Here is a 51395-nt window from a genome sequence, read left to right on the forward strand (position 1 = left end):
TCGGGCCGCAGCACGCCGCGCATGGCGAAGATATGCTCGAGCGTCTCCTTTTGGAGCTGGCCCATCGCCTGATGCGAGCGATCGATTGCCGCCGCCACCCTCGGCCCATAACCATGCTCCGCCTCGATCGCCTCGGCGAGCCGCGCATTATCGGCCCTGAGCTCGAGCTGGAGCGCGCGACGCTGTACCGCGAAATGCTTCTCGATGAGGTCGATGCGGCCATGCTGGTCCTTGTCGAGATTGAGCTGCTCGTGCAGCAGCTCATGCAACTCATTCTCCACCGGCCGTTCGGGGACGACGAAAGCGCGGCCGACCACAACCCCCGCGATCGCCGCCGCGAAGGCGATCAGCGCGATAAGAATGACCCGACGATAATCCCTCACTCGCCGGTTTCCAGCAGCGTCGACGGGGCAAGCGCCGATGGCGCGCCAAAGGGCGAGATGGGGGTGACGTTGGCCGGTGCGCCGGGAAGAGCGGCGCCGGCGATCCCGACGGCGAGCGCCATGACCGCTGCGACGCTGAAAGCCCGCGCGCCGAGTGGCGGCGGCGGCGCCGCCCGCGCGGCCAGTTCGTCGAATACCGCGGCATCGATCATGGCGAGCCCGGGATGGGCCGGCGCATCCCGCAAGCGCGCGAGCATCGCGTCAATGTCGTTCATGAATCAGTCTCCGAACTCATATCACGTCATACGCGGCAGACATCCATCACCCTCAAATCGACTTTCGCCAAAGTGCCGAGGGGGTAAGGCCTGGCCTTGTGTGTTTGAGCCCGTCAATTGCACATTTGGAAGTCAAATCGCCGGAGCGGTTCTGCCAAGCCATTGAAAAACTGGCGCACCCGACAGGATTCGAACCTGTGGCCTCTGCCTTCGGAGGGCAGAGAAACGGGCCTTTCTCGGACCTCATGAAACCTGAAATATGGCGGAATTCCTTGACTTTCTGTCTCAATTAATCCATCGTCTTCCGACCATGTTTTCCGTACTTTTTCCGTACGGAGCTTTTCAAGGGGATCGGCGATGGCGCTGGACTTGAGCAAGGTGAAGGAACGGGAAGCGCTACCATCCCGACGTGAGCCTCATTGGCAGCGCATCCGGCCGGGTTGTTTCCTGGGCTACCGACCGTCTGTACGCGAAGGCGCGGGAACTTGGATCGCACGGGCCTATGACGAAGATCAGCGCGGTTATCGGTTGAAGGCGCTAGGCGATTTTGGCGAGCTGCCCGGACGAGATCGATTTGCGGCGGCGAAGAAAGAAGCCGAAGCCTTTGTCGATTTGGTAGAGTCCGGCGGTCAGACCGAAGAGAAGGTCGAGACGGTCGAGGATGCTTGCCGTCGCTACGCCAAGGCGAACCCCGAAGCTGATGGACGCTTTAAGCGGCACGTTTATTCCGACTCCATCGCCAAGTTGAAACTGGCGAAGGTACGGCGAAATCATCTGAAGGATTGGCGACAGAGGTTGGCGGAAAAGCCGGCGTTGGTCAGCCGGCGCAAAAAGGGCGATCGAGTTATCCGCCCACGCGCGCCGTCGTCGATCAATCGCGACATGGCGATGCTCCGGGCGGCGCTAAACAAGATACTTGCACCCGGCGCTCCGGATACGGAAGCCGCATGGCAGGAGGCATTGAAGCCGATCCGGAATGCCGATCGGCAGCGGACCCTCTATCTGGATCGCAATCAGCGCCGCGCATTGCTCGCAAATGTTGCAGCTGAGGCCGAGCCGTTTGTGCGGGCACTCTGTTTGCTTCCCCTGCGGCCGGGTGCCGTTGCTAGTCTCACCGTTGCCGACTTTGACAAGCGAACCTCCGAATTGAGCATCGGCAAAGACAAGAGTGGAAAGCCCCGCCGAATCCTCATTCCACGCGCCGCCGCCAAATTGTTTGCGGGACAGGCGAAGGACAAGCTCCCTGCCGCACCACTGATGATGCAAGCCAACGGAAAGGCGTGGAACAAGGAGACGTGGAAGAAGCCGATCGCCGACGCTGTGATCAAGGCAAAGTTGCCCGATGGCGCCACCGCCTACACGTTGCGGCATAGCACGATCACGGACCTCGTGAATGGCGGGCTTCCGCTATTAACAGTGGCGCAGATCAGCGACACGAGCGCCGAAATGATTGAACGTCACTACGGTCACCTTAGCCGCCACGCCGCAGCCGAAGCGTTGGCGGGACTCGCGCTATAACCGCCCATGAGCCGGACGCGGCGGATGGGATCGGGAGCCTACAGGCGTGGATGATCGGCGACGCTGTAGAACATCGGATTACGCATCCAGTCGTTGACGGCAGACTCTCGCCATCCGGTGCAGCGCGTGGCGATGCGCACCTGCTTGGGAAATGTGCCGGTCTGGACTTTCCGGTAGAGCGTCGAGCGGCTGAGGCCTGTGCGATCGAGCACGGCGTTGAGACGAAGAATGCGGTCGGGCGTATCGGTCGGCATGGCATTGTCCTGTATCGCGTGAGTTCCAATCGCTCCCCGTCGATACATTTGAGACGCAAGATCCGTTCGTGCAAGAGTGTCAAAACAGTGCCAAGCTAATGATAGAAGGCGTTTGTAGTCCAGTAGAGTGCACCGGAGTGCATTAGGGTGCAGCAGGGGGCATTTGAGCGCGCAAAATAAATTTCTTTCGACATTATTATTGTCGATTGAGTCTCATTTTGTCCCGGATCGTCTTGTTTAGCGCCAGACAGTGCGATGGCGTCCTACCTCGTGCACGACCTCAGCCATGCCAGCCGAATTATCCGGCGCGGAGCTTCTCCAACCGCGCGACCTCTTTCTCCACCGCCTCACGGATGAAGGAAGCCCGTTTCTGTTTGCCGACCAGCACATCGATCCGCTCGCCCAGACCTTGCGGCAGGCGAACTACTGTCGATTTCACTCCGAGTGGCGGCCGTCCCATATGCGATCCCTATCCGACGAAGGGAGGTTCGCAATCGAAACCCGAATAACCGATATCGGTTATTGACCAGAGGCGGCCAACTGCTGCATAAGCGATATCGGTTAATGCCGTCGCGAAATTCCATTTGCCTCTTGGCGAAGGCAACTCCGAATCACGACGAATGCGAAAGCGGAGATGCACATGGCCGATATCGGTTACGCCACATCGCGGCGCTCTCTGTTAAAGGTGCTCTCGGTCGCGCCAATCGCGACGTTGCGGGGAACCATGGCCGCGTCGCCTTGGGATGCGGCCATCGGGGCGTTGCCTTACCATGACGAACCTGTCGTGCTTAGGCGGACCCGCGTCGGGCGCGGCGACAGCCGTTTTCGCTATCACAACGCCGAGAGCTTCTTTTCGGGGATAGAGCAGGGTATCGTGCAGGACCAGCACGACAGGCTTTATCAGATCGGCATCGTCCTACAGCTGGGATTGAGTTCGCATCTGCTCGATATCGGCTTTACCGATCAATGGTGCGCCCGCCATGTCGGCCTCAATATCGTGAGGTCGCTCGCCTACGCGAATGCAAGCGGCTTCGGGTTCGAGTTGGCCGAGTTCGAGCTACTCGCGGCAATCATCTCGCCCTACGGCAAATGGCGTTTCCCGCAGCCGCGCGAACGGGCCGAAAGGTTGCCTTTCACGCCCGAGCAAATTCAGATGCTCACCCGTACGTTGCTCGATCATGTGCATCAGGTGACCGGCCATCCCCGCCCGCGAGGGTGGAACGCGCGCAATGCCTGACGACAAGCCACGGCTGACGGAAGAAGAACAGCGCCAATACGTCGAAGCGCTCGAAACACTTCCGCTGCTGACGCGCACAGTATTCCTACTCGCAAGTCGGGACAATTTTCCATACGCGGAAATCGGCTGGCGATGCGGGATCAGCATCGAGGAGGTGCAGGTCCGTGTGGCCGACGCTCTGGTTGCTGTGGGTCGTCACATGCGAACGGGGCCAACCTTGGCCGGCCGAATGCGACGCGCGTTGCTGCCCTGGCGCGATGCCTGGGCAACAGCGCGCGCGGGGGAAGGTGATCGGCGGCTTGCACCTTGGCTTTCGCCGGAAAACAGACCGGGCAACCGCGGCACGATTGACTGGGTTGCATGGGCGTTCGAACGCACCCTGCGATGATCCGGTTGATTTAGGCGGCGGCGCAATCGTGTACCGCGCGCCAGTCCGTAACTACGTTCTAGATGCGTGGTGAACTATCCGGCGGCTTACGGGTAGGCAAGGGCAGGAAGCGGACTGCGCAGGTCAGCCCCTGCGTCGGTCCAGAAAGTACCGCCATGCTACCTTGCGATAGTCAGGATCCAGCGTATCGAAATTAATCCTCTCGAAATCGCTTGTCGTCTTGAGCCATCGCTTTGACCAAGCGACGAGGCGGACCTCCTGCTCCGGCGATGTGAATATTAGAACCAGGTCAACGGCCCAGCAGACTGGAACCATCGTCGCGAGGACACCCAGCCATATATATTTGTCCCGGAGCCGAGGCAGCGGTAGATTTTGCGCGAAGCTCCGAAGCTGATCAGGGTAAATCAGGCAAAGAGCGAGCGTCAATGTCAACGCCGCCGCCACGATTGTCAGGCGGCCGATCGCCCTGATCTTCTGGTTTTGATATTCCATCGGCACCTGCCCGCATTTCTATTCGCGTTTATGATTCCAAGCGCGCAGGTCCGCAATCGGGAGCGCCTTGGCCCGGCTTCGCGCCTTCACATCGACGTTAGCTGCCGACCATCTGATAGGTGATGGTCACGCCGGAAACACGTTCCTTTTGCTTGAATAGCCTCGATTTCGCGGCATATCGGATGAGAAGGCGTTCCGGCGCAAGCCACTTCATCTCAGCCCATGACCCTTCCCAGTCTCCGACCCTAGCGGCACCGTGATCGTCGTCCGCAACGAAGGCGTTGCCGCCCCCGGACGGTTTGGCGTTGGCGTCCAATACCGAGATCTGGGTTGAGAAGCCCGTGGTCGCTCCGCAATCACGCTCGAACAACACCGCAACATGGTTGCCATCGGGCGAGAGGCTCCGCGAAGCCACGGTGTTCTGGCAGGCATCCGAACATCCGGAACACATTATCAACGCGGCGAGTATTGCTGCCTTCATCAGCATGATCGTAGCTTTGGAGTCGCAATCGTCAACGGCGGGCTTCACGCGCTTAAAAACGAGGCGTGGATGCCCTGAACTGGGGCGTACGTTGCCAGCTCATATTCGGCTAGATTTCTTCGTTAAACGCGCGCCGGCCACGCCGCCGCCACAGCGTCACATACTGAGCGCGATCTTCACCGCGCAGTTGGGCCGCAGCTTCAATCAGTAAGCCTAATATTACCGCGCGATCATCATGAGTGAGTTCGACCAGTCCGGCTTTGGCAACCAGACCGCCGAGTTCGATAAGGTGCCGAGTCCTTTCTCGCTGCTTCACCTGCCATGCCCGTGTGTCACTTCGTGCTCGTGCCGCCAAAAGCCGGTTGCGCGCTGCCATCGCCCGCCGGAGCGCCGCGCGCGTCGCCGCGATTGCGGCGCGCAGCGCTCCGGCGTGTCGATTGAAAGAAGGCCGCGCCGCTCTTGCGCCAGTCCTCCAGAGTTGCCGTGTCTTTGGTATCGGCCGCCGCCAACATTGCGCCGGCCAGCACATCGATCGCGAGCACATCGGCGCCGGCTGCAAGCACCAGCTCGCCAAGCTGGGTACGCTTGCGTTCTTTCAGCAGTTTGGCGCGTTCAATGAGCGCCTTCATTTCCGAATCAAAGTCGCGGGGTTTACGCATCATACCGTCCTCGATTGAGTATCGACGACGGACCAGTTATCGGGTGCATCGATCAAGCTCAATGCCCTGAAATGTCTTGGGATTGCCCGGTCCCGAGATAGATGAAATCTTTCGAGGGCGCGCTTATACGTCGTGCCGACGTGCTGCTTTAAGTGTAATTGGATTGCCGTCATGGCGATCTACCATTTCTCGGCGAAGATGATCTCCCGCGCTGCCGGATCGAGCGCGGTTGCTTCCGCTGCGTACCGCTCTGCCTCGCGGCTGCACGACGAGCGGCTCGACCGCCATCACAATTTCTCGAACAAGGCGCGCGTCGTCCATTCCGAGGTGATGCTGCCAGACGGTGCGCCGGAGCATCTCTCTGACCGCGAAAAGTTGTGGAATCAGGTCGAGGCGGCCGAGAAGCGGATCGATGCGCAGCTTGCCCGCGAGATCGAGTTCGCGATCCCGCGCGAATTGTCGAAGGAGCAAGGCATCGAGCTTGGGCGCGACTTTGTCCGCGAGGAGTTCGTCAGCCGCGGCATGATCGCCGATCTCAACGTGCATTGGGACATCGGCGTGGATGGCCTGGCCAAGCCGCACGCCCACGTGATGCTGACCACTCGCGAGGTGGGCGAAGATGGGTTTGGCCCGAAGAACCGCGACTGGAATCGCACCGACCTGCTGGAGAATTGGCGCGAGCGCTGGGCGGAGCACGTCAACGCGCGGCTCGCCGCCTTGGATATCGATGCGCGGATCGATCATCGCTCCCTGCATGCGCAGGGCATAGACCTCGATCCGCAGCACAAAATTGGCCCGGGCGCGTCGCGCATGTCAGCGCAGGGGTTGGAGTCCGAACGGCTCGACGAACATTTGGAGATCGCTCGGTCCAACGGCGAGAAGATCGCTGCGGACCCGCGCATCGCGCTCGATGCGATCACGAAGCAGCGGGCAACGTTCACGCAGCGCGACCTGGCGATGTTTGTGCATCGGCACAGCGACGGGAAGGATCAGTTCGATCAGGTGATGGGCGCGGTGCGGGCGTCGCCGGAACTGGTGGCGCTGGGTAGAGACGGGCGTGGCGAGGGGCGGTTCACCAGCCGTGAGATGATCGCGATCGAGCAGCGGCTGGAACGTGCAACGGGCATCATGGCGAACCGCGACCGTCACCACGTGGCGGACCGAGACCGCGCCACCGCGCTGGCGCGCGCGGCGGCGCGCGGGATGATACTTTCGCCTGAGCAGCGCAGCGCGTACGAGCATGTCACAGAGGCAAGGGGCCTTGGCATCGTTATCGGCTATGCCGGCACCGGCAAGTCGGCGATGCTGGGGATTGCGCGCGAGGCATGGGAAGGGGCAGGCTATTCCGTCCATGGCGTCGCACTATCCGGTATCGCGGCGGAGAATCTTGAGAGCGGTTCGGGCATCGCGTCGCGCACGATCGCGAGCATGGAGCATCAATGGGATCAGGGCAGGGCCTTGCTCGACCAGCGCTCCATCTTGGTCATCGACGAAGCCGGTATGATCGGCACGCGCCAGATGGAGCGCGTCATCAGCGAAGCCGAGAAGCGCGGCGCCAAGGTCGTGCTGGTCGGCGATCCCGAACAGCTCCAGGCGATCGAGGCTGGCGCTGCGTTCCGCTCGACAGCCGAGCGTCACGGAAGCATCGAGATCACCCAGATCCGCCGCCAGCGCGACGACTGGCAGCGTGACGCGACCCGGCAACTCGCGACCGGCCGCACGGCCGAGGCGATTGCATCCTATGACGAACGCGGGCGCGTTCATGCCGCAGATACACGCGAGCAGGCGCGCGGGCGTTTGATCGATCGCTGGGATCGTGATCGCAACGCTTCGCCTGGCGCTACGCGGTTCATCCTCACACACACCAATGACGAGGTGCGAGCGCTCAACATCGCGGCGCGCGTGCGGCTGCGATCGGCGGGCGAGCTTGGCGAGGATATCATGATCCACGCAGAACGCGGGGAGCGACAGTTCGCGACCGGCGACCGCGTCATGTTCCTCAAGAACGAGCGCGGACTTGGCGTGAAGAACGGGACCCTCGGTCAGGTGCAGTCGGTCACGTCATCACGCATGGCGGTAATGCTCGACGATGGCCGCTTGGTCGCGTTCGATGTGAAGGACTATGCCGATATCGATCACGGCTACGCCGCGACCGTTCACAAGTCGCAAGGGGTGACGGTCGACCAGGTCCATGTGCTGGCCACACCGGGTCTCGACCGACATGCCGCCTATGTCGCATTGTCGCGTCACCGCAATAGCGTCGATCTCCACTATGGTCGCGACGACTTCGCCGATCAGGGCAAGCTGGTGCGTGCGCTGTCGCGCGAACGGGGCAAGGATATGGCCTCGGACTATACCGTCACGCGGGGGCCGACACGGGCGCCCGAGCAAGGCTTGCAATCGGTCGATCGTGACGATTTAACAGACGCCGCCGTCAAGTCACCAGAGATCAATCCTTCGGTAAAAGCGCCGTCGCCGGATCGCCCGGTTGCGCCGTCATCCGCTGTGGAGCGTCACGCCCGCATCGTGCAGGCGATGCGGTTCGCGCATAGCGTCGGCGAGCCATATAGCGAAGACCAGCGCAATGAGCTGACAGCAAGCCGAACAGCGCTTGATGCGATCCGACCGCACGCGTCGCTCGATCTCGAAGCAGCCATGTCGAATGATCATCGTCTCATAGTCGAATCTGCCAAAGGTAAGACGGCAGCCACGCTTCGCGCGATGCAGCTCGAAGCGGAACTGCGCGTCGATCCTCAGTTGCGCGCTGACACGTTCGTTCAGCGTTGGCAGGCGCTGGACCGGCAACGCCGCAGTCTGTTGCGCGGCTACGAGGACGGCAAGGCTGGCAAGGTCGCACAGCGCATGATCGGGATGGCCAGGAGCCTGGAGCGAGATCCCCAGGTTGAATCGCTGCTGCGCATTCGCAAAGTAGAATTGGGGTTGCCGCCCATACCCTCACGCAGCGTTGGCCAGAGCCTGGCGGATATGATTGGCAGCGGCCGTAGGCGCGGTCTGGGCATCGGAATGTAACCGGCAACTGGATGGCTTTGCGAATCGCCTGCCTCGCCCCCCAAACGGCTCGCAGGCTCTCAACGCGCCAGATACGCGACAATTCCTACACTCGATCATCAAGTGCAGATCGGGCTCCACGACGATGATTAGTCAAAACTCCATCTGGCACTGTCACCCTATCCCACCGTGCCGTCCATCTCCTTAAAAATCGATGTGCAGACAACAGGTTACCCAACAGAGGGAGCCGTTGTTTTTATCTTGCTTTCACGCTTTCTCAGTCCGGTTCAGCGAGGCCGATCCTTCTCAACTCCTGTAACCCCTTCAACAGCGGATCGCGCTTGGCTTTCGCAGCGCCGAGAGGTGCCACAAAGACTGTGTCCGCATCGCCATCGCCCAGGAAAAGATCGACCATAAACGGCCATAGCTTGTTCGACGGATCGAGCTTCTGTTCCCATCCCGGCGTAGCCACTTGAAGGGCGCGCTCTCGGGTAATTAGCACTTGGGATTCGGGATCGCGACGGATCAACCTTCCCGGAACCCCACGTATGTCGAACGCCTTGAAGCGCGCTGTGCTAATATCGAGCGCCCACTCTACCGACGAGTAAAACTGCTCTCGATAATCGTCGAACGGTTTCTGCTTTGGATTCCCATGAGTCGATGGGTCGGCCGTAGCATTGACTTTCATCTTGCCGATCTCACCGGACAGCACAACACGATCCAGATAAGGGCTCCACAGTATAAGCAGATCATCCGTTTTCAGATTCGATATTTTGACTTCCGATGCGATCAAAGGCCCTGCGTTACAGCCGTTTATTGCGCAATCGACCAGCTCCACTCTTCGAACCTCTGACATCCTAGCGATGTCTTGGGTTAGAGAGAGAGCGCAATTCTCGAATAGGCACTCATGAAAGGCAACATCCTCTATTCGAAGGCGATCCCCACGGTCAAAAAGGCGAGAAAAGGTCTCATTTTTAAACTCTTTCATCGTGGGAATACCAAGCTGGGGGGGAGGCCGGGATGCGTCACATAGTCTGTATATGGCCCATACGGCCTTGCCAAATGGCTTGCTCTCCCAGCCTCGGTGGTGATGTCCAGAGTGCGAAGATTATAGCCTTCATACCCTAAAAAGTCGGGCGTCGATTTGAAGGGACGCGACTGATATGAAAGGATTTGGCTGAGTTCGGAATCGGCTTGGACATAGCGGCCCGTCAACCGTTCCACGGCCTTGCCGTAGCTGGCCGGCGCCAGATTGGTACCCTCAACTAGATGCCGATAACTACCTGGACTCATTAAGTCGCGAGCCAGGCCGGGATTAGCCGCTAGGTCAGCCACAGCCCGATTTGTCACCCCCTGCAACGCCACCTTGGTGTTGAGAGGAAGACTCTCTGCGGCGCGACGCTCGCTCACGACGTCCAAACGGTTCTGGTTCCCGACAACTGGAAGCCGACCGCCTCTGACGACCGCAGCCGAGCCTGCCAAGCCCTCTATGGCACCTGCCATATCATGGGCAAAGACGCGGGTGCTTTCACTAGCGCCCATCTCAGTTGCCACACCATAAGCAATTCCGCTCGCTGTGCCGCCCTCCAGCATATCGAGTTCCTTGGCGAAGGCGCGACCCTTCGGGGTCATGCCGCGATAAGGATCATTTATTTCGGCCAAATTCTGTTGAGCATCGGGAACCTCATAAGTTCCCCATTGGCCGAGCCTTCTGAGTGTCGTGCTTGCTGACACATTCCTGACATCCGACATGATATTGCCGAACTGCGTGAACATGTTGTAGTTTGAGCGGCCATTGTATGGCTGACCCATGATGTCGTAGCCGCGCCCGGTGCGAACGCCCGGTTGCGCAATGCCCCTGGTCTGTTCAGATCTGGGGCTCGTAAAAGTTACCGAAAGTTTGTTGACGATGTTCTCCAAGCCGGTGTCGCGATAGTAACGCGTTGCGGTTACGATAATGTCATCCATGATGCCATTATGCTCCGGGTCAAAATAATCGCGAGCTTCAGCCGCCCAGTCCTTGACAATTCTCGGGATACTAGTCCCGTAATTGTAGATGTCTTTCCATGACCAGTCTGAATTCTGCGCAGTCAAATTCACTGTCGAGTTGAATAAGCTGGATGTACGCAGCTTGCCGCCGCTAATCTCCAGTGTCGGCATTCCAGTTTTAGGTAGAATAGCAGATAGGCCCATCAAAAGTGCTTGGCTTCCGCCTCCGCCCGCGCCCATGCCCGAAAAGGTGTCATAATATTGGCCTTTGAGCATGACTCCGTCATTGCTCTTGTTGAGCTCGTTCATGTTGATCTTTATCTTGCCCTGCCCAGTGACGCGATCGCCGAGCAAATTACCGATGGTCGCGCCGATCACATCGGGCAGGGCTGCTATGATATTATCGCCGAAATTTGTACCGGTAAGCACCGATCGCGTCGCGCCGCCGGCGATCGCGCCAGCCATGCCCGAAAGAGCCTGATTGGTATAAAAGGCCGCATTGCGCGGTGTGGCACTATCTATGTTGGCTGAAGCGACACCGAGTCCATTGTTAGCCAAGGTGCGATTGGCGACCCCAGCCATAGCGCTGACCGCAGCTGCCGTTGCGACGCCTGCAAAGTCGAACTTCGATTGAAGCCCCGTGACAACCGCGATCCCCTGCATGGCAACATTGCTAACCACGCCGCGCACCACGTCGACCACCAAGCCGGAACCGTTCAGGAAATTGCCGATCTTGCCCAGAGTTCCTAAAGCCTGTTGTGCTTTCGTGGCTGCGTTCGCAGCCGCAGCACCCGCCTTGCCGGCGGCGCTCAAACCGCCGCCAACCGCGCCGCCAATTGCGGCGAGGGCAACGCCCTTCCAACTGAACTTGTCCTGGATGCCGGTGGCGAGACCAACCACCTGGCTGACCACGCTACCTGCCGCACCGGCGGCGGCCCCACCGAGAACAGGACCGAGTGCGGCGCTCAAGGTTCCCTGACTCACAACCACGACCGCGATCGCGATCGCAGCGAGGAGTATCTGTCCAAATATGCCGCAGTTATTCTTGGCCTTTGGTTTGGGCTGGATATTGGATCCGCTGATATCGCCGACGATCTCGGAGGGATCATAGGGGCGGAAGGTGTTCGCGGTGTTGGAAGTTCTGTTTATCCCGGAGGGGATCGACAGCATCTGCCCCTCGGACAGTGCGTTGGTAGCGCCCAGGCCATTGGCCTCGGCCAGCTTGTACCAGAGATTGGCATCGCCCCAGAGTTGGGCTGCGATGCTCGACAGCGTGTCTCCGCCCTGCACGGTGTAGCTGCCACCCGATGCACCCTGATCATAGCTTGTATAGGGACTGACGCTCTGGTCGAAATCGGCATAGGCCTTGCCGGTCGAGGCACCGCCACGCATCAGGCCAGTGCCGGTCGCACCGCGGCTGTCGATCGAGGTCTGGTAATCTGTTTCGTCGGTGCCGTTGTTGCTGACATAGCCGAGTTGCTTGCCGCCGAAGCGAAACCACATTTCGTGCGGAGAGGGGACGCCATTATTGCCCCATTCGTCACGGCGCACCGCCTGACCCTGCAGGTCGTTACTGTAATAGACGTAGCGAGCCTTTGCCCCGCCGACCTGGATCCGCGTCAGCGTACCGTCGCCGTCATAACTGAACGTGGTGTTATAATCGATCAGGCCGCTCGTTGAATTCACCGTGTTAAGCGTCACCGCGCCATTGTACCAGCCGATCGTATTCGTGGTCGAACCAGTCGTATAGGCGCCCCCATTCTTTGTTGTGGTGACGGACGTCGATCGTACGCTGCCGAGTGCATAGTCGGTGCTGACGCCATAATTATAATATGTCGTGTTTGAGAAATAGTCGGCACCCTGAAACTGGCCTACGACATCATGATCGATCTGACCCTTTGCATTGTAAGTGACGGTGCGTTGATATCCGGTCGTCGAGCCGGAGGTATAATCGACTTGATTCAGTACCCGGCCCATCGCGTCATAGGTGTAGGTCGAGCGTAGCGTATCCGTTGTCGGTATCGGAGACGGGCCGGAGTATATGTCGTATCCGCTTTCGGCCAGCGACACTGTCGCCAGGCTGCCGGCTGCATTATAGGCGTAGGTTTCTCGGATATCCGCTTGATAATCATAGGGAAACGAATAGCCCCCGAAGGGGTCGTTATAGTATCCGGATCGGGAGGCACTGGTCAGACGCTGAACCTGCTGTCCCGCCGCGTCGTACATATAGTCGGACCCCGTCGTTCCGCGAACGATTGCTCCCGCCTGCAATATACCCTTGGCGGTCACCACCCGGTTCATCACGTCATAAAGATACCAGAGGTCCTGGTTCTTCGCCGTGGGCGTAGTGCCGGGGCTCTCCACGGTAATATAGGTCGCGTATTTATTGCGGATATTGCCGACCGCGTCATACTTCCAGGCGATGGTCGCTGCCGTTTCCCAATTGCTGCCGGCCTCAGCCCAATTGGTCATGCGTCCAAGCAGGTCATAGGTGGCGGTTGCGTTCTGATAGGTATAGTTTTCGGCAACATAATGTTCGCCGTCCGATATCCACTCGCCCCAATGATCATAATGACCGGTTTCGACCCATTGGCCAGTTGCCACGCCCATGAGCTCTGAGGTTTCGCGGCCAGTTTCATCATAGCCATAAGTTGTGCGGGTGTAGTTGAAACTTTCCTGGGCGGCGGCGGTCCCGTAAAGGCCTTTGGTGATCGTCGAAACAAGACCCGAGTTAAGATAGGTGTAAACCAGCGTGTCCGGATAAGAGCCCGGATAGGTCAGAGCAGTGAGGCGTCCGGCACTGTCATAGCTGGACTCGGCCACATTGCCGCCCATGTCGGTCTTCGACGTGATATGTCCGAACAGGTCGCTGACCTCGATCTGAGTCCTGCCGTTGATAAAGGTCGTCGTTTGCGTCCAGCCGCCGAACGTGCCGAGCAGACTGGTCGCGATCGCGCTGTTCCAGACATAGCTGGTCGAGGTGGTGTCGCCGCCGAATGCCGCCGTCGCCCTGACCCGTCCTTGCGCGTCGTAGTCGGTTGTCTCGACATTGCCTGTGCCCAGGAAGCTGTTCCAGTGCTTCACCCGCTGGCCGAGCACGTCATAGACGTAAGTGTCGGTCAGGCCGCCAAAATGCGCCACGCTGGTCAGGTGGCCGAGCTTGTCATAGCCCATCGTGGTGACGCGGCCGATCTCGTCGGTCACTTTCTTCAGGTCGCCGAACACGTCATAGGCGCTGCTGACATTGCCTGAAAGCAGCGGGTGCCATTCCTTCGCGACCAGCGCCTCGGTACCGCCATAGCCGGTGCCCGCCAATAGTGCCCGCGTGGTACGATAGTCGTTGGCGTCCTCCTGGCCGATCAAGCGCCCAGACAAGTCGTAGAAATATTCATCGGTCGGGGCCAGAGTGCTGGCGATGCCTGCGGTCGACGTGACCGATACCTCCGGTCGAACGATCGAAATGACCCGGCCCATCGTGTTGTAGGTGTAGTTGGTGCGTGTCTGGCTGGTCGTATAGGCCGCCTGGCGGGCATCGCGCTCCCAGATCACCTCGCCGAACGCGTTGTAGCCGCGCGTGCTGATGAGGTCGGTCGTGGTGGCGGTGGTGGTCGCTGTGCCGATCAGCTGACGCCTCGCCAGGATCGTTGCTGTAGCTTGGTTGCGGCCGTCATATTGCATGACCGTCACGTTGATGCCGTCGACATAAGCCGCGCCGACGGTGTTCGCGCCATTGTTGGTGGCGATGGCGATCACCTGATCGAGCGTCTTGCCCGAGAGATCGGTGCCCTCGCTTTCGATCGAAAGCGACTGGTTGCCATTCTTGTCATAGGCGGCAAAGCGCCAGACGCCGTCGCCGGAATTGGTACGCCAGACGCGGCCGGCCAGGTCGTAGGCGAATTGTTCCTGGTACATCGCGGCGGCAGACGCGCCGGAGATGCCACGCTGCGACACCTCGCCATAGGCATTATAGGCAATGTTGGTCTTGTCGCCGACCGCGCTCCAGGTCGTTCCGGAGATTGTATTGATCGTCTGCTGCGTCAGGCGGCCGAGCAAGTCGTACTGATAGGCGATGCCTTCGGTGGTGGCGACCCCGGCGCTGTTGGCGCGAGCGTATGATTCACCGATCTTGCGGCCGGCAATGTCATAGACATAGCTGCGGACCTGATTGTTGGCGTCGGTCATCGACGTCAGCCGACCGCCCGCACCATAGCTGTAGCGCGTGATATGATCGTTGCTGTTGTCGATCGTCGCGCCGCCCTGCTGCGTGCGCGTCAGGTCGCCCAGACCGTTGTAGGAATAACGCAAGGTCGGCGTGACGCTGACCGGGGTGGCGCTGTTGTCGAGATAGGGCGTGCGCGCTTCGCTGATCAGCCGACCGGCCGTATCATAGCTGTAGGTCAGCGCATCAAGCGTGGCCTCGGTCTTTTTGGTGACCTGTCCGAGGCCGTTATAGTCATAACGGATGATCGCATCGGTAACATCGGTCGACAACACACCGTTTGAAGGGTCGATCTTGTAGCTCAGTACGCCGGTACGCTTCTCGGTCAGGCGCCGGCCGTTCAGGTCGTAAGTGAAGATGGTTTCGCGGTCCGCCGCGTTGTTCGCTACCGTAGGCGGCGTACCGATTACGACGCCGGTGGCGGCGGTGGCGTAGCGCCGCTCGGTAAGGGCGTTGCCCTCGGCATCGAGCGTCCAGGTCGTCAGATAGCCTTGCTGATCGACCGAGGCGGTTCTGCGGCCGAGCTTGTCGTAATAGCTGTAGGCCAGATTGCCGTTGGCATCGGTCGTTTTCACGGCGTTGCCGTTCGCGTCATATTGGATAGTATTCGACAGCGAACCGACCACGGTATCGTACGAACTGCCATTCCACCGACCGCTGCGCACGCCGGCCACGGTCGTTGTCGTCAGGCGATTGGCCCGGTCATAAAGATAGGTTGTTTCGCGATAATTCGCCGCGTTGATAGGCGTTGCCGGTATCAGCGATGTGATGCCCTCCGCAGTCGCTGTCGATGAGAGCATCCGGTGCTCGTTATACTCGCTAAAATAGGCGCAAAGAGCTGGGCGCGTCCAACCACTGCTCATGTTGGCAAGCCAGACATTCGTTTCCGAAGTCACTGGATCGCGATGAAATGCGGTCTGATAAAGCTGGGTGATGAACGCCGCGTTGTCGGCCGCCCCCAGACGCGCTTGGACTCCGCTATCACCAAGGATTTCTCCGAAAGCGGTGGCAAGTGCATTTGGCCCCGGATAAAGGCTTGTCATCCGGAACGTCCAGTTTGTCACCTCCAGGGCATTCGGCACGCGGCCCAGAGCCATATGATACATGCGGACGATCTGGCTGGTGATGCTTTCCGGATCGACCGGTAGCGCGGTGAGCGCGTCGCCATAAATCCGCGTCGACGCGACGTTGCCGCTGCGGTCATAAGTCCATGTTTGCAATGTGCCTGTCGCGCCAACTTCAGCCACTTTGCAATCGAGCTTGTCGTAATAGAAAAAGGAGAAGCCGCCATCGGTCGCTTGAGAAGCGATCAGGTTGCCGCGCCTGTCATAGCCAAATCGTTCGATCGGCACGGTGCTAGTGCCGGTCGTGCCGACTGGCACTGCGTCGCCGACCGTCGTGCTCAACCGGTCAAGGCTGTCATAAGTGTAAAGCGTGGCGCGCTGCTCGGTCAGGCCGAACGCCTCGATCCGCTTCTTCATATTGCCGCGGGCGTCATATTCGAATTTGTTGATGACGCTTGTAGCCTGGACGGTGCCGTCGCTCCTGACCGAGCTGATCGGCAAGGTTTCGCTTAGCAACAGGCCGCGCTTGTCATAGGTGTATGTGGTGGTGGCGCCCGCACCAATGACCGTCGTCGACGACTTCGCGGTGACCGATGTGCGATTGCCGAACGCGTCATAAGCGTAGGATTCGTAGAATCCGACCGCGTCGGTCGACTTAGTGAGCCGATCGAGCTTGTCATAGGCAAGCGTGGTCGTTGCGGACGCCCGGGTGACCGTCGCTGTCTGGCCGCCGCGTGTATAGCTGTAGCTGGTCGGATACCCCTCGGCGTCGGTCTGGCTGCTCAATCGGCCGAGCTTGTCATAAGCAAAGCCGGTCGTGGCGTCTTTGGCATTGGCAACGACCGAGGGTGGTGTTGTGAGGTCGGCCGTGCCGGTTACGAGGTTGAAGCGCATGGTGATGGACGAGATGTCGCCGAGGTTCGAATAGCTGGTCTGGGTCAGCTGATCTTCCGCACCGCGCGCGTGCGTGACGCGACCGAGATTGTCGTACCAGCGATAGGTCGAGTTGCCGCGCGGATCGGTGACCTTCACCACATCGCCGAAACTGTTATAAACGAACAGGGTATCGGCACGCTCGGTGACACCGAAGGCGCGGATTTCCTTGGTCATGCGCCCGAGCGCGTCATATTCCCATTTGGTCGTGGCGGCATCTGCGGTGGTCGCGGCGACGGTGCGGTCGGTCAGACGGTAGAGTTTGTCGTAGGCAAACGTCGTGATGACGGCTTCGGTCGTGCCCGAGCCGCGCGTTTCCTTGATGACATTGCCGACCGCATCATATTCATAAGCGGTGATGGTGGCGTCGCTGGTGCCGAACGCGTCGGTCGACGATACGATCTGGCCGATCTGATCAAGCACCAGCTTGGTGACGAAGCCTTCGGGGTCGGTTGTCGTCTCGAGTCGACCGGCGCTGTCGTAAGTGAACTGGGTAACGTGCGCGGTCGCAGGCGTGCCGATCAGCGTATCGATGGCCGCAACGGTCGAGGTGTCGGTGACGGTGTAGGCGCTCTCGAAGCGCGACTGGCTCAGGACGTTGCCGAGCTTGTCATATTTATAGCCAGTGACATAGCCAAGCGCATCGACGCTATAGGCGAGCTGGCCCTTGCGGTCGTAGAGCGAGCGGCTCGTGCGGTCGTTGGTGGCGTTGGCGTTCGATGTCAGCCAGCTGTTCATCGCCCCGAGCAGCGGGTCGCCGGTTGTCGTGTAGAGTGCGGCGATCTGTACCTGCTTGGTCAGCTGGCCCTTGGCATCATAGGTCGCGACCGTGACCTGGCCGATCGCGTCGATGCTGTATGTCAGGCGGCCGACGGCATCATAGACCATACGCGAGATGCGGGTGCCGGGGGCTGTGGCGAGGCCTGCGACCTGGCCCGCGATCCAGGTCGCGGCGTAGACGCCGGTCCCGTCGGCGCCGATCGTGCCGTCATAGGCGATCGTGCGCAGGACCTTGCCCTGCGCATTATAGGCATATTCGGTGACATGGCCGAGCCCGTCGATCTCGAAACGAAGCTGGCCGTCCTTGTCATAGGCATAGCGAGTGACGCGGTCGCCGGCATTGGTCGCGGGCAGCGCGAGTGCTGCCTCGGTGACTTCGAGCGGCAGGCTCGCGGGATTGACCGAGGTCAGATACTCGCGCGTCGCGACCAGCCGGCCATCGGCGTCATAGCTGTTGGTGACCACGCCGCCGAGCGCGTCGATCGTCGCGATCCTGCGCCCCGCTTTATCATAGACATAACGCGTGATCTTGCCATCTGCATCGGTGACCGCGACCAGATTGTCGCGCGCGTCATAGGCGTAGCTTGTCGGGTTGTTCAGCGCATCGGTGACGCTCGTCAGGCGACCGTCGCGGTCATAGACCGAATTGGTGATCTTGTTGTTCGGGTTGGTCAGCTGGACCGCCCGGCCGAACGCGTCATAGCCATAGCTGGTGGTGATCGCCTTGCCGCCAGCGGCGGAATCCACCACTGCGGTCTTCAGCAGCCCGCGGCGATCATAGCTGCGGGTCGAGGCGATCGTCGCGACGCCGCCCTGCGGTACCGTGCTGCCGACCAGTTCGCCAAAACTGTTGTAGGTGAAGGTCGAGATATTGCCGAGCGCATCGGTCGATTGCTTGACCGTGCCATCGACATTGAAATCGAGATGGACGGTAGTGTCCAACGCAGCCGACGCCAGGCCGGTGATTGCGGTGCTGACCGCCGAGATGACCTCACCGCCGGTCCAGCTGGCGATTGTCGCCGGGGCAAGCTTGTTGGCATAGAGGATCGTATCGCTGCGCTGGCCAAAGCTGTTGTAGCGATACTCGATCACCTCGCCGAGCGCATCGATCTGATAGGCAAGATCGCCGTCGGCGGTGTAGTAATAGAGCGTCCTCGCGCCTGCGGTTTCGAGGCCGCGTGGCTCGCGCTTGGCGATCAGCCGATCCGCCTTGTCGTAGCTATAGGTCGTCCCGTAATCGATATAGACTTGGTCGATCTGTGCCTGGGTAGGGCTGGTGATCCCGGCGAGCACGGCATTACCGACGCCGGAAAGTTCGCTGGTCAGGCGGCCGAGCCCGTCATAGCGCTGGCTATAGGTTCTGGGATCGGTACCGCCCGCCTGTGTGACGGTCGAGACCAGCTGGCGCATATTATCGTAAGTATAGGTTGTGGTCGTGGTCGCCGCACCAGTCAGGCTGCGCGTCTCGGTGAGCGCCTGGCCGAACGCGTTGCGCGTCCAGCTGGTCGTTTCCAGAATGGCACTTCCGGGCACTGGCAAAGTGGCGAGCGTCGGCGGCGTCGTGATTAGACTCGCGGGATCGAGCTTCTGTCCCCGGATCTGCTGATCGAGATAGCCGGCCGGCGTATAATGAAAGCGCGTGAGACCGCCTTCGCCATCGATGGTCGCGGCGAGAAAGCCCCGCGCGTCATAGACCAAATAGTTGCGGATATCCTTGGTGTTATCGATAGTGATGCTGGCGACGAGCTGGGCGAGCGTGCCGCTGGCGCGCAGGCCGGCGCTGGTTGCGCCCGAATAGGCGATGGTCCGGGTCTTGCGACCCGACTTGTCATAGACGACCTCGCTCAGAAAGCCTTCAGCATCAAGCGTGGCGACCAGCTGGCCGTCGGCGCCGTAGAACAGGCGTGAGACACGGTCGCTGGCCGGATCCAGAGCGGGCAGGGCGGGGGGCGCGGCTGCCGGCCGGGCGAGGACGGGATTGCCGAACAGGATCGAGTTGCCGGCGCTCGAGCCCGACGAGCCTGATCCGACATAGACGCGCGCTATTGCATTCTCGCTTTGCCGAAACGTGCGGGTGATCGAGATGCGCGTGACCGTCGTGGTGCTGAGTCCGGCAGCGAAAAGCCCACCAACCGTCTGGCTGATCGTGCCCGGCCCCGATACGATGACCGCACTCGAATCCGTGCCGGCACCCCACAGGCTGGAACTCCCCATGATACCGAGGCTCGCCATGGTGCTGGCCGCCGAACCGGCGAGCAGGTCGAGTGTGAAGGTCAGCGTATCGCCCGCGTTCACCGGCGCGGTGGTCGATGCCGCGACAAAGGCAAGACCGCTGGACGTCGCGGTCAGTCGATAGGCGGTAACGCCACTGATCAGGCCATCGGCGCCCAGCGTCGAGCCCGCCGGCGGATCCCATTGCGCGCCTACGTTGGGGTTGGTGAAGATGTTTGCTGGTGGTACGATTTTGATCAGAGCTGGATTGCCGAACAGGATCGAGTTGCCGGCGCTCGAGCCCGACGAGCCCGATCCGACATAGACGCGCGCTATTGCATTCTCGCTTTGCCGGAAAGTGCGGGTGATCGAGATGCGGGTGACCGTTGTGGTGCTGAGCCCGGCAGCGAAAAGCCCACCAACCGTCTGGCTGATCGTGCCCGGCCCCGATACGATGACTGCACTCGAATCCGTGCCGGCACCCCATAGGCTGGAACTCCCCATGATACCGAGGCTCGCCATAGTGCTGGTCGCCGAACCGGCGAGCAGGTCGAGCGTGAAGGTCACCGTGTCGCCCGCGTTCACCGGCGCGGTGGTCGATGCCGCGACAAAGGCAAGACCGCTGGATGTAGCGACCATCCGATACGCTGTGACTCCGCTGATCAGACCATCGGCACCAAGCGTCGAGCCCGCCGGCGTATCCCATTGCGCGGCTGCGTTGGGGTTGGTGAAGATATTCGCCGGCGCGGCTGCGTTCTTGAGCGCGTTGAGGTCGGCGGCGGTCATCTTCGTCGCCAGCTCGGTCGACGAGAGCAGCTGTGACGCACCGTCATAGGTGAACATGGTGACCGCGCCGACCGCATCGATCGTCCGGATGAGGCGCTGGGAGGCGTCGTAGAAGGTCCATCCCCAGCGGTCGGCTGCCGCATCGGCGGCGGGGCGGATCGCATCGAGCGTGACCGTGGTCGGGTTGCCGCTCGCATCAGCGAGCGTGCCGAGCTGGGTGGCGGTCAGGCGGGTGGCGTAGGTCGTGGTGCTCGTGACGTTGTTATTGGCATTGTAGCGATATTCGGTGAGTGTGCCGTCTTCGTCGACCGTGGCCACCTTGCGGCCGGCATTGTCGTAGAAGAAGAAGGTCCGGTGGCCGACCGTGCCATTGACCGCGAGTGGATCTGCGGCGATGCGCAGGCGCCCGAGCGTGTCATATTTATAGCCAGTCACCTGGGCTGTGACATCGGCCGCCGACCGGGTCGAGGTGATCAGCTGGCCGGCGAGGTTGTAGACCGATACCTCGGTCGAGAGATTGGCGAAGGTGACGGCGGTCGTCTGCAAGGGGTCTGTGAACGTGACGAGGGTAGTGCGGCCCTCGAGATCGATCGTGCGGGTGACGCGGCTCAGTCCGTCATAGGCAAAGGTCTCGGTCTTGGTCGCGCCATTGACGACGACCTGGCGCTGCATGAGTTCGCCATGCGCGCTATAGCCATAGAGCGTTTCGCTCTTCTCCGAGGTCGTGTCGAACGCGCCGGTCGCGAGCAGCTTTGCATAGCTCGTTTCGCGGATCAGTCCGCCGCGCGCGTCATAGGCTCGCTCGGTGCGGACCGCTGCGGTGCGGTCGATCGCGCCACCGCGCCAGGTGTTGAGCGTCGTGATCGCGGTCGCGTCATCGGTCGATAGCGAGGCAGCAAGGGTGTATTGCGCGACGGTGTAGGCGGTTGATGCAACTTGCTGGCCATAGCTGTCATATTCGAACCAGCTGACCTTGCCCTCCGCACTGATCGAATAGGCAAGGTGCCCCTTGCCGTTATAGACGTAGCGCGTGGTTTGCGGCGTGCCTGCGGTTCCGCTGCCGGCGCCATCGGGATCGGGCACGAGATAGCGGGTCTCGGTCTGGAGTTCGTTCTTCGCTGTATAGGTTCGCGTAATGGTGTTGCCGAGCGCATCGCGCTGCGAGGTGAGGTTGCCGTGCGTGTCATAGCCATAAGCGGTGACATTGCCGTCACCCATATCGACCGAGATGACATCGCCATTGCCGTTGTAGGTGAACTTGCGGATCTGCGCGGCGGTGGTCGCATTGGCCGGGGGTGCAGTGATCTGCAGCAAATTGCCATTGGCGTCGTAGCTGAGCGTGGTGGCCTGGCCGAGCGCGTCGGTGATCGTGGTGCGCTTGTTGGCCGTGTCGTAGGCAAAGGTCGTGGAACGCGTGACACCGCTTGCAACGGTCTCGATCAGCGAAGTTACGCGATAGTCGGATCCGACCAGCGTATAGCCGATCTGCAACACCGACCCATCGCTTTGGGTGATCCCGGCGATGCGCTGGCTCGCGCCGTCATAACTGATCGTGGTTGTGTAGACTGCGTTATCGGTCTTGCTGCCGTCGAGCGGGGTGTAATCGACCTTGATCGTGCTCAGGCGGCCGCTTGTGTCATAACCATAATAGACCCGGGTAAGCGTCGGCGTCGTACCGCCGGTTCCGGGCGAATAAGTGTCGATCTGGTTGAGGCGGCGGGTCAGCGTATCATAGCTGAGCTTCACATACTCGCCATTGGCGTCGGTGATCTGCTGCAGCACCGCGCTCGCCGTGCTGTCGGAATAGCTATAGGTGACCGTGTTGGCATCCTGGTCGACACTATCGGTGATGCGGCCGAACAAAGTTTCGTTATAGTTTTCCTTCAGCTGGGAACCTCCGTCGGTCCAGGTCCATGTGGTGCCGGTCCTGGTCAGCGTGTCATAGGCGCCTTGGCCGTCCGTCGTGACATAGGCGCTGGCGCCGGTGCCGTTATAGTTGACGGTCCAGGCATAGACGGTCTCGGATCCGTCCCAGTCAGTGCGCGTGACCGTCGAGCCGGCCACTCCATAGGTCCCCGACAGACCGTAAACCTTGCGGTACCCGCTCGGACGCCAGTTATCCGCGTTGTCCGGCTGGCTCGTCGCCTGGCTGTTATAGCTATTGTCGACTTCGATATCGGTGCCGCGACCGATCAGGAACTCATCTGCCCGCGTGACGAACAGATTGCCGTTGGCGGCGTTCACATAGACCTGTTCGAGCGCTCGCCCCAAGGTCGCTGACCCAAGCAAGCCCGCTCCGCCGAGAACGCGCGCCGAACTGCGCTCGATGCCCGTTCCAGCGCCGGTGAAGATCGCAACCATCGAACTTATCCCCCGATCGACGACCAGCACGCGAACTGACGCACCGTCCCATCACAAGGAGATCAGGAGAAAACGAGCATAGTTTAGCGGTTTTTTCCAATTATTTTTTCCGAGGTTTTCGTTTTAAAGCTGGCCGCGTTCAAACCGGGCAAAAGCAGGGCTGGTCAGGCGAGCATTCTTCTCATCCAAGCTCACGCTGGGCCAAGGCAGCCAAAAGATTTTGTGGGACGAAATGTGGGTGCGAAACCTACTTAATCGCCAGAAAGCGCCGAAACGCACGTTTCCGGCTTGACGATGGTGACCCCTACGAGAAGCAGACTGGCTGAAATTGGGCCGCAAGCCGATTGGCGGCTTTTTAAGTCGTAGCGGCAATAGCTGCCCTTCCCCGCCGCGGATCAATCTCGCCATAGAGGGATGATGGTTGCAATGTTGGATTTGTTCATCTTTTGTTTTCGCCTTGTTCTATAGTACAAAGCAGAGGCAACCAGTTGGAGAAGTAAAATGCCTACCGTCTCAACCGTAAACTCCAGAATGGCGATGGCCGCGCTTGCCAGCCCTACGCCGGGGACTATCGTCTTCCTCAATGAAACAGGCCGCGAAGGCCCATTCGAATGCTCGGCGGGAATGCCGCCCGTGCCAGACTCGCAACAAGGTTTGTATGTTGTATCTACGTCGGTTGCTGGCTTCTTTTGGGCGCGAGTCTGGGATGATATCCACGGTAAGCCGGAATGGTTCTATACAGGCGACTGGAAGATCGCGTTGCAGAGTTGCCATGCGCTCTGCTCGGTTATGATATTGGGAAACAGAGACTACGTAGTTGCAGGCACGGTAATATTTGATCGGGACTTTCGCACGATACGAGGTGTCAAAGGCTCGGCGGATGTTGCCGACGGCACGCGCATTGTCATGTCTGGCCCAAACGTCGGGAGTGCGCCGATCGTCCAAGTTGGCAATATCTCGAGTGCTGGTGCATCGAGCTGCTCACGCCGGATTACTGTCGAAGGCATAAATACGATTCGTGCCGGCGCGTGCAATCCGCCGACGAGCAATAGGCGCGAGGATGCTGCCCCAGGGTGGTTGATTTCCGGCCTGTACGAGGGGCAAATCAAGGATTGTTTCGATAAGGACTCTGCCATTGGCTTCCGCGTGGTATGGACGGTTACCTGCGTTGTACGAGACTGTGGACACGTCCGAACCACGTCGGGCACCCCCAACGGTCATCCAGATCTCGCTACCGGCTTTTGCGTAGGGGGATTTACGCCATTCGCAGGTGCCGCCGTTGGCGCGAATTGGTCACTAAAGATGGAAAACCTTTTAGAGGCGGGCAGCGCTGGCTTTGCTCCGATCGGCCTATACCTCTTTGGCGCAATCGCCGACACTTGGGTCGATCATCTTGAGACGAGCGGAACAGACTACGGCTTGTACATTGATGGTTCTGATGTTGCCGGTACGCCGATGATCGGCGACGCGAACCATCAGGACATCCTCATTACAGATTGCGTCCTTGACGTTTGCAAGGTCGAGCCACTGACCATCCGCAATATTAACGGCGGCGGGATGATTGAAATTCGGAATACATATGCCGCCACGACAAGCAACGTCGCGGGCTCAAAAGGGATTGTAGTTGATAACTCCATGGGTATGGTAAGCATATGTGGCGGACAAATCGTAAACAACGTCAATGTAAACAATAATGGTATGTTGATAAACAACTCAAAGCAAATCAGAGTAGTTGGCACGCAATTTAAGAACTTTTATCAAGGAGTGGTTGGATCAAATTCCCATATCGTGCACCTGGAACCCATGATAACCCGAACGAGAGTCGGCGGAGGATCTGCCATTGTGCTTTTGGGGTGCACTAGATCTCATGTTTTTCCTCAAGTTGGCGGCAGCGCTCAAGTGTGGTCGAACGGAATTTCACTGGATGTGGGCAGCGCTAATAATGAAACGAATATTACCCAGATCGACATCGGGGTTTTGGCCAGCAGCTCTGCTGGTGACAAGCTGCGGTATAACGGATCTCCGGTTACTGCCGCGAATTATGGAATCGGGAACGTTAGATCAGGAGTAGCCACGTAACGATTTGAGGCTCGCAATCTCTCCGCGCGAACTTGCGATGCTACGGATTCGCCGTCGCTCGCAGGCGAGGCTAAAATATATATAGGCCCAGCCGAAAATCCGGATCCAAGCGAGAGATTGTAGAATTCCATAACTGTATCGCGGACTGGCTCTTCAGCCAAGCTGGGGAGTTAGTCGCTCAGATGAGCGATTATCGCTAGTATTCACAGTCTCCCATTTGTCGACGTCCGATAGCCGGACAAACTCATGGCCGCTTTCGGGATTCGAATCGACCGACTCAGCAACCGCAAGTGGGGTGCAAACGGGTCATTTATCCACACGCATTAAGATCGCCCGATGGCCACTCGCAGTCGACTTTCGGTGATGACGTTTCTCGCGGGCGGTGTAGCAATTGGCGCGACGGTTGGTGTAGGTTCTTTGGCGATCTCTTCAGATGGATGCGCTGACATCGCCCATGGGGCGAGCAAAGTCGCCGTCGCCGCTGGACCAAAGCGGCAGCGTGAGCCGCAGGTGGATGACTATTGGAGCGGGTGCAAAGAAGCTCGCGAAGCGGGAATTGCGCCGATCTACCGCGACGAACCGGGTTATCGCTCCGAGATGGACGGCGATAACGACGGGATCGCTTGCGAGCTGTATCACGGACAATAAGAGCGCAGTTTAGCTCTCCGTTCGCCGCAAACGCATGACTGCTTCCAGATCGCCGCAGTGGCCCGATAACGGCGACACTGCGGCGGGCAGCCGTCACAAGTCGTTCCGGAGCGCTTCAGAAAATCTCATTTGCAGTGTGGGGGAAATGTCGGGTAGTGAATAGCGGGGTTCTCAATTTCCTTTTGAGATCAAATCGTTAGAGCGGGATCTGGGATTCCTCCCGCGCATCCGAAGCCGTTTGGCACGGTGATTCGGGCCGGGACCACATAGATAGACCGAAAACCTTCAATTGGGTTGTCATTTACGCCCAAGCCGTCCGATGATGTTTTTCGTACATTTTCCGTACAGAGTGCGACAGCTGTCGCTAAGTCATTGAAAACTGGCGCACCCGACAGGATTCGAACCTGTGGCCTCTGCCTTCGGAGGGATTATCGCTAGCTCCGCCGATTAGCGCAAGGAGCCGCCGATGACCGCCTATCCCACTATAAACATTAGAGAATTTGATTTTTGGAGCCGCCACAGGTATCCATTGTCCCGCAGCGATTTCCGTCCTGCTGCTTACGTGGTGCTTACGCGAGAACGCAGCATCACGCTGGAGGTGTCCAATGGCTAAGATCACGAAGAGGGTCGTAGACGCGGCGGATACCCGCGAGAAGGACTATGTCGTCTGGGACGACGAACTCCCTGGTTTCGGCCTCCGCGTATTCGCCTCGGGCAAGCGCAGCTACGTCATTCAGTATCGATTGGCGGGCCGCTCGCGTCGCTTCACCATCGGCCTCCACGGCGTCTGGACGCCCGAGCGTGCTCGCCAGGAGGCGAAGGCTCAATTGGGTCGCGTGGCGCAAGGTGAAGACCCGGCCGAGGAGAAGCAGATCGACCACAAGGCGCTTACCGTCAAAGAGCTGTGCGATCTGTATCTCGCCGACCTGAAGGCCGGCCTCATTCTCGGCAAGGGCGACCGCCCGAAGAAACCGAGCACCATCGTCACCGACACGGGTCGCATCGAGCGCCACATCATTCCCTTGCTCGGTACTCGGCGGGTCAAGGACCTGACCAAGCCCGATATCGCCAAGGCCTTGAAGGACATCATGGCGGGCAAGACCCGCTGCAGCGTCAAGACGAAGAAGCTGAGGGGCAGGGCCATCGTGCGCGGCGGCGCCGGCACCGCGACGCGCACCATTGGGCTGTTCGGCGGCATCCTGACCTATGCCGTCGAGAACGGGATCATTGAGGTCAATCCGGCCCGTGGCGTGCGACGCCCCAAGGACAATGTGCGAGGACGACGACTGACCGAGGCCGAATATCGCACGCTCGGCGCCATCCTCCAGGGTGCGGTAGAGAACGAGAAGTATGAGATGTCGGTGGAGATCATCCGCCAACTCGCGCTCACCGGATGCCGCCGCACCGAAATGGTGAAGCTGCAATGGGTCGAGGCCGACACGGAATCGAGCTGCCTTCGCCTCATCGACAGCAAGGAAGGAATGTCGATCAGGCCGATGGGGCTGCCGGTCGTGGAGTATTTCGAAAGCCGGCGGCATGCGGAGGTCGGAACCTATGTCTTCGCCGGCCAGGGCGACGACAACGCCTTCGGCAGCTTCCCGAACCACTGGGAACAGATATTCGAGGACACCGCGCTCGCCGACATCACGCCCCATGTCCTGCGGCACAGCTTCGCCAGCATAGCCAATGATCTCGGCTTCACCGAAGTGACGATCGCGGCGCTGGTCGGCCACTCGAAGGGGTCGGTCACCAGCAACTACATCCACACCCTCGACACGGCGCTGATCATGGCGGCGGACACGATCTCGGGCTACATTCAGGGGCTGCTCGACGGGATCGAGTTCAAGCAGACCGCCTATGCGCTCGACCGCGACTCCCGCAAGGCGGCGCTGGCCCGCTTCCTCCAGAAGGCCGCTGCCGATTCCGACGATGCGGTCGACGCCGATCAGCGTCTCGCCGCATGACCCACTCTCCAGCGTTTCAGTTATTGCAGTTAAGCTCCATTCGTCCTATATTGACTGGCAAGGAGAAGTCCATGACCAGCCAAGTCGTCCAGTTCGCCGGCCTGTCCGACCGGGACCGCAAGAAGGTGGCGCCGCTGGCCAAGCTGGCGGAGGGCGATCATGTCGAGTTGCATGTTCGCCGCCGCGACGGCGGCGAGCAAACCTTGTCGCTGCCGTCGGCCGCCAACGGTGTCGTCGAGACGCTGCTCTTGCGCCTGCTCAGCGGCGAGCGCGTCGCGGTGCTCACCGAAGATCAGGAACTGAGCCCGACCGAAACCTCGACCGTGCTCGGCATCTCGCGGCCGCTCGTCGTTCACCGGATGGATATCGGCGACCTGCCGTTTCGCTATGTCGGCAAGCATCGCCGCGCGCTGCTGAAGGACGTGCTGGCGCTCAAGGAACGGCTCGATGCCCGCCAGAAGGCGCTCGACGCCTTGGCCGAAGACACAGAGGATCTCATCGTCAATCATGGCCTCTAAACCGCCGGTCGCGGTCTATGATGCCTGCGTCCTCTATCCCTTCCATCTCCGCAATATCCTGATCCAGTGCGCGGTCGACGGCTTGGTCTTCGCGCGCTGGACGGACGAGATCCATGCGGAGTGGATACGCAACCTGGTCGCCAATTCGCCGACGACCTCCATCAATCGCCTGGAGGCGACCCGCGACAGGATGAAGGCTGTCCTGCCGGATGCCGATGTCGCCGGCTATGAAGCGTTGATTCCAAACCTCTCGCTGCCCGATCGCGATGACCGGCATGTTCTGGCCGCCGCGATCACAGGCAACGCCGGGGTTATCGTGACGTGGAACCTGAAGGATTTTCCCACTTCGCACACCGCGCAACATGGGATCGCCTGCATCTCTCCGGACGACTTCCTCGTGAGCCTTCACAGGACATTCCCGAAATTGCTGGTCGCCAGCGTCGCGCGCGCTCGACAGAACCTCCGGAAGACCATGCCATCGGTCAAAGAGTTCATAGAGGCGCTGGAGCGCCAAGGCCTCGCGGCCTTTGCCACGACCCTTCGGCGGTACGAAGCGCAACTGGCTTGATCGATAGTAGGCCGCCGACACTGCCGCCAGCGTGTGTAATTCTGAAGCCGAAGCACACTCCGACCGCCTGTAAAAGATGGATTCCGTCTGCGACCATAATGGTCGTCCTCGATAAAGCCGCGTTCGCAGATTTGCTGAGTTTCGAATGGATCTAGGGATTGGTCGTTAAGGGGGAAGGTCTTCCCCTGCGTCCGAGCCTGTCGTCTCGGTCGACCCCTTCTGCGGGGAGGCCCCGCAACGCCCCTTTTAGAGGAAGAGGACGGACCGGCTTTGCCGTGACGGGTTGAGGGTTGGAGAAGAGGTCTCCGGCGCCCGTCGTGGAGATTGGTCCCATGACCCAGGTTTCAGTTCTAGAGGCCCGCCGCGACACCAGCGGCGGCTACAAAGTGGATGTCGGCCGCGGCGAGCGGATCGGCCGCGTCTCGTCCGAATGGTTCTCCCGCCCGGCCGACGAGCGATATCTGTCGCTGTCCGAACTGGCGCACTCAGTTCGCGACCGCGCCGATCGCAGCCGGACGCGCCTCGTGGAGAGCGCGCTCATCCATGTGGAGGCGAACCGCAGCGACCCCGAGCGGCTGGCGTTGATACTGCCCGGCACGGATACGCCCGTCGCCCCGACCCATTGGAGCTTCGGCCAACTGGCCAGCCTGGTCGGCGCCCCGGCAGCCTATCTGCGCCAACTCCCCGCACCACTCGCCGCGATCAACCTGCAATATGGCCTGACGTCCAATCGGGCAGAGCAGATCAAGACGCTGGAAACCGACAATGGCCGGGTCGAACTGCGCGCCGTCACCGGCCCGGACTATGGCCGCATCTACGACCACGAGCTGGTCGAGGCCGTGCAGCGCATCGCCGGCAACGGCACGGGCGACACCCGCTGGAAAGTGCCCGGGGTGCTCGACTGGTCGACGGGAATCTACAATCCCCGCGTCGACATCACCAAGGATACGACGACGCTCTACGCCTCCGACCGCGACGTCTTCCTTTTCCTCGTCGATGACCTGAACCCGATCGAGGCCGGTCGCCTGCCAGACGGCTCGCCGGATCTCTATTTCCGGGGCTTCTACTGCTGGAATTCAGAGGTCGGCGCCAAGACCCTCGGCATGGCGAGCTTCTATCTGCGCGCGGTCTGCCAGAACCGGAATCTCTGGGGCGTGGAGGATTTCGAGGAGATCACCATCCGTCATTCCAAACATGCCGCCAACCGCTTCGCCCATGAGGCGGCGCCGGCGCTGGCGAACTTCGCCAATTCCTCGCCGCTGCCGTTCGTCAACGGCATCAAGGCGGCCCGCGAGCGGATCGTGGCGCGCAGCGACGAGAATCGCACTGACTTCCTGCGCCGCCGCGGTTTCTCGAAGGCCGAAACCGGCAAGATCATCGACACGGTGTTGGCCGAGGAAGGGCGGCCGCCCGAGAGCATCTTCGATTTCGTGCAGGGCATCACCGCCGTCGCGCGCGACAAGCCCCATCAGGACGCCCGCCTCGACATGGAGGCCAAGGCGAAGAAGCTGCTCAATCGAGCCGCCTGACATCCGCATAGCCGGAGATGCGGTTTTCCGTGTCTCCGGCTTTGCGCTTCCGCGTGTCCCAATTCCGTTCCGTGGCGCTGCCCCCTTTAGAGGAAGAGGGCGGCGCTTCGCTTCGTGACGGGTTTAGGGCTGAGAGAGAGTCTCTCGGCGCCCGTCGCGGAGACTACCCCGATGGCTACTGCCGTTCAGAAGATCACCCTGTCGTCCTCGCGCGACATCCCCTTCAACAAGCTGGTCCTGTCCCAGTCCAACGTCCGGCGCGTGAAGGCCGGCGTCTCGATCGAGGACCTCGCGGCCTCGATCGCCCGTCGCGGCCTAATCCAGAGCCTCAGCGTCCAGCCCGTCGTCGATGCCGATGGCGTCGAGACCGGCATGTTCGAGGTCCCGGCCGGGGGCCGGCGCTACCGGGCGCTCGAACTGCTCGTAAAGCAGAAGCGCCTCGCCAAGATCGCGCCGGTGCCCTGCATCGTGCGCGACCACGACAGCGATATCCTCGCCGAGGAGGTCTCGCTCGCGGAGAATATCGAGCGTGCCCCGCTTCATCCTCTCGATCAGTACCGCGCCTTCCAGGACATGCGCGGCAAGGGCATGACAGAGGAGGAAATCGCCGCGGCGTTCTTCGTCCCGGTGAATGTGGTGAAGCAGCGGCTGCGTCTCGCGTCGGTGTCGCAATCGCTCCTCGACGTCTATGCCGAAGACGGCATGACGCTGGAGCAGCTCATGGCGTTCACGGTCTCCGACGACCATGCCCGCCAGCAGCAGGTCTGGGACGCGATCAAGGACGCCTGGGCCAAGGAGCCCTATCAGATCCGGCGCATGCTGACCGAGACGACGGTGCGCGCGTCCGAAAAGCGCGCTGTGTTCGTCGGCATCGAGGCCTATGAGACGGCGGGCGGCATTGTCATGCGCGACCTGTTCCAGTCCGACGATGGCGGATGGCTGCAGGACCCGGCGCTCCTCGACCGCCTCGTTAACGAGAAGCTGAAGGCCGAAGCCGAGACGATCGCGGCCGAAGGCTGGAAGTGGATCGAGGTGGCCGTGAGTTTCCCGTACGATGCGGCACGCAGCCTGCAGGAGATCACCGGAACGCCGCTGGACCTCTCGGCCGAAGAGCAGGCGACCATCGACGCGTTGAATGCCGAGATGGCGAAGCTGGAAGCCGAATATCAGGACGCCGACGAGCTGCCGGACGAGATCGATCAGCGCCTCGGTGAAATCGAGACCGCGCTCGCGAACTTCGAGAATCGTCCGGTTCACTACGAGCCGGCCGATATCGCCATCGCCGGCGTGTTTGTCAGCATCGACGCCGACGGCTCGCTCACGGTCGATCGCGGCTTTGTCCGTCCCGGGGACGTTCCGGCCAACCCGGTCGACGGCGACGGCAACACCGCGTCGGGGCCCGATGGCGCATCGCGCGAACCAGCCGGCCCGACGGTGCAGCGCGCCGTCATCACCATCGGCGGCCAGCCCGCCGAGCCGGACGATGACGACGAAGACGACATGATCAAGCCGCTGCCCGAACGCCTGGTCATCGAGCTGACCGCCTACCGCACGCTCGCGCTGCGCGATGCCGTGGCGAGCAACCCGCACATCGCCATGACAGCGCTGCTGCACAAGCTCGTCTCGGATCGGTTCATGACCCGCATGTATAACGGCGCCATGGAGATGGGTGTGAAGCACATCTACTTCCCTGCCCAGGACGAGGGTCTGACGGACAGCCCCTCCGCGCGCGCGGTGCGGGAGCGGCACGACGCCTGGGCCGCCGATATCCCCAAAGACGACGACGCACTTTGGTACTGGCTCGCCGGCCTCGACGATGCCAGCCGCATGGCGCTGCTGGCGCACTGCGTCAGCTACGGCGTGAACGCGCTCTACGAGCGGCCGAATCCGCACAGCTCCAGCGGCGTGTCGCAGTATACGCTCGACATGCGGCTGGCCCAGGCCGACCGCCTGACGCGGGCGACCGGGCTCGATATGGTGGAGGCGGGCTGGCGTCCGACCTTCGGCAACTACCTCAATCGGGTGACCAAGCCGCGCATCCTCGAGGCCGTCCGCGAGGCGAAGGGCGAACAGGCCGCGCAGCTCATCGACCACCTCAAGAAGGGCGACATGGCGAAGGAGGCCGAACGGCTCCTGGCTGACAGCGGCTGGCTGCCCGAGCCGCTGCGCCTCGCTGATCCCGTCGATCAGCCTGACGCCGGTGACGCCCAGGCGTTGCCCGACTTCCTCGCCGATGACGATGACGAGGTGGCCGAAGCCGATGAAGACACGTCTGAACTCATCGCAGCCGAATAGTCCACTCGGCGGGGAGCGACCCTGATCGCTTCCCGCCGCTTCGTCTCAAGGAACCTTCAGATGGATATCTCCGGCACCGAAGCGCCGCGACGCATCGTCTTCCAATATCTCGTTCCGGTCTATGTCGAGGTCGAAGATGGCCTTGTCTGCCGCGTGACCGTGATCGACGAAACGCCTGTGCGTGATCCCACGCTCGTCGAGGGCGACAGCGCCTATCTCGACGAGGCCGTCCGCGCCTCCGACGACGGGCAGCCGTGGCCGTCCTGGCAGTTCGGCTACTGACGCCACCACACCCTCTCATCCAGCTCGAGCCCGGTCATTCGCCGGGCTCTTTTCGTTTCAGGAGACCGCCATGGCGGAGTATTTCACACGCTTCTCGCGCCTGCTGGACGTGGGCACGGTCGAGAACGCCGCGCGCGCCCTCGACATCTACAATGCGCAGATGGTGCAAAACGCCGCCGAAGATCCTCCGGCCGAGCCGTTCCTACTCTCGATCGAGCCGGAACGTGGCCCCACGCGCCTGTGGATGCGTGACCCCGGCACCGCCGATCCCCAGCTCCTCATCACCTTCGTGACGCGGTGCGCCGAGACGTTTGGCCTCGCCGGACGTTGGGGCTTCCAGTGGGCCGGCATCGCATCGGAGCCGCGCATCGACGGCTTTTCCGGAGGCGCCCATGTCCTCGACCTGACGACCGGGCAGACCATCGAATGGATGAGCAGCGGCCGTTGGCTCGCCGACCGCCTCGCTGCGGGAGGCGCGTCATGAGTATCCCCGATCATGCGCGGGACAATTTCCAGACGCTGCTCCGCGCCGCAGCCGATGGCAATCTGGCGCTTATGGAATGCACGGACTCGACCACCGGAGAGACCCGCTACGTCATCTGCGCGGTCGGCCGCGACGATGGCGATTATGTCTTCACCCCGTTCGGTCATCTCGCCAACGGCGATCCTTACGAGGCCTATACGCCTCCGAGTGGCGGCGATGACATCGCGGATTGATATCCGCTACCAGACCGCCACCTCCCACTGGTCGTTGACGCGAGCGAAGCCGACCGGCCTGTTCTGCGGTGTGGCGTTGGCCTTGGTCGTATCCATCGTGAGCTGCGTCATGCACGTCACGCCGGGACCGACGCCACCCGGAGAGCAATCGCCGAGCTTCAGGGTCGCATTCGCGAGCGGCGTTCCCGTGAGGAGCCGATGGCGACGAACGGCGGCCATCGCTTCTTCCTCGGTAGGCTGCGCAACGCCGGCGACGGCGGCCGCCGATCCGCCCGGCGCAATCATCGGTCGGACCACGAACCCTGCGCCGAACCCCACCACCAGGCATCCCGCCGCCACAATGCCGATCGCGCTTCCCGTCATATCCGTCTCTCCCTTGTCCTCGCCCGGTGAAGCGCGCGCGTCCTCGATCGTCGAGGCTGCCGCCCGCCATGTTCTGGATGACGGAATGTAGCGCCGCGCAGCCGACCTCGGAAGACGAAGCGGTCAAAAGGTCATTGCGCGCGCCAGAGTGAGAGGTTCGCCGGGACGGGTTCGAGCCGGTGCGGTCGAGAGAGAGCGCCTGCCGGCTCCTCCGTTTCCCGCTCTCCCGAGGTGTCCTCCATGACCATCGCTTCCGCATCCGCGGCCGTTCCGGCTGCGCCGTTTCCGCTTGCCGCGAGCCCGGCACCGGCCGCCATCCTCGCCGCCGCCCACAGCCTTCTCCCCCATCTCGAACGCGGCCAGCGCGTCGATGCCGCAACCTTGCGCGGCGCGATGGAGGCAGCTCTCGGCGCCTCCGACACGTCCGGCGCCTGGAACTGGAAGACGGCCTACGAGGCCTGCGAAGCGGCAACGGTGCTGTTTCTGCGCAAATACGGAAAGGCGGTTATGCGCAAGTCCGGGTCTCCGGCTGCCAGCCTGCCCATGCTGGCCAGGATCGCGAGCCTGATGCCGACGCATACGCGGCGCGCGGAGGAGACGCAGGCCTTCCAGCAGTTCTCGACGCCGATGCCGTTCGGTCTCGCTGCGCTCACAGCGGCTGCGATCACGCCCGCCGACTGCGTGCTGGAGCCCTCGGCCGGGACCGGGCTGCTCGCCGTCCTGGCCGAGATTGCCGGGGCGAGGCTGATGCTCAACGAGCTGGCAGACACGCGCGCAGACCTTCTGTCCTCCCTCTTCCCGGCCATTCCCGTCACTCGCTTCGACGCCGCCCAGATCGACGATCACCTCGAAGCGACCGCGGTGCCGAGCGTCGTGTTGATGAATCCGCCGTTCTCGGTGATGGCGAACGTCTCCGGCCGCATGACTGAGGCCGCCTATCGCCACGTCGCCTCAGCGCTGGCGCGTCTGGCGGATGGTGGACGGCTCGTGACGATCACGGGCGCCAGCTTCGCGCCGGACGCACCGGCCTGGCGCGACGCGTTTGCCCGGCTGCAGGAGCGCGGCACTGTTGTGTTCACCGCAGCGATCGACGGCTCGGTTTATGCCAAGCACGGTACGACGATCGAGACACGCCTGACGGTGATCGACAAGACGCCCGCCGACGATCCCACCGTGTTCCCGCCATCGGCCGGGGTCGCGCCCGATGTCGCGACGGTGCTCGGATGGATCGAAACCCAGGTGCCGGCAAGGCTCCCGGTCACACTGCCGCGGACGATATCTGCCGTCTCGGCGCCTCGCACCGTGCGCGGTTATCTCGCTCGCGCCGCGTCGTCGCCGGCCCGCACCATCGCCGAACCCGAAGGCGTCGAACTCGCCTATGAAACCGTCGACTGGACCCCGCCCGAGGGTGGCCGGCTGACCGATGCCATCTATGAGGAATACGGGCTTCAGGCGATCCGTATTCCCGGCGCTCAGGCGCACCCGACCAAGCTGGTCCAGTCCGCTGCTATGGCCTCGGTCGCACCGCCGAAGCCGAGCTACCGGCCGATGCTCCCCGCCAGCATCGTCATCGACGGCATCCTGTCCGACGCCCAGCTCGAAACGGTGATCTATGCCGGCGACGCCCATGGCGAATTCCTCGCAGGCTCATGGACCGTGGATGAGACCTTCGACCTCGTCTCGGCCGCGCCCGACGATGCCCAGAACGCCGTCCGCTTTCGCCGCGGCTTCATGCTCGGCGACGGCACCGGCGCCGGCAAAGGCCGCCAATCGGCCGGCATCATCCTCGACAACTGGATGCGCGGACGTCGCAAGGCGGTCTGGATTTCCAAATCCGAAAAGCTGCTGGAAGACGCGCAGCGCGACTGGTCGGCGCTCGGCATGGAACGCCTGCTGGTAACGCCGCTGTCGCGCTTCCCGCAGGGCAAGCCGATCACGCTCGGCCAAGGCGTCCTATTCACCACCTATGCCACGCTACGATCCGACGATCGTGGCGAGAAGCTTTCGCGCGTCAAGCAGATCGTCGAATGGTTGGGCTCCGATTTCGATGGAGTGATCATCTTCGACGAGAGCCACGCCATGCAGAACGCCGCTGGCGGCAAGGGCGAACGCGGTGACGTCGCCGCCTCGCAACAGGGCCGTGCCGGCCTGCGGCTCCAGCACGCTTTGCCGAACGCGCGCGTCGTGTACGTTTCGGCGACCGGCGCCACGACGGTCCACAATCTTGCCTATGCGCAGCGGCTCGGCCTCTGGGGCGGCGAGGATTTCCCCTTCGCCACGCGGGCCGAATTCGTGGAAGCCATCGAGGACGGCGGCGTTGCGGCAATGGAAGTGCTGGCCCGCGACCTGCGCTCGCTCGGCCTCTACACCTCTCGCTCGCTCTCCTATGACGGCGTCGAATATGAACTGGTCGAGCACCAGCTCACGCCCGAGCAGACGCGCATCTACGATGCCTATGCCGGGGCGTTCGCAATCATCCACAAGAATCTCGACGCCGCGATGCAGGCCGCCAACATCACTGGCGACACCGGCACGCTGAACCGGCAGGCCAAGTCCGCCGCCCGCTCGGCCTTTGAGAGCGCCAAGCAGCGTTTCTTCGGCCATCTCCTCACCAGCATGAAGACGCCGACCCTGATCCGCTCGATCGATCAGGACCTGGCCGATGGCCATGCCGCCGTGATCCAGATCGTCTCCACCGGCGAGGCGCTGATGCAACGCCGCCTGGCCGAGATCCCGACCGAGGAATGGAACGACGTCCGCGTCGACATCACGCCGAGGGAATATGTCCTCGATTACCTCGCTCATTCCTTCCCGGTGCAGCTCTACGAGCCGTTCACCGATAGCGAGGGCAATCTGTCGTCGCGCCCGGTCTATCGCGATGGCCAGCCCGTCGAAAGCCGCGAGGCTGTCGCACGCCGTGACAGCCTGATCGAGACGCTGGCCAGCCTGCCGCCGGTCCCCGGCGCGCTCGACCAGATCGTCCAGCGCTTCGGCACGGACATCGTCGCGGAAGTCACCGGCCGATCGCGGCGGATCGTCCGCAAGTCGCGTGCCGACGGCAGGGGCGATCGCCTCGCCGTCGAGAACCGCGCCGCTTCCGCCAATCTGGCGGAAACCTCCGCCTTCATGGACGACCTGAAGCGCATCCTCGTCTTCTCGGATGCTGGCGGCACGGGCCGCAGCTATCACGCCGACCTGTCGGCGCGGAACCAGCGGCTGCGCGTCCACTATCTCCTCGAACCGGGCTGGAAAGCCGATGCTGCGATCCAGGGCCTCGGTCGCACCAATCGCACAAACCAGCAGCAACCGCCGCTGTTCCGGCCGATCGCGACCAACGTCAAGGCCGAGAAGCGCTTCCTCTCCACCATCGCCCGTCGGCTCGACACCCTCGGCGCCATCACCAAGGGCCAGCGCCAGACCGGCGGCCAGGGCCTGTTCAGGCCCGAGGACAATCTGGAGAGCCACTATGCCCGCGACGCACTGCGCCAGCTCTACCTGTTGCTGGTCCGGGGCAAGGTCGAGGGCTGCTCACTGCAGATGTTCGAGGATGCAACCGGCCTGTCGCTGATGGATTCGGGCGGCATCAAGGATGAGCTGCCGCCGATCACAACCTTCCTCAACCGGTTGCTGGCGCTGACCATCTCGCTACAGGGCATCCTGTTCACGGCGTTCGAACAACTTCTCAACGCCAAGATTGAGGGCGCCATCGCCAGCGGCGTCTATGACCTCGGGCTGGAGACGCTCCAGGCCGAGAGCTTCATCGTCACCGACCGGACGACCATCCATGTCCATCCGGGCACCGGCGCCGAGACGCAGTTGCTCAGGATCATGCGGCGCGAACGCAACCGGCCCACCTCACTCGACGGCGCGTTCGGTCTTGTCGGCGACCGCCAAGCAAAGCTATTGGTCAACGGCCGCTCCGGCCGAGCTGCCGTACAAATTCCGGCATCGTCCATCATGCTCGACGACGGCGAGATCGAGCGTCGCGTCGCGCTGATCCGCCCGATGGAACAGCACCACGCCACCCTGCGCTCGATGGACGAGAGCCATTGGCAGGAAGCCGAACGGAACAGCTTTGTGGAGGCTTGGACCGCCGAGATGGCGGAAGTGCCGGAATTCTCCGACAGCACGATCCATATCGTCGCCGGGCTTCTCCTGCCGATCTGGAAGCGTCTGCCGAACGAATCGACCCGGGTTTACCGGCTCCAGACCGACCCGGGCGAACGCATCATTGGCCGCCGCGTATCGCCGGCCTGGGTCGCGGGCGCATTGGCGACGGGCGCAAATACGCTGACGCCGGACGACGCGTTCAAGGCGTTGATAGACGGCCGCACAATCCTCGACATCGCCGAGGGCATGCAGCTTCGCCGTGTTCGCGTCATGAGCGCCAACCGCATCGAACTCTCGGGCTTCACCGACGCGATGCGTGACCGCCTTCGCGCCTATGGCCTGTTCAGCGAGATCATATCGTGGAAGCTGCGCTTCTTCGTGCCGACCGACGCTACCGGTCCCACGATCCTCACCAAGGTGCTGGAGCGCTACGCGATCGAGCGCGTCAGTGAGGCCGCATGATGGCCCGTCACAATGCTTTCGAACTGGCGCAACGTCTCGGCCGACAGGCCGAGGCGGTCTGCCGCCATTACCTCTCCGCCGGACATCGCGAGGGCCGCTACTGGCTGGTCGGCGATGTCCGCAACACGCCGGGCCGCTCAATGTTCGTCCGGCTGAAGGGTGGCGATGCCGGCAAGGGCGCGGCGGGCAAATGGACCGACGCCGCCACCGGCGAGCATGGCGATCTCCTCGACGTCATCCGCGAAAGCTGCGGCCTTGTCGACTTCAAGGACGTCACTGACGAGGCGCGCACATTCCTGTCGATGCCACATCCCGAACCTGACGACCCGCATGGTGGCGAGCGCAAACCACCGGCGCCAACCGGATCGCCGGAAGCGGCGCGACGGCTCGTAGGCATGTCACAGCCAATCTTGGGAACTGTCGTGGAAGCGTATCTGCGGGAACGTGCGATTACGGCTTTGCACGGAACCGGATCGCTGCGATTCCATCCCCGTTGCTATTACCGGCCCGACGAGCATTCCCCGACCGAGACCTGGCCGGCAATGATCGCCTCCGTCACCGACCTGGCGGGCCGGATCACCGGCGCACATCGCACCTGGCTCGCCCCGGACGGCTCGGACAAGGCGCCGATCGACACACCGAGGCGAGCGATGGGCGACCTTCTTGGGCACGCGGTCCGATTTGGTGTACCGGGCGACGTAATGGCGGCGGGCGAAGGCATCGAGACGGTGCTGTCGCTGCGACGCGTCCTGCCCGACATGGCGATGGCGGCGGCGCTCTCGGCAGCACACCTCTCCGCCATCCTGTTCCCCGAAACACTGCGCAGGCTTTATATTGCGCGCGACAACGATCCGGCAGGCGACGGAGCGATGGCCACGCTGATCGAACGGGCGAAAGCGGCCGGGATCGAGGCGATCGTCGTGTCTCCGAGACTGGGCGACTTCAACGAGGATCTCTGCTTGGCTGGTCTGGAGAGCCTGAGGGCAGCGGCGCGGGTGCAGATAGCACCGCAGGACGTCGCGCGCTTCATGGCACTGGCGGCATAGCCGGAAGGGAATGCTGGTGACGGCAACGCCGTCGCTTGGCACTCGTTCGGATGCTCCCAGGTGTCGGGTAGAGCCGCAACCCGGCCTTCGAGAGGGCGATCGGCCAGCAAACGGCCCGGACCAGCAACGTCGGCGCCCGACTATTTTCCGGCGGCCCTGCGGCCCTTTCCATCGCGAAGCAAAATAGCCGGGCTTCGCCGTCCTCCGCTGCGCTCCGGCCCTCTCGCTTCGCTCCGGGTGCAGGTCCGGTCCGCCTGCCGGCTTTCGTCGCCAGAAGGCCGCGAGGGTCGCGGTCACACCGACGAAGGAGCATCCCGATGAGCGAGCACGACGACAGCTACGAGCCGCATCATGAATCATCCCCCACCGACCACGTCCTCCACGAGCTTCAGCTTTATGGCTACCGTCCCTTTGCGGACGAACCCGACGGAAGACCGCTACCCGAAGGCAACCAGGTCGCAGGGGCCATCGCAGATATCTTCGACGCCCTGATCGTCACCCTGGAAGACACCCGCCTCGAGCCCGACCTCGATGATCTCCTCTGGTCGACCGTCAACGTCTTCCACCGCGCCACCGACCGGATCGAGCGCGAGCTGGACGACAACGAGCAGGCACAGCGCCGCGGGCAACGTGAACAGGACGGCTCCGAGGTGAAGGCCGTCGAGCTCGAACGCCTGACGGCCGAAGGCCAGACGATGATCGAACGTCGCAACGCCTTCGAGCTGATGCGCGACCAGGCCGCCGAGCATTACGAACGGCACACCAGATCACCCTGGCGTCCCCGTAGCGGATCGATGGTCAACCATCGCAACCTGACCTCGGCGATGATCGACAGCCGCGACTTCCTCGCCGCCAAGCGTCGCGCCGACAAGGAGGTGCTGCTGCCCGCCGGACCCAAGATCGCCTTCACCGGCGGGTTCGATTTCAACGACCACAAGCTGATCTGGGATCGGCTCGACAAGGTTCATGCCAAGCATCCCGACATGGTTCTTTTGCACGGAGGCTCACCCAAGGGCGCCGAACTGATCGCAGCCAAGTGGGCCGACACCCGCAAAGTGCCGCAGGTGGCCTTCAAGCCCGACTGGACCAAGCACGCCAAGGCCGCGCCGTTCAAACGCAACGATCAGATGCTCGACATCCTGCCTATCGGGGTGATCGTCTTCCCCGGCACCGGCATCCAGGACAATTTCGCCGACAAAGCGAAGAAGCTGGGCATTCCGCTGTTCGACTTTCGGAAACGAGGCGGCGCGTGAGCCCGCCTCCGACCCGTCAGCGCCGCTACGGTGTAATCAGCTCGTGATCGAAGATCAGCGTCGCGAGCTGGGCAACCAGTTTGGCGGCGACACATGGCTTGATGCAGAAGGCCAGATCGGGAAAGCGCGCGGCCAAGTCGGGCGGCAGACCGACTCCGGTTTGGAGAATGACCGGAATGCCGAGGCCCATCAATATCTCCACGACCGGCGAAATATCGCCATCGGTCAGGTTCACGTCAAGAATTGCGGCCGCGATGGGCTTGGCTTCGATTAGAGCGAGGGCTTCCTTGACACTCCCGACCGGCCCCGCAACTTCGCCGCTGGCATCTTCGATGGCCAGCGCCACATCCAAGGCAATGAACGGTTCATCTTCGACGACGAGGACGAGCACATGGTTCAGCAATGAAATGTCCCGGCTGGGGGGAGAGGTCAAGTCATCAACCGCTCACGGCATCAGCCGTTCCGCCGCCGCCGAAAGACGGACGGTCAATCCCTCGGCATCCCAGTCGAACTCTAGCTGTCCGCCGAGCTGACCATTGATGCTCCGGCGAGCGAGCAGACTGCCGAACCCTTCGCGCTCCGGCGCGCCGTTGACCGGTGGTCCGCCCCGCTCTTGCCATGCCAATTCTAGTTTGCCCTTGTTCAGCGTCCAGGAAATACGGACTCGTCCCCCCGGTGTAGAGTAAGCTCCGTATTTGACGGCGTTGGTCGCCAGCTCATGCAAGATGAGTGCGAGGCTGGTGGCCGCGTCGCCGCCAACCGCAACTTCCGGCCCTTCGATCATGGCGCGGGCATCGCCATCGGTCGCGCCCGGATCGACGTGAGGCGCCAGTATCGCCCGGACCAGCGCGTCGAGCGTGGATTCCCGCTTGTCACCCGCACCCGGTTTCGTCGTCCGGATCAGGACATGCGCGCTGGCCAGCGCGCCGAGCCGCCCCTGGATCGTGCTAACCATTTCTTTTGGCGTCTTCGCCGACCGTGCACTCAGTGTCACCACTCCGCCGACAATGGCGAAGAGATTTTTGACCCTATGATCCATTTCCTTGAGGAGCAGTTCCTGTAGTTCCTCGCTGCGTCGCTGGTCCTCGATGTCCGTATTGGTGCCGAACCAGCGAACGATCTTTCCGCTCTCGTCACGGATTGGCTCGGCGCGGGAGAGGAACCAGCGATAGGCTCCATCGGAGCCGCGCAGCGGGAAGGTATCTTCCCAAACCTCACCCGTCTCGACCGAGCGTTTCACGCCCGCGACTACGCGATCGACCTCCGCTGGGTCTAGGACGCTGCGCCAGCCCCACCCCTTCATGTCTTCGAGAGTGGTGCCCGTGTAGTCAGACCAACGTCGATTGAACCAGAAGGCCGAGCCTTCCCCGTCCAGGATCCAGGCCAATTGTGGAATGGACTCTGCCAGGGCGTGAAACTGCCGCTCGCTTTGGCGTAGGGCCTCGTCGATTGCATTGCGCTCGCTGATATCGACGAAGGTGAGCACCACGCCGTCGATGACGTTGTCGATCGTGCGGTAGGGGCGGATACGCAAAACGAAACTCGCACCCGGCTCCTTGAGCCTCACCTGCCGCTCGACCATAGTCAGCTTGCGAAGCACGGTTTTCACGTCCTTCTGCAAATCTCCATAGTCGAGCAGGCTGACGATCTCCGTGACCGGGCGGCCTACGTCGCCATCGCGCAGATGGAAGATGTCGGTAAGGCCCGGCGTAAAGCTCTTGACCCGCAATTGTCCATCAAGGAACAGGGTCGCGATCTCCGTGCTTTCCAGGAGATTTTTCAGGTCGCTGTTCAGGTTCGTTAGCAGCTCGTTCTTGCTGGCCATCTCTGAATTAATGGTCTGCACCTCTTCGTTGACCGACTGCATCTCTTCCTTGGCGGTCTCCAATTCCTCATTGGAGGATTGCAGCTCCTCGTTGACTGACTGGTGTTCCTCGTTCGAGGATTTCAGTTCCTCGTTGGCGACCTCAAGCTCGTCGATGGTCGATTGGAGCTGCGCCCGGGTGGTCCGTAATTCCTGTTCGAGAGCCTTGACCATATCGGTCGAGCTCCCGCGACCCTGTGCCGGCCCGCCGGGGTTTCCTGCGCCGACATCTTGAAACACCAGGGCGATCAACCCAGCGTCCGCGCCTTGGTCGGCCAGCGGTTCGGCGATCAGCGTGACCAGGCGGGTGTGGCCGTCGATCCGAATGGGCACATTTTCGTGCCGGACCACGGCTCTGGAGGCTTTCACCTCCTTCAGCGCCGCCCGCGTGGCCGGACGCAGGGACTTCCGCAGAATGTCGAACAGCGCGTAGCTCGGGGCTCCCGAGGCCAGCTCGACATACTGGCCCATCGTGGCCCCGGAGAAGCGCACTATCTGGTCGCGTCCATCGACCACGACGTGGGGTGGATTGTATTTCTCCGTCGCCCGCCGCGCGCTCTTGTCGATCCGATCGTCGCCCGGCGCCCGCGGCGCGTCTTGCGAGGCCGACGGCTCCAGTCTGCGGCCGATGCCCGAGAGATCGGGAAGGGACGCGCCTTCGATTTCGCGTCGCTGGAAGATCCGGTGCTTCTTGTCCCCGACACCGAACAGCTTGGTGGCGCGCGTGACCGATTCGGAGGAGCCCAGAAACAGATGGCCACCCGGTTTGAGCGAGTAATGGAAGGTCCGCATCACGCGGTCCTGCATCTCGGCGTCGATGTAGATCAGCAGGTTGCGACAGGAGATCAGGTCAAGCTTGGAGAACGGCGGGTGCTTGATGATGCTGTGGATCGAGAACACGCACATCTCGCGGATTTCGGGGAGGACGCAATAGTCGCCGCCCTCTTCGCTGAACCAGCGGTCGAGGCGCTCGGCGGACAACCCCGCCACGGGCTTGCGGTAGCGGCCGACCCGCGCGAGCGCGATGGCACGGTCGTCAATGTCGGTGCCGAAGATCTGCACCTTTGGTTTGGGCCGACGGCTGTCCATGGCCTCGCGGATCAGGATCGCCAGGCTGTAGGCTTCCTGTCCTGTCGAACAGCCCGGAACCCAGACGCGGATGTCGTCGTCGGCGCCTTTTCCGGCCACCAGACTCTTGATCACCTCTGTGGCCAGAGCTTCAAAGGCGGCGGGATCGCGGAAGAACTGCGTGACCCCGATCAGCAGTTCGCGGAACAGCATGTCCAATTCTTCGGGCTGCTTGCGAAACCGTTCGATGTAGGCGCCAGGGGTTTCCACTTGCAGCACCTGCATCCGGCGCTGAAGCCGGCGAAGCAGGGTCTTTTCCTTGTATTCACTGAAATCGTGGCCGCTGCGGGCGCGCAGCGCTCCCATTATCGTCACCAGGTGCGACGCCGCATCTTGCCGCAAGCCATTGCCATCCTTGTTGCCGGCGACGCCTGTCAAGTGCTTGTGGTAGGCGACGACCCTGGCTGGCATCGTCTCGACGGCAAGCACCTCGTCGACCTGGCCGGTGGCCGTCGCGCTTTGCGGCATTCCGGGCAGCGCGTGGTGGTCGAACTCCGCCTGGGCCAGGGTCAGGCCGCCGCGTTCCTTGATCGCTGTCAGGCCCAGGGTGCCGTCGCTGCCCGTGCCTGCGAGGATGATGGCGATCGCGTTCTCGCCCTGATCTTCGGCCAGGGACTGGAAGAAGGTGTCAATCGGCCGCCGCCGTTCACGCGGCGGCGCCGGCCGGGCGACCTTGAGGCGTCCGCCGTGGATCGTCAGCGTGGCGTCGGGGGGAATGATGAAGACGCAGTTCGGCTTGACTTCCGTATCATCGGCCGCCTCGATCACGCCCATCGTGGTCGTCCTGCCGAGCAGTTCGGCCAGCATCGACTTGTGGTCCGGCGACAGGTGCTGGACCAGGACGAAGGCCATGCCGGTGTCGGCCGGTGTGTTGGCGAAGAAGCTCTTGAAGGCGTCCAGACCGCCGGCCGACGCGCCGATGCCGACGATCAACAACACGTCGGATTTATCCTTGTGTCCAGATGAGGAACGTACTTTTCGCGCGCCCTCGGCGAGAGCACTTACTGACTTGGACGGTCCAAGGGACTTCGATGCCATAACGCGGGCAGCCTTAACTGTGGGCAGATTGTGGCGATGCGATGTATCTATAGCATTATGTAAACGCTGGTTTCGAGTCCTGAACAGGTGACCTGATCAGGAGTCTGCTGATTCAGAAAACGACAAACGATCCCAACAAACAAATGGCCGGACACGGCCTCGCAAGACTCGCTAATCACCAGCGTGGATCCGACAAGGATTGCGGAGATCCCCCAAGCGCCGCGGGTTCGACCACTACCCGCTCATGGATGCCTCGTCTTATGGCTGGCCTCCGGCTACTTGGAACGGCGACTAAGCCCGCTCTCATTGGCGCTATCCTTGGTTCGACCCAATGCCTGACGCCATCAACCCGTAAAGGGTCCGCTACGCGAGCGTGCGGCCTTGAGGCTTACGCCTCGGCGGTGATTGCGGCCTTGCGCCGAACGCATCGGGCACCTGTCGAGCGGGGATGGTCCCCGCCTCCAGACAGGAGCCGGAACGATGTCCCTCACCGACGCACACGCCTTCGCCTTCAGCCTCGCTACCACCCTGATGGCCGTCATCGTCATCTTCAAGGCAGGCGACGGCACACATTCGGTCACCCCCGCCAACGAGTTCGACGGCGACGCCGAGATCGTCGCGGAGATCGATCCGTTCGCCCCTTGATGGGGCGACACCTGCGGCGATGCGGAGATCCCTATCGGATTTCCGCTCCATCGCCACTCTTCTTCGGCTATACACGGAATGCGCCGCGGTGGAGGTGGATGCCCACCGACACATGGCAGATCATCTTCTCCGTCATCGGCGCAATCGCCGTCGGCATCACGGCGCTGATCCGGGTGACAGCAATAGCCGCGCCCGGGCCATCCGGGCAGAACATCGCGCGCGCCTGACATCGTCACTCGCGGCGGCAGGACAGGAGCTGATGCCTTACCTCTCGCTCGCGCTCCTCGTCTGCAGGGTGCGCTTGCATGGCGTTGATCGGGTCCACGGTTAGCCCAGACCGGCGTGCCATCCTTTCGAAAAGCGGTACTGGAAGCGGCGCGGTGATAGCATTGCCGGCGTTGCGAGTGGCGATAGCGTGCGATCTCGCGCGCCCGTGCAGAAGTCGGCGGACATTTGGTTTGACGGTGCTGGGTGACGTCGCGATGGCTCGATGCGGCCACGGTCATATCGGTCGAAGATGGGCGCCACGTTCTCCTGTGATGCGTCTCTGTCAGGTCGACCGCTCCAAAACGGCCTCTTCAATGGGCTGCTCTGGCCGAAGGTCGGCTGCGCCTCGATCGCCTATGCCGCAACAGCGGCGTCGAAACTTTCATCCCCTGCCGGCTGCGCCGTCATTCCTCGCGAAACAAGAAAGCCCCTCCTTTGCTGTCAGGCCCCTTTGGGGTGCGCCGTCAATCGCCTCCGGCCTGTCGATCGCCATCGAGGCCGCAATGGTGCGGGCTCGGAACAGAGTTCAAGGAGAACTACCATGGCGACCATCGGCACCTTCAAGAAGACCGGCAACAACGAGTTCACCGGCGAAATCGTCACCCTCAGCCTCCAGACCAAGAACGTCCGCATCGTCCCCGATGCCCGCGCCACCGGCGAGAACGCCCCCAGCCACCGCGTCTTCGTCGGCCGCGCCGAGATCGGCGCCGCCTGGTCCAAGACCTCCAACGAGGGCCGCGCCTATCTGGGCCTGAAGCTCGACGACCCCAGCTTCAACGCCCCGATCTACGCCAACCTCTTCGACGACGAAGAAAGCGAAGGCTTCAGCCTTGTGTGGAGCCGTCCCGCTAAGCACCGTGATTGAAGGATCAGGGGCCGCCCGCGAGCGGGCGGCCCCAAGGCCTCTGGTATCGAGCCCGACTTCAGCCTTGGCGGGCGAGCCCGGAGATTAGCATGGTGTCGACACCATCGAGCCTGAGGCCCGAACACTGCTCGGGATCCAACCCGAACTCACAATGATGGGACAAACTTAAGGCCGCGAAAGTCGCGCTGACCGCATGGATGAGAAAGCCGCGGGCGATCCTGAATGCAATGGTTCGCGATGGACGATAGTCGCGGCAAACGGCTGCAAACGGTCTCGTAGATGGCTTGTCGCGTTGCCCAAACTTGCCGTTGATTCAGTATTCGCACTCTGCTGGGTCCGGGCGGCCCCTCAGGCGGCTTCGGCCTCGATCTCGCCTTGGAACTTGTTCAGAAAGTCCTCGCGTCCGATCTCCCCGAGATCGACCGCCTTGGCGCCGCCTGCCGCGATCAAGGTCACGTCGGTGATGCCGATGACACCCAGGATCAGGCGCAGATATTGGCTTGCGAGGTCACGGTCGCGGATCGGCGAGCCTTCGGTGTAGACGCCGCCAGAGGCGAGCAGCACCGTCGCCTTTTTGCCCGTCACGAGGCCGCTGCCGTCCATGCCAAGCGTTAGCCCTTTGCGAACGATATGGTCGATCCAAGCTTTGAGCGCGGCAGGCACATTGTAGTTGTATACCGGCGTGGCAATGACGAGGTGGTCGGCCGCCAATAGCTCGGCGACGAGTTCGTCCGACAGGCGAAGCATCTCCTTCATGTCTGGCGAATGCTGTTCGGGCGGCGTGAAATAAGCCTGGAGCCAAGGCGCGTTCACGAAAGGCAGGTCCGTTTCCATCAGGTCGCGGTGGACGATCTGCCCGACCGGGTGCGCCGTTCGCCACTCGTCGACAAAACGACGGGTGAGATTGCGCGAGATCGAATGGTTGCCGCGCGGGCTGGTCTCGACGACGAGAAGCCGGGTCATAGTTAGTCTCCTTGAGATTGGGTCAACCGAAGCGAAAGCCAGAGATCGGCTTGCCGAGGGCGTGCCCGTGGAAGTGAACGGCGCCGTGCTCGCCCGATGCGGCGCCGGCGGCCACCATGAGAGGCATCAAGTGATCCTCGTGCGGCTGCGCATTGCGCGCGCAGGCTCGCTGCCACTGCGGATGCCCGCTGCCGCGAGCAGGTCGCGCACCCGGGCGGCGAGCGCGGGATCGCCCGGCGCCGGCCAGGTCAGCCGGTAGGTGTAGTCCGGAAAGCCGTCATAATCGAAGAGCAGCGGCGGATGCGCGCCGGTATTGACGGTCGGCGCCTGTTCTTCCCAATGGCCGGAGACGGCGAGAATGGCGCGCGGTAGCTCGTCCAGCGTGTTCGCGAAGCCGCGAAGATAGGCTTCGAGATCGTGCCAGGCGGCACGCATCGGCCCCGGCTCCAGAAAGAAGCATGGGCCGCCACCGTGATTGATGAATAAGGTCGGCTGCATGGCTGCAATCTGGCCTCTCGACGCCATCTGCAGAAGTGATATATATCAGATAGTTTCTATCGGCTGAGATGATGTATGATCGGCAATCTCACTCTCGACCAGCTTCGTGTGCTGGTGACGATCGCCGAAAACGGCAGCTTCTCTGCTGCGGGCCGCAAGCTCCGCCGCGCCCAATCGGCGATCAGCCAAGCCGTTGCGACCCTCGAAGAAGTCCACGGCGTCACGTTGTTCGACCGCGCCGGCCACCGTCCCCGCCTCACGGGAGTTGGTCGTGTGCTGGTTGGGCAAGCTCGAGTGGTGCTCGCGGGCGCGAACCACTTCGAGGCGATGGCTGCGGCCACGCGCGAGGGCATCGAGCCCGAGTTGGCAGTCGCGATCGATCCGTTGGTGCCAACCACCGCCTTCATCGACAGCCTGCACGCGCTCCGCGCCGCTTTTCCCCATCTGCCGGTGAGCTTCTCGACCGAAGGGCTTGGAGGCGCCGAACGACGACTGCGCCGGGGAGAGGCTGCGCTCGCTTTCTGCATCCTGCTTCCGACTGTGCCCGAGGATATCGCCGCCCTGCCACTGCTCGGCGTCGACCTGGTTTCGGTCGTGGCGCCCGTCCACCCGTTGGCTCGACTGGGCCGGGCCGCGACGCGCGAGGACCTGGACGAGCACGTCCAGCTCGTGTTGACCGATCCCTCGGCGCCCGACGGCCCGAGCTACGGTGTCATGAGCACGAAACCTTGGCGCTTCGTCGAGCTTGGACGACGGCTGGACTTCCTCTTGGCGGGCCTGGGGTGGTGCCGTATGCCCGATTATCTCGTGGCGCCGCTACTAACCGAAGGGCGCCTCGTGCCATTGCCGATCGAGGATGATCCCGCGCGCGCGTCCGGAGCCCTGACAATTTACGCGTCGCATATGCGAGATCGTTCTTTAGGCCGCGCGGGCGCGTGGCTTCTCGACGACCTCAAGGCCCGTTTCGTCTGACTTGGATTCGACAAGCAATGCTTTGTTGAATGTCCGCTTGAGAAGGTTCGCTTCCTGAAACGTGACGGAGCGCTTTCCAGCAAACACAGCCAAAACACAGTTGCTCATCTGGTCCCGCCCGAACCGCCGCAACGGCGAGTGAGGTCAGCGCGACGCCCCGCGCGGTAAGTCCGGCCGGGCCGATCGCTTTGTGGGCGACCGAATCAGTTGGATCCCCAACGACTGTCAGGCCTGCCTGTAAGGGCAGTATCAACTAGCATAGCCCCTCAAGAACGACTACTATAGTCGTAGTTCTGGTGTGCGCGTATGTCCGAGTGGGAGGTGATCATGCATGATCACCGCCCGACAATCGCGGGCCGCGCGCGCGTTGCTTGGATGGAATCAGGAGACGCTCGCTGACAAGGCCCAGGTATCACTGACCGCGCTCAAACGCCTCGAATCCGCAAGCGGGCTCGAGGTGTATGAGACCACGCGCGATCAGGTACGTCGGGCGCTTGAAGGCCACGGCATCCTCCTCTTGACCACCGACCAAGGCGAAGGAGTGATGGTGGTCCGTGGGAAAATCGACAAGCGTTAGCGTCTCCGTTGCCTACCGCATGCCGTCGGTATGCCGTTGCCATCACCGGCGCGGATTCTGCTGCGATGCAACCTGCATACGGTTAACAAATGCCACCGGAATGGATAAGAATGACTTCAGAGGACCGGTGTGACCAAGACAGACTTCCTAGACCAGCCGCCTGATAGCGCGGTGCTCACACCCTATGATCGTGAGCACCTGAAAACCTATCTGCGACTGCTGGATGCCGAGGCCGACGGCGCGTGCTGGGAAGAAGCGGTCACCGTCATCTTCGGCCTGGACCCTGACAATGATGCCCAACGCGCCGCGCGCGTCTACACCACCCACCTGGCCCGCGCGAAATGGATGACCGAGAACGGCTTTCGCCATCTGGTCCGGTCGAGTTACCACTGATCGGCTGGTGATGCGAAACCTGCATCACGTTGCGCCACCTTCGGACTTCCCAAGCCAAAGACAACTTGGAATCGTGTTCTCCGTGTTACTCGCCCCAAAGCGGCGCGGCCAGGAGAGTAGAAGCATGTCTGAGGAAGGAAGTTGGAGAACTGGCCCGGCCTACGACTATATTGATGGTCTGAGTGCGCCAGATATCGCGTGGGAGTTTCTGCGGAGAAACCACGACTACCGACGGGAATATTCAGACCTACAGCGCTTAGGGCATCTCGCTCCGGACAAGGCACGGGCCTTATCCGATCGCTGGGGGTTGTCTTTTCGCTACAGACCCGGCTCTCAATGCCTTGACTGTGGCTATCTCCTGGACCCTTACCGCCGATCCGTTCAAACTTCTCCTCGCTCCGTCACCCGCGTTACCCGCCGGTACGGCAGTCACTAGCAAAGAACTTCCCCCCGCGCTCTTCACTGCCGATGGAACTGTCCGGATCGTCATCGACGGCCAGGTGTTCGACATCGTGCTCCACGGAGACACCAGCGACACCCCGCTCGCGGCGCTCGTCATACTGGATGACGACACGCCTGATCGGATCCTCGCACTCGACCGTTTCTGGTCAGCGACGCAGGCACGGAAAGCACGACCCGACGAACGCTTGACGCCACAACGGCGTCAACGGTTGCGCGCTATGCTAAGGGCCGTTGACGCACACGATGACGGCGCAAGCTACCGCGCCATTGGCGAAACCCTCTTCCCTGAACACCAGATCGACGCGAAATCGTGGGTCGGAAACTCCGTTCGCGAAACAACGATCCGCCTCGTGCGCGACGGCCTGAAACTCGTCGAAGGCGGTTACCGCTCCCTTCTGCGCCGACCCCGTCGATCATAGCCCGCCGTCCATCGGCTGGGGCGTGTCGAAATTAGATTCCTATCTTCGACATCGTCCCACCCACCGTCTTCACGCCACCTTGCTCTCGAACCGCCGCCTGACGGCAGCGGCCCCCAACGAGACCACGGAGGCTCGACAATGGCCGAAATTACCGCCGGCATCCCGCCACGCTACCTGCGCACGCAGGAAGCTGCTCGCTTTCTCGGACTGTCCGAGCGCACGCTTGAGAAGCACCGCACCTACGGCACCGGCCCGACTTACCGGAAGCTCGGCGGCCGAGTCGTCTACGCCATCGAAGATCTCCAGACCTGGGCCGATCGCGGCCTTGTCAGCTCGACCTCCGATCCTCGCGGCACGGTGTTGCCCGCAAAGAGACAGGAGCCCTCAGACCGCCGCTTCGCCGGCCGCCAGCCGCGCTGAGACGTCCGGCC

39 protein-coding genes and 1 pseudogene (1 of these 40 cut by a window edge) are annotated in these 51395 nt (G+C 62.0%); 25 read left to right on the plus strand and 15 right to left on the minus strand.

Going from position 1 to position 51395, the window contains the following annotated elements; all coding sequences use genetic code 11:
* Both G4G27_RS23785 and G4G27_RS23790 read right to left on the minus strand, forming a co-directional pair.
* Positions 1-383 carry the 5' portion of a periplasmic heavy metal sensor gene (locus G4G27_RS23785; protein ID WP_183110939.1) on the minus strand. 58 nt of this gene lie to the left of the window's left edge, so only the first 383 of its 441 coding nucleotides appear in the window; its start codon is at positions 381-383; its stop codon lies off the left edge, out of view.
* On the minus strand, positions 380-658 hold the full coding sequence (locus tag G4G27_RS23790; RefSeq protein ID WP_183110941.1) for a hypothetical protein: 279 nt from the start codon (positions 656-658) through the stop codon (positions 380-382). Before G4G27_RS23790 ends, G4G27_RS23785 begins: the two co-directional genes overlap by 4 nt.
* 357 nt (positions 659-1015) lie before the next feature.
* Here G4G27_RS23790 and G4G27_RS23795 point away from each other — a divergent pair, with 357 nt between their 5' ends.
* Entirely contained in the window at positions 1016-2176 is a 1161-nt protein-coding gene (locus G4G27_RS23795) for a tyrosine-type recombinase/integrase (RefSeq protein WP_183110943.1), read from the plus strand.
* A gap of 38 nt (positions 2177-2214) precedes the next feature.
* Here G4G27_RS23795 and G4G27_RS23800 read toward each other — a convergent pair whose 3' ends face one another.
* Together G4G27_RS23800 and G4G27_RS23805 are read right to left on the minus strand one after the other, a co-directional pair.
* Positions 2215-2430 carry an AlpA family phage regulatory protein gene (locus G4G27_RS23800; RefSeq protein WP_183110945.1) on the minus strand — a complete coding sequence of 72 codons (216 nt, stop codon included), beginning with the start codon at positions 2428-2430 and terminating at the stop codon, positions 2215-2217.
* Positions 2431-2728: 298 nt separating this feature from the next.
* Positions 2729-2890, minus strand: coding sequence for a hypothetical protein (locus tag G4G27_RS23805; RefSeq protein ID WP_183110946.1), 162 nt, complete (start codon positions 2888-2890; stop codon positions 2729-2731).
* 180 nt (positions 2891-3070) lie between these two features.
* Between G4G27_RS23805 and G4G27_RS23810 the strand changes: the two genes are divergently transcribed.
* Both G4G27_RS23810 and G4G27_RS23815 read left to right on the plus strand, forming a co-directional pair.
* Positions 3071-3667, plus strand: a complete 597-nt coding sequence (locus G4G27_RS23810; protein WP_244624485.1) for a hypothetical protein — start codon at positions 3071-3073, stop codon at positions 3665-3667.
* Positions 3660-4055: a sigma factor-like helix-turn-helix DNA-binding protein gene (locus G4G27_RS23815; RefSeq protein WP_183110948.1), complete on the plus strand. Its 396-nt coding sequence runs from the start codon at positions 3660-3662 to the stop codon at positions 4053-4055. The genes G4G27_RS23810 and G4G27_RS23815 overlap by 8 nt, the downstream gene beginning before the upstream one ends.
* A 123-nt stretch (positions 4056-4178) precedes the next feature.
* Here the strand turns inward: G4G27_RS23815 and G4G27_RS23820 are convergent, their stop codons facing one another.
* The 4 genes from G4G27_RS23820 to G4G27_RS23835 all read right to left on the minus strand — a co-directional run bounded on the left by G4G27_RS23820 (position 4179) and on the right by G4G27_RS23835 (position 5687).
* Positions 4179-4547 (minus strand): hypothetical protein, encoded by a 369-nt coding sequence (locus G4G27_RS23820; protein WP_183110949.1) that lies wholly within the window; start codon positions 4545-4547, stop codon positions 4179-4181.
* A gap of 97 nt (positions 4548-4644) precedes the next feature.
* Complete coding sequence (locus G4G27_RS23825; protein WP_183110950.1) at positions 4645-5034, minus strand: hypothetical protein; 390 nt, start codon at positions 5032-5034, stop codon at positions 4645-4647.
* 103 nt (positions 5035-5137) lie between these two features.
* Positions 5138-5404 carry a conjugal transfer protein TraD gene (locus G4G27_RS23830; RefSeq protein WP_183110951.1) on the minus strand — a complete coding sequence of 89 codons (267 nt, stop codon included), beginning with the start codon at positions 5402-5404 and terminating at the stop codon, positions 5138-5140.
* Positions 5361-5687, minus strand: a complete 327-nt coding sequence (locus G4G27_RS23835) for a conjugal transfer protein TraD (RefSeq protein ID WP_183110952.1) — start codon at positions 5685-5687, stop codon at positions 5361-5363. The genes G4G27_RS23830 and G4G27_RS23835 overlap by 44 nt, the downstream gene beginning before the upstream one ends.
* 171 nt (positions 5688-5858) lie before the next feature.
* Between G4G27_RS23835 and traA the strand changes: the two genes are divergently transcribed.
* Positions 5859-8717, plus strand: coding sequence for a Ti-type conjugative transfer relaxase TraA (traA, locus tag G4G27_RS23840; RefSeq protein WP_183110953.1), 2859 nt, complete (start codon positions 5859-5861; stop codon positions 8715-8717).
* Between the two features lie 256 nt (positions 8718-8973).
* On the opposite strand, the gene G4G27_RS23845 is transcribed toward traA, so the two are convergent.
* Together G4G27_RS23845 and G4G27_RS23850 are read right to left on the minus strand one after the other, a co-directional pair.
* Complete coding sequence (locus G4G27_RS23845; protein WP_183110955.1) at positions 8974-9534, minus strand: hypothetical protein; 561 nt, start codon at positions 9532-9534, stop codon at positions 8974-8976.
* Between the two features lie 146 nt (positions 9535-9680).
* A complete protein-coding gene (locus G4G27_RS23850) occupies positions 9681-23039 on the minus strand; it encodes a LysM peptidoglycan-binding domain-containing protein (protein ID WP_183110966.1) in 13359 nt (4452 codons plus the stop codon).
* A gap of 501 nt (positions 23040-23540) precedes the next feature.
* Here G4G27_RS23850 and G4G27_RS23855 point away from each other — a divergent pair.
* From G4G27_RS23855 to G4G27_RS23900, 10 genes are all read left to right on the plus strand, one after another.
* Positions 23541-25118: a hypothetical protein gene (locus G4G27_RS23855; RefSeq protein ID WP_183110968.1), complete on the plus strand. Its 1578-nt coding sequence runs from the start codon at positions 23541-23543 to the stop codon at positions 25116-25118.
* A 336-nt stretch (positions 25119-25454) separates the two neighbouring features.
* Positions 25455-25766, plus strand: coding sequence for an excalibur calcium-binding domain-containing protein (locus tag G4G27_RS23860; RefSeq protein WP_183110970.1), 312 nt, complete (start codon positions 25455-25457; stop codon positions 25764-25766).
* A gap of 605 nt (positions 25767-26371) precedes the next feature.
* Positions 26372-27730, plus strand: coding sequence for an integrase arm-type DNA-binding domain-containing protein (locus G4G27_RS23865; RefSeq protein ID WP_183110972.1), 1359 nt, complete (start codon positions 26372-26374; stop codon positions 27728-27730).
* A gap of 71 nt (positions 27731-27801) precedes the next feature.
* Entirely contained in the window at positions 27802-28248 is a 447-nt protein-coding gene (locus G4G27_RS23870) for a DNA-binding protein (protein ID WP_183110974.1), read from the plus strand.
* Positions 28238-28816, plus strand: a complete 579-nt coding sequence (locus G4G27_RS23875) for a PIN domain-containing protein (protein ID WP_183110976.1) — start codon at positions 28238-28240, stop codon at positions 28814-28816. The genes G4G27_RS23870 and G4G27_RS23875 overlap by 11 nt, the downstream gene beginning before the upstream one ends.
* Positions 28817-29148: 332 nt before the next feature.
* Positions 29149-30345 (plus strand): DUF932 domain-containing protein, encoded by a 1197-nt coding sequence (locus G4G27_RS23880; RefSeq protein ID WP_183110978.1) that lies wholly within the window; start codon positions 29149-29151, stop codon positions 30343-30345.
* A 171-nt stretch (positions 30346-30516) separates the two neighbouring features.
* The gene (locus tag G4G27_RS23885) at positions 30517-32640 is read left to right on the plus strand and encodes a ParB/RepB/Spo0J family partition protein (protein WP_183110980.1); all 2124 of its coding nucleotides are present in this window, start codon (positions 30517-30519) and stop codon (positions 32638-32640) included.
* A 60-nt stretch (positions 32641-32700) separates the two neighbouring features.
* The gene (locus G4G27_RS23890; RefSeq protein ID WP_183110981.1) at positions 32701-32922 is read left to right on the plus strand and encodes a hypothetical protein; all 222 of its coding nucleotides are present in this window, start codon (positions 32701-32703) and stop codon (positions 32920-32922) included.
* A 70-nt stretch (positions 32923-32992) separates the two neighbouring features.
* The gene (locus tag G4G27_RS23895; protein WP_183110983.1) at positions 32993-33406 is read left to right on the plus strand and encodes a hypothetical protein; all 414 of its coding nucleotides are present in this window, start codon (positions 32993-32995) and stop codon (positions 33404-33406) included.
* The gene (locus G4G27_RS23900) at positions 33403-33639 is read left to right on the plus strand and encodes a DUF6117 family protein (protein WP_183110985.1); all 237 of its coding nucleotides are present in this window, start codon (positions 33403-33405) and stop codon (positions 33637-33639) included. The genes G4G27_RS23895 and G4G27_RS23900 overlap by 4 nt, the downstream gene beginning before the upstream one ends.
* Before the next feature lie 6 nt (positions 33640-33645).
* Here G4G27_RS23900 and G4G27_RS23905 read toward each other — a convergent pair whose 3' ends face one another.
* Entirely contained in the window at positions 33646-34002 is a 357-nt protein-coding gene (locus G4G27_RS23905; RefSeq protein WP_202049634.1) for a hypothetical protein, read from the minus strand.
* Between the two features lie 240 nt (positions 34003-34242).
* Here G4G27_RS23905 and G4G27_RS23910 point away from each other — a divergent pair, with 240 nt between their 5' ends.
* The 3 genes from G4G27_RS23910 (at position 34243) to G4G27_RS23920 (ending at position 40873) form a co-directional block, all read left to right on the plus strand.
* Complete coding sequence (locus G4G27_RS23910; protein WP_183110987.1) at positions 34243-38574, plus strand: strawberry notch family protein; 4332 nt, start codon at positions 34243-34245, stop codon at positions 38572-38574.
* Positions 38574-39620 carry a toprim domain-containing protein gene (locus tag G4G27_RS23915; RefSeq protein WP_183114003.1) on the plus strand — a complete coding sequence of 349 codons (1047 nt, stop codon included), beginning with the start codon at positions 38574-38576 and terminating at the stop codon, positions 39618-39620. Before G4G27_RS23910 ends, G4G27_RS23915 begins: the two co-directional genes overlap by 1 nt.
* 317 nt (positions 39621-39937) lie before the next feature.
* The gene (locus G4G27_RS23920; protein ID WP_183110989.1) at positions 39938-40873 is read left to right on the plus strand and encodes a DUF2493 domain-containing protein; all 936 of its coding nucleotides are present in this window, start codon (positions 39938-39940) and stop codon (positions 40871-40873) included.
* A gap of 25 nt (positions 40874-40898) precedes the next feature.
* Here G4G27_RS23920 and G4G27_RS23925 read toward each other — a convergent pair whose 3' ends face one another.
* Together G4G27_RS23925 and G4G27_RS23930 are read right to left on the minus strand one after the other, a co-directional pair.
* Positions 40899-41276, minus strand: coding sequence for a response regulator (locus G4G27_RS23925; protein WP_183110990.1), 378 nt, complete (start codon positions 41274-41276; stop codon positions 40899-40901).
* A 42-nt stretch (positions 41277-41318) separates the two neighbouring features.
* Positions 41319-44804 carry a chemotaxis protein CheB gene (locus tag G4G27_RS23930; protein ID WP_183110992.1) on the minus strand — a complete coding sequence of 1162 codons (3486 nt, stop codon included), beginning with the start codon at positions 44802-44804 and terminating at the stop codon, positions 41319-41321.
* Between the two features lie 579 nt (positions 44805-45383).
* On the opposite strand from G4G27_RS23930, the gene G4G27_RS23935 reads away from it, so the two are divergent.
* The 3 genes and pseudogenes from G4G27_RS23935 to G4G27_RS23940 all read left to right on the plus strand — a co-directional run bounded on the left by G4G27_RS23935 (position 45384) and on the right by G4G27_RS23940 (position 46680).
* Positions 45384-45548 carry a hypothetical protein gene (locus tag G4G27_RS23935; RefSeq protein ID WP_183110995.1) on the plus strand — a complete coding sequence of 55 codons (165 nt, stop codon included), beginning with the start codon at positions 45384-45386 and terminating at the stop codon, positions 45546-45548.
* 98 nt (positions 45549-45646) lie between these two features.
* A pseudogene (locus G4G27_RS24395) lies at positions 45647-45775 on the plus strand (hypothetical protein); the annotation flags it as partial.
* 581 nt (positions 45776-46356) lie between these two features.
* Complete coding sequence (locus G4G27_RS23940) at positions 46357-46680, plus strand: DUF736 domain-containing protein (RefSeq protein ID WP_183110997.1); 324 nt, start codon at positions 46357-46359, stop codon at positions 46678-46680.
* Positions 46681-47028: 348 nt separating this feature from the next.
* Here G4G27_RS23940 and G4G27_RS23945 read toward each other — a convergent pair whose 3' ends face one another.
* Positions 47029-47643: an NAD(P)H-dependent oxidoreductase gene (locus tag G4G27_RS23945; protein WP_183110998.1), complete on the minus strand. Its 615-nt coding sequence runs from the start codon at positions 47641-47643 to the stop codon at positions 47029-47031.
* A 126-nt stretch (positions 47644-47769) separates the two neighbouring features.
* A complete protein-coding gene (locus G4G27_RS23950) occupies positions 47770-48141 on the minus strand; it encodes a class III extradiol ring-cleavage dioxygenase (protein ID WP_244624486.1) in 372 nt (123 codons plus the stop codon).
* A gap of 75 nt (positions 48142-48216) precedes the next feature.
* Between G4G27_RS23950 and G4G27_RS23955 the strand changes: the two genes are divergently transcribed.
* From G4G27_RS23955 to G4G27_RS23975, 5 genes are all read left to right on the plus strand, one after another.
* Positions 48217-49113, plus strand: a complete 897-nt coding sequence (locus G4G27_RS23955) for a LysR family transcriptional regulator (protein WP_183111000.1) — start codon at positions 48217-48219, stop codon at positions 49111-49113.
* A gap of 331 nt (positions 49114-49444) precedes the next feature.
* Entirely contained in the window at positions 49445-49690 is a 246-nt protein-coding gene (locus G4G27_RS23960) for an XRE family transcriptional regulator (RefSeq protein ID WP_008830084.1), read from the plus strand.
* A 129-nt stretch (positions 49691-49819) separates the two neighbouring features.
* Positions 49820-50083: a DUF2285 domain-containing protein gene (locus tag G4G27_RS23965; protein ID WP_183111002.1), complete on the plus strand. Its 264-nt coding sequence runs from the start codon at positions 49820-49822 to the stop codon at positions 50081-50083.
* A 347-nt stretch (positions 50084-50430) separates the two neighbouring features.
* Positions 50431-50964 carry a DUF2285 domain-containing protein gene (locus G4G27_RS23970; protein WP_244624741.1) on the plus strand — a complete coding sequence of 178 codons (534 nt, stop codon included), beginning with the start codon at positions 50431-50433 and terminating at the stop codon, positions 50962-50964.
* Positions 50965-51102: 138 nt separating this feature from the next.
* A complete protein-coding gene (locus tag G4G27_RS23975; protein WP_183111004.1) occupies positions 51103-51384 on the plus strand; it encodes a helix-turn-helix domain-containing protein in 282 nt (93 codons plus the stop codon).
* Positions 51385-51395 lie beyond the last annotated feature (11 nt).

It is taken from the genome of Sphingomonas sp. So64.6b, assembly GCF_014171475.1.
Lineage (GTDB): Bacteria > Pseudomonadota > Alphaproteobacteria > Sphingomonadales > Sphingomonadaceae > Sphingomonas > Sphingomonas alpina_A.

Coding starts and splice junctions, on each gene's coding strand:
- G4G27_RS23790 (WP_183110941.1), bottom strand. CDS start 658: ATGAACGACATTGACGCGATGCTCGCGCGCTTGCGGGATGCGCCGGCC.
- G4G27_RS23795 (WP_183110943.1), top strand. CDS start 1,016: ATGGCGCTGGACTTGAGCAAGGTGAAGGAACGGGAAGCGCTACCATCC.
- G4G27_RS23800 (WP_183110945.1), bottom strand. CDS start 2,430: ATGCCGACCGATACGCCCGACCGCATTCTTCGTCTCAACGCCGTGCTC.
- G4G27_RS23805 (WP_183110946.1), bottom strand. CDS start 2,890: ATGGGACGGCCGCCACTCGGAGTGAAATCGACAGTAGTTCGCCTGCCG.
- G4G27_RS23810 (WP_244624485.1), top strand. CDS start 3,071: ATGGCCGATATCGGTTACGCCACATCGCGGCGCTCTCTGTTAAAGGTG.
- G4G27_RS23815 (WP_183110948.1), top strand. CDS start 3,660: ATGCCTGACGACAAGCCACGGCTGACGGAAGAAGAACAGCGCCAATAC.
- G4G27_RS23820 (WP_183110949.1), bottom strand. CDS start 4,547: ATGGAATATCAAAACCAGAAGATCAGGGCGATCGGCCGCCTGACAATC.
- G4G27_RS23825 (WP_183110950.1), bottom strand. CDS start 5,034: ATGCTGATGAAGGCAGCAATACTCGCCGCGTTGATAATGTGTTCCGGA.
- G4G27_RS23830 (WP_183110951.1), bottom strand. CDS start 5,404: ATGGCAGCGCGCAACCGGCTTTTGGCGGCACGAGCACGAAGTGACACA.
- G4G27_RS23835 (WP_183110952.1), bottom strand. CDS start 5,687: ATGCGTAAACCCCGCGACTTTGATTCGGAAATGAAGGCGCTCATTGAA.
- traA (WP_183110953.1), top strand. CDS start 5,859: ATGGCGATCTACCATTTCTCGGCGAAGATGATCTCCCGCGCTGCCGGA.
- G4G27_RS23850 (WP_183110966.1), bottom strand. CDS start 23,039: ATGGTTGCGATCTTCACCGGCGCTGGAACGGGCATCGAGCGCAGTTCG.
- G4G27_RS23855 (WP_183110968.1), top strand. CDS start 23,541: ATGCCTACCGTCTCAACCGTAAACTCCAGAATGGCGATGGCCGCGCTT.
- G4G27_RS23860 (WP_183110970.1), top strand. CDS start 25,455: ATGGCCACTCGCAGTCGACTTTCGGTGATGACGTTTCTCGCGGGCGGT.
- G4G27_RS23865 (WP_183110972.1), top strand. CDS start 26,372: ATGGCTAAGATCACGAAGAGGGTCGTAGACGCGGCGGATACCCGCGAG.
- G4G27_RS23870 (WP_183110974.1), top strand. CDS start 27,802: ATGACCAGCCAAGTCGTCCAGTTCGCCGGCCTGTCCGACCGGGACCGC.
- G4G27_RS23875 (WP_183110976.1), top strand. CDS start 28,238: ATGGCCTCTAAACCGCCGGTCGCGGTCTATGATGCCTGCGTCCTCTAT.
- G4G27_RS23880 (WP_183110978.1), top strand. CDS start 29,149: ATGACCCAGGTTTCAGTTCTAGAGGCCCGCCGCGACACCAGCGGCGGC.
- G4G27_RS23885 (WP_183110980.1), top strand. CDS start 30,517: ATGGCTACTGCCGTTCAGAAGATCACCCTGTCGTCCTCGCGCGACATC.
- G4G27_RS23890 (WP_183110981.1), top strand. CDS start 32,701: ATGGATATCTCCGGCACCGAAGCGCCGCGACGCATCGTCTTCCAATAT.
- G4G27_RS23895 (WP_183110983.1), top strand. CDS start 32,993: ATGGCGGAGTATTTCACACGCTTCTCGCGCCTGCTGGACGTGGGCACG.
- G4G27_RS23900 (WP_183110985.1), top strand. CDS start 33,403: ATGAGTATCCCCGATCATGCGCGGGACAATTTCCAGACGCTGCTCCGC.
- G4G27_RS23905 (WP_202049634.1), bottom strand. CDS start 34,002: ATGACGGGAAGCGCGATCGGCATTGTGGCGGCGGGATGCCTGGTGGTG.
- G4G27_RS23910 (WP_183110987.1), top strand. CDS start 34,243: ATGACCATCGCTTCCGCATCCGCGGCCGTTCCGGCTGCGCCGTTTCCG.
- G4G27_RS23915 (WP_183114003.1), top strand. CDS start 38,574: ATGGCCCGTCACAATGCTTTCGAACTGGCGCAACGTCTCGGCCGACAG.
- G4G27_RS23920 (WP_183110989.1), top strand. CDS start 39,938: ATGAGCGAGCACGACGACAGCTACGAGCCGCATCATGAATCATCCCCC.
- G4G27_RS23935 (WP_183110995.1), top strand. CDS start 45,384: ATGTCCCTCACCGACGCACACGCCTTCGCCTTCAGCCTCGCTACCACC.
- G4G27_RS23940 (WP_183110997.1), top strand. CDS start 46,357: ATGGCGACCATCGGCACCTTCAAGAAGACCGGCAACAACGAGTTCACC.
- G4G27_RS23945 (WP_183110998.1), bottom strand. CDS start 47,643: ATGACCCGGCTTCTCGTCGTCGAGACCAGCCCGCGCGGCAACCATTCG.
- G4G27_RS23950 (WP_244624486.1), bottom strand. CDS start 48,141: ATGCAGCCGACCTTATTCATCAATCACGGTGGCGGCCCATGCTTCTTT.
- G4G27_RS23955 (WP_183111000.1), top strand. CDS start 48,217: ATGATCGGCAATCTCACTCTCGACCAGCTTCGTGTGCTGGTGACGATC.
- G4G27_RS23960 (WP_008830084.1), top strand. CDS start 49,445: ATGATCACCGCCCGACAATCGCGGGCCGCGCGCGCGTTGCTTGGATGG.
- G4G27_RS23975 (WP_183111004.1), top strand. CDS start 51,103: ATGGCCGAAATTACCGCCGGCATCCCGCCACGCTACCTGCGCACGCAG.